Origin of the sequence: Vibrio parahaemolyticus, from assembly GCF_900460535.1 — a bacterium.
In the GTDB taxonomy this organism is placed as follows: Bacteria; Pseudomonadota; Gammaproteobacteria; order Enterobacterales; family Vibrionaceae; genus Vibrio; species Vibrio parahaemolyticus.
Window position 1 is genome coordinate 576717 of record NZ_UHIL01000002.1, and the last position, 57671, is coordinate 634387.

At 46.4% G+C, this 57671-nt stretch carries 41 protein-coding genes (2 of these 41 cut by a window edge); 19 read left to right on the forward strand and 22 right to left on the reverse strand.

Annotation, left to right across the window (positions count from 1 at the left end; translation table 11 throughout):
- On the forward strand, positions 1–427 hold the final stretch of the coding sequence (locus DYB02_RS19515) for a DUF1835 domain-containing protein (RefSeq protein ID WP_029845756.1). The gene continues 845 nt to the left of window position 1, outside the view; 427 of the gene's 1272 nt are visible here — the last part of the coding sequence; the start codon falls outside the window, past its left edge; it ends in the stop codon at positions 425–427.
- Positions 428–827: 400 nt separating this feature from the next.
- On the forward strand, positions 828–2132 hold the full coding sequence (locus DYB02_RS19520; protein WP_005458380.1) for a dicarboxylate/amino acid:cation symporter: 1305 nt from the start codon (positions 828–830) through the stop codon (positions 2130–2132).
- Between the two features lie 104 nt (positions 2133–2236).
- On the opposite strand, the gene DYB02_RS19525 is transcribed toward DYB02_RS19520, so the two are convergent.
- From DYB02_RS19525 to DYB02_RS19540, 4 genes are all read right to left on the reverse strand, one after another.
- The gene (locus DYB02_RS19525) at positions 2237–2611 is read right to left on the reverse strand and encodes a YkvA family protein (RefSeq protein WP_005458336.1); all 375 of its coding nucleotides are present in this window, start codon (positions 2609–2611) and stop codon (positions 2237–2239) included.
- 165 nt (positions 2612–2776) lie between these two features.
- Positions 2777–3901 carry a M20 family metallopeptidase gene (locus DYB02_RS19530; protein ID WP_024702187.1) on the reverse strand — a complete coding sequence of 375 codons (1125 nt, stop codon included), beginning with the start codon at positions 3899–3901 and terminating at the stop codon, positions 2777–2779.
- A 9-nt stretch (positions 3902–3910) separates the two neighbouring features.
- Entirely contained in the window at positions 3911–4378 is a 468-nt protein-coding gene (locus DYB02_RS19535) for a YjiG family protein (protein ID WP_005458317.1), read from the reverse strand.
- Entirely contained in the window at positions 4378–5115 is a 738-nt protein-coding gene (locus tag DYB02_RS19540; RefSeq protein ID WP_005480162.1) for a nucleoside recognition domain-containing protein, read from the reverse strand. Before DYB02_RS19540 ends, DYB02_RS19535 begins: the two co-directional genes overlap by 1 nt.
- A 448-nt stretch (positions 5116–5563) precedes the next feature.
- Between DYB02_RS19540 and DYB02_RS26160 the strand changes: the two genes are divergently transcribed.
- Together DYB02_RS26160 and DYB02_RS19550 are read left to right on the forward strand one after the other, a co-directional pair.
- The gene (locus DYB02_RS26160; protein WP_005484669.1) at positions 5564–5851 is read left to right on the forward strand and encodes a hypothetical protein; all 288 of its coding nucleotides are present in this window, start codon (positions 5564–5566) and stop codon (positions 5849–5851) included.
- A 96-nt stretch (positions 5852–5947) separates the two neighbouring features.
- A complete protein-coding gene (locus tag DYB02_RS19550) occupies positions 5948–6664 on the forward strand; it encodes a DsbA family protein (protein WP_021484613.1) in 717 nt (238 codons plus the stop codon).
- 67 nt (positions 6665–6731) lie between these two features.
- On the opposite strand, the gene DYB02_RS19555 is transcribed toward DYB02_RS19550, so the two are convergent.
- The 5 genes from DYB02_RS19555 to DYB02_RS19575 form a co-directional block, all read right to left on the reverse strand.
- Positions 6732–8792, reverse strand: a complete 2061-nt coding sequence (locus DYB02_RS19555) for an alpha-amylase (protein WP_029804534.1) — start codon at positions 8790–8792, stop codon at positions 6732–6734.
- A 180-nt stretch (positions 8793–8972) separates the two neighbouring features.
- Complete coding sequence (gene mtgA, locus DYB02_RS19560; protein ID WP_029804533.1) at positions 8973–9650, reverse strand: monofunctional biosynthetic peptidoglycan transglycosylase; 678 nt, start codon at positions 9648–9650, stop codon at positions 8973–8975.
- A 151-nt stretch (positions 9651–9801) separates the two neighbouring features.
- Positions 9802–11997: a 1,4-alpha-glucan branching protein GlgB gene (gene glgB / locus DYB02_RS19565; RefSeq protein ID WP_029862126.1), complete on the reverse strand. Its 2196-nt coding sequence runs from the start codon at positions 11995–11997 to the stop codon at positions 9802–9804.
- 267 nt (positions 11998–12264) lie between these two features.
- Positions 12265–14445: a 4-alpha-glucanotransferase gene (malQ, locus tag DYB02_RS19570; protein WP_005480181.1), complete on the reverse strand. Its 2181-nt coding sequence runs from the start codon at positions 14443–14445 to the stop codon at positions 12265–12267.
- Between the two features lie 117 nt (positions 14446–14562).
- Complete coding sequence (locus DYB02_RS19575) at positions 14563–17016, reverse strand: glycogen/starch/alpha-glucan phosphorylase (protein WP_005480123.1); 2454 nt, start codon at positions 17014–17016, stop codon at positions 14563–14565.
- 753 nt (positions 17017–17769) lie between these two features.
- On the opposite strand from DYB02_RS19575, the gene malT reads away from it, so the two are divergent.
- The 9 genes from malT (at position 17770) to DYB02_RS19630 (ending at position 27885) form a co-directional block, all read left to right on the forward strand.
- Positions 17770–20478, forward strand: a complete 2709-nt coding sequence (gene malT / locus DYB02_RS19590) for an HTH-type transcriptional regulator MalT (protein WP_005480178.1) — start codon at positions 17770–17772, stop codon at positions 20476–20478.
- A gap of 590 nt (positions 20479–21068) precedes the next feature.
- Complete coding sequence (locus DYB02_RS19595) at positions 21069–21986, forward strand: polyprenyl-phosphate transporter (protein WP_005458367.1); 918 nt, start codon at positions 21069–21071, stop codon at positions 21984–21986.
- A 245-nt stretch (positions 21987–22231) separates the two neighbouring features.
- Positions 22232–22657 carry a hypothetical protein gene (locus tag DYB02_RS19600; protein WP_015313652.1) on the forward strand — a complete coding sequence of 142 codons (426 nt, stop codon included), beginning with the start codon at positions 22232–22234 and terminating at the stop codon, positions 22655–22657.
- Positions 22658–22666: 9 nt separating this feature from the next.
- On the forward strand, positions 22667–23281 hold the full coding sequence (locus tag DYB02_RS19605) for an SCO family protein (protein WP_005458304.1): 615 nt from the start codon (positions 22667–22669) through the stop codon (positions 23279–23281).
- Positions 23271–23732 carry a copper chaperone PCu(A)C gene (locus tag DYB02_RS19610; protein ID WP_005458360.1) on the forward strand — a complete coding sequence of 154 codons (462 nt, stop codon included), beginning with the start codon at positions 23271–23273 and terminating at the stop codon, positions 23730–23732. The genes DYB02_RS19605 and DYB02_RS19610 overlap by 11 nt, the downstream gene beginning before the upstream one ends.
- A gap of 176 nt (positions 23733–23908) precedes the next feature.
- Positions 23909–24205 carry a PTS sugar transporter subunit IIB gene (locus DYB02_RS19615; RefSeq protein WP_005480175.1) on the forward strand — a complete coding sequence of 99 codons (297 nt, stop codon included), beginning with the start codon at positions 23909–23911 and terminating at the stop codon, positions 24203–24205.
- A 314-nt stretch (positions 24206–24519) separates the two neighbouring features.
- Positions 24520–25596 carry a ribosome small subunit-dependent GTPase A gene (gene rsgA / locus DYB02_RS19620; protein ID WP_021822074.1) on the forward strand — a complete coding sequence of 359 codons (1077 nt, stop codon included), beginning with the start codon at positions 24520–24522 and terminating at the stop codon, positions 25594–25596.
- A gap of 355 nt (positions 25597–25951) precedes the next feature.
- The gene (gene sstT, locus DYB02_RS19625; protein ID WP_005458382.1) at positions 25952–27169 is read left to right on the forward strand and encodes a serine/threonine transporter SstT; all 1218 of its coding nucleotides are present in this window, start codon (positions 25952–25954) and stop codon (positions 27167–27169) included.
- Positions 27170–27390: 221 nt separating this feature from the next.
- Positions 27391–27885 (forward strand): hypothetical protein, encoded by a 495-nt coding sequence (locus DYB02_RS19630; protein WP_025628061.1) that lies wholly within the window; start codon positions 27391–27393, stop codon positions 27883–27885.
- Positions 27886–27934: 49 nt separating this feature from the next.
- On the opposite strand, the gene pdxY is transcribed toward DYB02_RS19630, so the two are convergent.
- The 6 genes from pdxY to DYB02_RS19660 form a co-directional block, all read right to left on the reverse strand.
- Complete coding sequence (gene pdxY / locus DYB02_RS19635; RefSeq protein ID WP_005499985.1) at positions 27935–28804, reverse strand: pyridoxal kinase PdxY; 870 nt, start codon at positions 28802–28804, stop codon at positions 27935–27937.
- A gap of 101 nt (positions 28805–28905) precedes the next feature.
- Positions 28906–29094, reverse strand: coding sequence for an AbrB/MazE/SpoVT family DNA-binding domain-containing protein (locus DYB02_RS19640; protein WP_005458312.1), 189 nt, complete (start codon positions 29092–29094; stop codon positions 28906–28908).
- Positions 29095–29241: 147 nt separating this feature from the next.
- Positions 29242–30552, reverse strand: coding sequence for a putrescine-ornithine antiporter (potE, locus tag DYB02_RS19645; protein WP_005374814.1), 1311 nt, complete (start codon positions 30550–30552; stop codon positions 29242–29244).
- 61 nt (positions 30553–30613) lie between these two features.
- Positions 30614–32794, reverse strand: coding sequence for an ornithine decarboxylase SpeF (gene speF, locus DYB02_RS19650; RefSeq protein WP_011106546.1), 2181 nt, complete (start codon positions 32792–32794; stop codon positions 30614–30616).
- Between the two features lie 410 nt (positions 32795–33204).
- Positions 33205–33651 carry a helix-turn-helix domain-containing protein gene (locus DYB02_RS19655; RefSeq protein ID WP_005458369.1) on the reverse strand — a complete coding sequence of 149 codons (447 nt, stop codon included), beginning with the start codon at positions 33649–33651 and terminating at the stop codon, positions 33205–33207.
- Positions 33652–34348: 697 nt separating this feature from the next.
- A complete protein-coding gene (locus DYB02_RS19660; protein ID WP_005499994.1) occupies positions 34349–35545 on the reverse strand; it encodes a tetratricopeptide repeat protein in 1197 nt (398 codons plus the stop codon).
- A gap of 543 nt (positions 35546–36088) precedes the next feature.
- Here DYB02_RS19660 and pulA point away from each other — a divergent pair.
- Entirely contained in the window at positions 36089–40078 is a 3990-nt protein-coding gene (gene pulA / locus DYB02_RS19665) for a pullulanase-type alpha-1,6-glucosidase (RefSeq protein ID WP_029804722.1), read from the forward strand.
- 113 nt (positions 40079–40191) lie between these two features.
- Here the strand turns inward: pulA and DYB02_RS19670 are convergent, their stop codons facing one another.
- The 5 genes from DYB02_RS19670 to lamB all read right to left on the reverse strand — a co-directional run bounded on the left by DYB02_RS19670 (position 40192) and on the right by lamB (position 46762).
- Positions 40192–41808: an endonuclease gene (locus DYB02_RS19670; RefSeq protein WP_029804721.1), complete on the reverse strand. Its 1617-nt coding sequence runs from the start codon at positions 41806–41808 to the stop codon at positions 40192–40194.
- Between the two features lie 345 nt (positions 41809–42153).
- The gene (locus DYB02_RS19680) at positions 42154–43764 is read right to left on the reverse strand and encodes an alpha-amylase family glycosyl hydrolase (protein ID WP_029804720.1); all 1611 of its coding nucleotides are present in this window, start codon (positions 43762–43764) and stop codon (positions 42154–42156) included.
- Between the two features lie 120 nt (positions 43765–43884).
- Positions 43885–44265 carry an early set domain-containing protein gene (locus DYB02_RS19685; protein ID WP_029804719.1) on the reverse strand — a complete coding sequence of 127 codons (381 nt, stop codon included), beginning with the start codon at positions 44263–44265 and terminating at the stop codon, positions 43885–43887.
- 300 nt (positions 44266–44565) lie between these two features.
- The gene (locus tag DYB02_RS19690; protein ID WP_021822081.1) at positions 44566–45396 is read right to left on the reverse strand and encodes a MalM family protein; all 831 of its coding nucleotides are present in this window, start codon (positions 45394–45396) and stop codon (positions 44566–44568) included.
- A 157-nt stretch (positions 45397–45553) separates the two neighbouring features.
- Positions 45554–46762, reverse strand: a complete 1209-nt coding sequence (gene lamB, locus DYB02_RS19695; RefSeq protein ID WP_020841534.1) for a maltoporin LamB — start codon at positions 46760–46762, stop codon at positions 45554–45556.
- A 444-nt stretch (positions 46763–47206) separates the two neighbouring features.
- Here lamB and glgX point away from each other — a divergent pair, with 444 nt between their 5' ends.
- The 3 genes from glgX (at position 47207) to DYB02_RS19710 (ending at position 51291) form a co-directional block, all read left to right on the forward strand.
- Positions 47207–49198, forward strand: a complete 1992-nt coding sequence (glgX, locus tag DYB02_RS19700) for a glycogen debranching protein GlgX (protein ID WP_029804718.1) — start codon at positions 47207–47209, stop codon at positions 49196–49198.
- A gap of 243 nt (positions 49199–49441) precedes the next feature.
- Complete coding sequence (locus DYB02_RS19705) at positions 49442–50086, forward strand: recombinase family protein (RefSeq protein WP_025504246.1); 645 nt, start codon at positions 49442–49444, stop codon at positions 50084–50086.
- Positions 50083–51291 (forward strand): multidrug effflux MFS transporter, encoded by a 1209-nt coding sequence (locus DYB02_RS19710; RefSeq protein ID WP_029845823.1) that lies wholly within the window; start codon positions 50083–50085, stop codon positions 51289–51291. The genes DYB02_RS19705 and DYB02_RS19710 overlap by 4 nt, the downstream gene beginning before the upstream one ends.
- An 81-nt stretch (positions 51292–51372) precedes the next feature.
- On the opposite strand, the gene DYB02_RS19715 is transcribed toward DYB02_RS19710, so the two are convergent.
- A complete protein-coding gene (locus DYB02_RS19715) occupies positions 51373–53100 on the reverse strand; it encodes a hypothetical protein (RefSeq protein WP_020838274.1) in 1728 nt (575 codons plus the stop codon).
- Between the two features lie 473 nt (positions 53101–53573).
- Between DYB02_RS19715 and DYB02_RS19720 the strand changes: the two genes are divergently transcribed.
- Positions 53574–54527 (forward strand): M23 family metallopeptidase, encoded by a 954-nt coding sequence (locus DYB02_RS19720; protein WP_005455166.1) that lies wholly within the window; start codon positions 53574–53576, stop codon positions 54525–54527.
- On the forward strand, positions 54431–54883 hold the full coding sequence (locus tag DYB02_RS19725; protein WP_020838276.1) for a bactofilin family protein: 453 nt from the start codon (positions 54431–54433) through the stop codon (positions 54881–54883). Before DYB02_RS19720 ends, DYB02_RS19725 begins: the two co-directional genes overlap by 97 nt.
- Before the next feature lie 57 nt (positions 54884–54940).
- Here DYB02_RS19725 and DYB02_RS19730 read toward each other — a convergent pair whose 3' ends face one another.
- A protein-coding gene (locus DYB02_RS19730; protein ID WP_029804137.1) for a M16 family metallopeptidase crosses the window boundary here: on the reverse strand, positions 54941–57671 show its 3' portion. 17 nt of this gene lie beyond the right edge of the window; only the last 2731 of its 2748 coding nucleotides appear in the window; the start codon falls outside the window, past its right edge; the stop codon is at positions 54941–54943.

Below are 57671 nucleotides of genomic sequence, written 5' to 3' on the forward strand. Positions count from 1 at the left end.
CTTACCGAACATGTCCGATGTGCTTAGGCGTCTCTTGCAAGAACTGCCTCATACCAATAGCGGTTTGAGCATGACTCAACAGCTTGCTTTAAATGTATTGAGTTCACAGCGTTCACCCATCTCTGTAACAGAGTGGTTCAAGCGGTATCAGCAAATTGAACCGCTACCTTTTTTAGGTGATGTCATGTTTTACGCCCTACTGTTTCCACTTACTCAATCCGAAGTGCCGCTTTTCGCTATCGACTCAGTAGAGAAAAATTGGTGGGAACAAAAAGTTACTTTGACCGAATTTGGCAAAGCGTGTTTAACAGGCCAAAAGCGAGCAAAGCAATGTTACTGGGTGGGCGGAGTGCGAATAAGCGAACATAATCATTGGTGTTGGGATCACCAACGCACCTCCACACTATCTCACTACAAAAAATCGTAATTACGCAACCTTGAGCTGTGATGCTATTGACTGTAGTGAGCATTAGCATCGCCGTCTAGATCCAAATACTATTACGACCTATCACCTATTTCACACTGCATAAACCGTAACTATTTATGCAAAAATCAGTTTCCGCCTCGAAGATATGCACATCATTCCTTATTTAACCGAAATGTAAGAATTCATTTCTATCGGTTGTATGTTCGATAAAAGTGTTAAAACTTGAAGTTTTCAACCATCCATTTCGTTACAATTTAGTTAAAGTTCTATTTTTTATAGTGACAAAGTTCACATCTATTAATCAATCAGAGGATTATTCTTTCGTATTTTCCCACTCCACTGCTACTCTGCTCGCCGCTTTGAAGTGAACTCAAGGTGCATAACTATAAGGAGTGTTCTCATGAATACCAAGAAACCGATGTCGCTCACCAGCCGAGTAATTTTAGGTATGGTAGCGGGTATCTTGACAGGATTTGCAATTCGCACACTTTTTGCCGACAACGGATTTGTCGACGCATACATCGTTAATGGATTATTTGAAGTTGGTGGGCAGATCTTCGTCGCCAGCTTAAAAATGCTTGTCGTACCACTAGTGTTTGTTTCACTGGTTTGCGGCACGAGCTCTCTAAAAGACCTTTCTACATTGGGTCGCATGGGTGGTAAAACCCTTGCTTTCTATATAGCAACGACCGCTATCGCTATCACACTTGCGCTTACAATGGGCACGCTATTCCAACCGGGAGCTGGCGCTGATCTGACAGCAGCAAGCTCATTTAAGTCGGCAGAGGCGCCTTCTTTGGGTCAAGTGATCATCGATATGTTCCCAACCAACCCAATCAGCGCGATGGCAGAAGGTAAAACCCTGCAAGTGATCGTATTTGCGGTTCTGTTTGGTGTCGCGATCAGCGCAGCAGGTAAGCCTGGTGAGCGAATTGCAGCATTCTTCTCTGATCTAAACGAAGTGATCATGAAGCTTGTAGCAATTTTGATGAACCTAGCTCCATATGGCGTGTTCTTCTTGATGGCGAAGTTGTTTACTGGTCTTGGCTTAAGTGCCATCGTCAACCTAGCCGAGTACTTTGTTGTGTTAGCGGGCACACTATTGCTTCACGGCCTAGTGACTTACAGTCTAATGCTAAAAGGCTTTACTGGCCTTAGCCCAATTACGTTCCTACGTAAGATGGAAGACGCAATCATGTTTGCCTTCTCAACGGCATCATCAAACGCGACCATTCCAGTGACAATGGAAACAGCAAAACACCGCATGGGCGTAGATAACCGTATTTCATCATTCACTGTTCCTCTAGGTGCAACCGTGAATATGGACGGCACAGCCATCATGCAAGGTGTCGCAACCGCATTTATTGCTCAAGCATTCAATATTGATTTGAGCATGGGCGATTACATGATGGTTATCATGACCGCAACACTTGCGTCTATTGGTACTGCGGGTGTTCCTGGGGTAGGTCTTGTCATGCTTGCTATGGTATTGAACCAAGTTGGTCTGCCGCTTGAAGGTATCGCGCTCATCATGGGTGTTGACCGTCTTCTTGATATGATTCGTACCGCGGTAAACATCACTGGTGACAGTGCAGTAACCGTCATCGTTGCGAAATCAGAAGGTGCATTGGATGAAGCTCGCTTCAACGACCCAATGGCAGGCGTTGCCGAAGAAGAAGTGCATCTTAAACGCGCTGACGCCTAAATCGTTCTACGATTACCATTCTGAAATTATATAGTCCTGTCTAAAAGAAAGCCCCGATGGAAACATCGGGGCTTTTGTTTTCTCCGCGTCTAGAAATGCTCTTTCTAATCCGCCATCGAATTCAGTTTTTCTCTGGCTTGTGCTTCGTGTTCTTTAGTGATGGCATTGCCGACAGAGTTGGCGGCTAACGTAAGTGCTGCCATGTCATCGGTAAAGCCGACGCCTGCTAGTACATCAGGCACCATATCGGTTGGTAATACAAAGTAAGCCAACGCGCCACCTAAAATCGCCTTATGGCGAACGGCGGTGTTGGAATCTGTCATCGCGAGCCATGATTTTATGCCCATTACGGCAATTTCTTCACCCGCTTTCTTAACCGACCCTTTCATTTTTCGCCAGAAGGTTTTCTCATCTGGCGCTTGCATCGTTTGATCTTTAGCGTCTTTCGGCGCCGATTTTACAGACATTGTTGTGGTCATCGTTGCCTCCGAAATTTATGACTGTGGCCAACATATTAATAAATCGAACCTGAACGCAAGATTAATAACAAGAAATGATAGTAAAGTGAAACAAAAACACAGATAGAAAAATCCCCAAACTGAAGTCTGGGGATCGTGATGTTGGGAACTAAGTTGTCGAGTGCGCTACTGAGCTATCTTCTCCAGTACACGCATCAGCATTTTTATACGTGGTTCGATAGACTCAAGCAACAAGTACTCTTGGTCACTGTGGAAACCTGCACCGATAGGTCCTAGACCATCCAAAGTTGGAACGCCAAGAATTGCCGTATTGTTTGCATCAGAGCCGCCACCCACTTCTTTCCAGTTGATGTCGATAGACAGTTCACTTGCTGCTTCTTCAACTAATGCCATCAAGCTTTCAGTTTGCGTGCTTGGCACCATAGAGGGTTTGTAAGCTTCACGAACCAACTCGATGCTAACGCCATCAACGAATGGTGTTTCCAGCATGCCGTTTAGCTTGCTATCGACATCATCGTATTCTTCATTACTCCAGAAACGCACATCCACGATCGCTTCAGCGTGCTCAGGGACGATGTTTGCGCCGTTACCGCCAGACACAATACCCACGTTTAATGTGGTGCCAGATTCGAAGTTCGTCATGGCATTGATTGCGAGAATCCAGTTCGCCATCTCGGTAATTGCACTGCGGCCATTTTCTGGCTCGTTGCCAGCGTGGGCTGCAATGCCATTAAACGTGATTTTGTAACGCGCCATGCCTTTGCGCGCTTTGACTAAACCGCCGTCTGCGCGTGCTGCTTCTGCCACCAATACGTTTTTCGCGTTTTTTGCAACAGATTGAATCCAGTCGACCGAATCTAACGATCCGGTTTCTTCGTCTGGGTTCATGCAGATACAAATCGACAGTTTATCCAACACCGCTTGGTCGAGGTTACGCATCGCGTACACAATATTCAGCAAGCCAGATTTCATGTCCGAGACACCCGGACCGTACGCTTTGTCAGCGTCTTGAGACATAGGACGTAATCCAGCGGTGCCGACAGGGAACACTGTATCCATGTGACCAATCAGCATCACGTCAACTTGCTCAGCCTCAGGCTTGTTTCGAACTTCAAGACCGATACCCGCTCTACCACAGTCGATGCGTTTTACGCTCCAACCAGACATCGCTTGGTACTTCTCTTCAAATTGAGAAGCGATAAACTCAATGCCATCAGTGGTGTACGTGCCACAATCGACATTGATGAGAGGACGAAGTTCTTCAAGATATTCATTGAGAGAAAACTGCATGATTGCTCCTTAAACAAACAAGTTCATGACTAGCATTGCGCCAAATGCGTTCAATACGGAAATCGCAATCATGATTGGGATGTAACGACCTTCAGTACCGATAGGTCCCATAATTCGACCCATGTACTGAACCTGTGAGCCCATTAGGTAAATTGCAGGTGCAAGAATCGCGATGTGCGTACCGTTCAAGATGCCTTGGTCAAACAATGTGATAACCACGCCAACTGCCCCGCCCATCGACATCCAAGCACCAATCAGCACCGCTGCCGCTTCACCTGGCAAACCAAAAACCGCCATTACTGGAGAAAACACCGAGCCCATCAAATCCAACGCGCCAGTAATCTGCAACGCCTTAATGATGACAAACGCCATAAGAACGTTAGGCACGGTTGATGTTGTCGCAATAACCCAGCCTTTTTTAGCGCCTTCAACGAAAATATCCGTCACCATCGGCTTACTTACTTTTACGTCACTCATTACGCCGTCTCCTCTTTTAAGTTCTCAGATTTGCTTTGCTCTTGCTTGTCTTCTTTACCTTCTGTGATGTTTAGGTAGATACGGAATAAGTTCGCACCCACGATTTTAAACAAGAACATCACCACAACCGCCAAACCAATAGAAGACGTTACGGCAAGTGAGCCATCCGCCATCGTCAACGTAAACAGTACCGCCCCTGAGGAGAAAAAGTTAACAATAGTGGCACCAGCGGTGAACTGGAACATAGTGAACACATCGGTTTCGCGTTTGGTAAGATGGCCTTCATCTTTAAGCTGACGAGTCATCGCCGCGCCCGCGTCGGTACTTTGCAGCGAAGCGATAAGAGCCAAACCAGAGTTACCCGGAATACCCATAATTGGACGAAGAAGCGGCGTTAATAGTTTGCGTGCCGCTTCTAGTGCGCCATAGTGCTCAAGTACATTGATCATACCCAGTGCGAACATAACGGTAGGAATCAAAGTAAGTGCAAAAATGAAACCGTCACGTGCACCGCTACCACCAGTACCACGAAGCGACGTTGTTGCAACTTGCACACCGTCAGCCGTTTCGGTGACACCATAAGCCACCTTGCCAAAAGAGCCATTCAACGTGGTGAAATCAAATACGCCATACCATTCGTTCGATTGCATGAGACCAGAAAAGAAGACGACCGCAAACGCCAGTGCAACGTAGCACCCCAGCGTAACCTTGCGCTCGGTTTGAACAGGATTTTTCATAACATTACCTACACATGTGGGACAGGACACATATGTTCACCCGAATAATGTGCTAGAGAGATGATCAAAATCAATCCGCCTGCCGAACATTCTGGCGACTCTGTTATGAAGTTTTGTTTTATGATTTTAATCACATTTGAAAGATAATAAAAATTTGTGCTAACAATTAGGTATATTAATCTATATCGATACCTCATAACTTCTTCATCAATCCGACCAATGATTCCAACGAATATTGCTTTCTACAACATTCATGACGTACTTCATACTTTGGCATTGAGGCGATATCGATTAACTCGAAAGTAACATTCCATAATGAAATTTAGGTTAGGATTGTCCGGTCATATGCAAACGGCATAAACCAGAATCAACAGGACTAGGCAGCCCATTGTTACGCTCACAACCTAAAATAGCCAAGTGGACACTCGCCCTCGTGTTTTGGGTGGTGATGGTATGTTTGAGCCAAAACTCCGGCTTCTCGAAAAGCTGCCCTAAGGCTCACCAAATACAGAGTCAGCAAAATGAAAGCGTGAATTTATCACCATCTTGCGACCTTTCAGAGAAGCTGGTTCAAGCGTACCAACACCAGTTTGATCATATACTTATTCCATTTTTTCTGTTTGCTTTGATTGTGGCGCTGCCGATGGCATCCACAGCAATTCGTTATCTGGAATACACAGAACCGATACGGGAAAAGTATCGGGTTCACCTAAAACTTTGCGTGTTTAGAGAATAAACCCAGCAAGGCGAGAAACCCGCTCGCCTGACTTTTGTACGTATTTTATTCACTTCACATAACAAACAACAAAATCTAAAAGTTTTAGGAAATATTATGACATTCACTCGTACACTTTTGGCGTTAACGATGGCTATCGTACCTGCCGTATCTTTCGCATCAGAAAAGACCTCAGAACAAAAGCTAGAGGAAATTACTCAGATACTAAAAGAGAACCCTCAAATTCTTGATTCATTGCACCAAAACCTGCAAGAGTACATTGCGTATCAACAGTCATTTGGCGACACCTTGAAGGAGGTTCGTCAATATCTAAATGATGGCAAACATTCCTCTTTTGGAGCTGAAACCCCAGAGTTAACCATTATTAACGTAACGGACTACAGTTGCCCTTTTTGTAAACGTTTAGAAGGAGAACTGGTCAAAGTTGGTAAGGAATATCCGCAGATAAAAGTGCTTAACCTCAATGTCTCTTTTAAAGAACAATACGAGAAAAACGGCTACAACTCGGCAAGTTACGCATTAAATGTTTGGCAAAACCAGCGAGATAAGTACGAACAAGTGCATGAGTTATTGGTGAAAAAACCGGGCGCACATGATGCACGTTCGTTAAAACAGATCGCGAAGAAAACGGGGACAGAAGCGCAGCTTGTCGACGACAAAGAAACCAAAGCGCTGCTTGATAAAAACTATCAGTATTTCACGCAACTTGGTTTACGCGGCACGCCCGCGTTGATCATTAATGATCAGATCATTCCTGGTTATGTGCCGTTTGACGAGCTAGAAAAAGTCATCGACCAAGAACTGGCGAACTAAAACAACAGAGCCCTTCCCTGATAACTCAAGGAAGGGCTTTATATTTACCGACATAAAGAGCGTTTAGTTACTTATCACGTCCAACAAACGCCACGACGACTTTGTCATTGCCAAGCGAACGGGAGAAAACGTACGCGCCTTCCTGTTCAATCACTTGATGCTGACCTGCGCCAATGGCAGGGTGTGCTTGACGGAACTGACCAAGGGTTTGCCAGTGTTTCAGCAAAGCTTGTTTGTCATCAGATAGCTTCCAAACCATGTCTGAACGTGTGCCTTGGTGGAAATCATCCGCGTAAGGGCCAATGTTACGGCCTACTTCATCGCCATAATAAACCTGAACCGCTCCTGGGCTAAGGAGCAGTGCGTTCGCGGCATTACGTTGCATGCCGTAATCTTTAAAACGTGAGAAGAACAACTCCGTATCGTGAGAAGACATGTAACTGACTGGGTTGAAGTCTTTCTCGTTCGCGATAGTGTCCGCATAGCTTTGGTAAGTGTCTGCCATTTGGCTAAAGCACGCCGCGCCTTTGTCTAGCTTCTTCTGCATATCGAAGTTGATCAACGCGTCAAAACCATCATCGAAATAAGGGCTACGATACGCGGTGTGTCCCCAGACTTCGCCCATCATCCAGAACGGCTGACCTGATTTGCCATTTTCTTTACGCCATTGTTCTAGGCTGTTCGATGCTTCCTCTTTTAGACGCTTCCAAACTTCACCTTCGACGTGCTTCACCGTATCGACACGGTAACCATCAATGCCAAAGCGTTTCACCCAGTCAGTTTGCCATTCAATCAAGTAATCCGAGACGGTGTAATTGTCACGAGCTTCTACGCGAGTGCCAGGGTTATTCAACAACCATTGCGGCGGCGTGACGGTTTTATTGGATTCAGTGATGAAATCTGGTAAACCAGCAAGAGACATCGTAATGTCGCTACTGCCCGGAGCTGGGTAACCCGGCAAGCCGGTTCTTACCCAATCGCCGCCCCACCACTTCGCCCAGTTCGGACTCTGATAATCAATATTCTGGTGGTAGCTATGCCAATTTTCGCCAGCTTTTGGTTGCCAGTCGCCCCATTTCTTGGGCAGTTCGGCATTAGGCTTTAACACATCGATACCATCAAACTGTAGATCCGCCAATGTTGAGTAACCAGAATGGTTGATAACCGCATCCATCAAGACTTTGAGGCCACGCTTGTGCGCCTCTTCCACCAGCGTTTTTAAATCTTCTTCGTTACCGAAGTTCTCATCAATCTTGGTGAAATCGCGCGTCCAGTAGCCATGGTAAGCATAAAACGGGAATGAGCCACTATCGCCACCACCGACAAAGCCGTGCACTTGTTCAACGATTGGCGACAACCAAATCGCGTCTGTACCTAGGCTCTTGATGTAATCCAATTTCTCAATTACACCTTTAAGGTCACCGCCATGGAACGTGCCAACTTCATCTTTGCCGTCTTTTTTACGCCCATAACTGTTGTCGTTACTTGCGTCTGCGTTGTTGAAACGGTCAACCATCACGAAGTAAATGTTCGCGTTTCGGTAATCAAATGGCACCGCCTCTTTGGTTTTCTGCACAGGCTCTAGCAGCACTAGGCCGCCTGAGTCTTTACTTGGCGTCAGTGATACTTTCTGCTCTTTCACTTCAACCATTTGACCTGAATAAGCATCGCGTAACTTGGTGCCTTCAGGAAAGCTATCCCCCACAGCGATCGTCACTTCTCCGCCTTGGTAAACCTCACATTGCACTTGCGGGATCGGGCGTTTAAATTCGGTTTTTGCTGCTTTTTTCGGCTCTCGCTTAAACAGCAACGTCTTAGCCGCGTCGTCATAAGCGAAGGAATAGTCGCCAGTAAAGCGAACTTTGAGTGGCAGTTCGGTCGGCTTGCCACAATTTAGCGCGATAGGTTTGTTGAACTTCACTTTCTGACCATCGGGTGCAACGCAGTCGCCTTCAACACCCGTGATTTTGAGCGTGTATCCATCTTTGGTTAAGGGCACAACCAAAGGCTGCTCTGCACTTAGCGGGAAGTCACGGCTGTTGGTCGTGGTAGAAATGGTGATGTTAGGCTCGGCGATGGCACTTGCCGACACAAGCAGTAAAGTAGTGGTAATCAGGTTCAGTTTCATCGTTCATTCCATTGGCTGCACATGGTAACCATGCACATTTATTAGTTTTATTCACACTAATTGTGCCTAGATAAGAAACTGAACACATCATTCTAACTGCCTACGCCCCAAAGGTTGTGACGCTTCACATTTTATTGATATAGGGGCGTAGTTCTATTTAAGCGTAATGGATTGATGGAGTTAAAGTTGCACGCTGCCAAGATTGCTCATTTGGTTCATCGCCCATCTTGTGCGGCGAGCAGTGTAATCACTTTGTGGATAGACTTTGATTCGATATGGGTTTGGCAACACCACGGCTAAACGCGCTGCTTGCCACTTCGAGAGTTGCTTTGCACTGACACCAAAATAATTCTGCGCAGCCGCTTCAGCGCCGTAAATTCCGGGACCAAATTCAACCACATTTAGATACACTTCGAGAATGCGCTCTTTACTCCACATCAGCTCCATCAGCAAGGCAAAGTAAAGCTCATAAGCCTTGCGAACGTAGGAGTGAGATGGAAACAAAAACACATTTTTCGCAGCTTGTTGGGTAATGGTGCTCGCGCCTCTCGACGGACCATGATCACCTGCCTCGGAAATCACGTCGAATAGAGATTCGAAATCGACACCATAATGATGAGGGAATTTTTGGTCTTCGGTCGCAATCACCGCTAACTGCATATTTTTTGAAATACGCGACAAGGATACCCATTCGTGTTGGCTGCTGTCTGGATAGTTCTTTGGTGGCGCTACAATGCGGCTTAACTTCCATCCCCATATTGGTGGATCGACATATTTCACCACACCCACCAAAACGACTGGGGCGATCAGTAATATCAACACCATTTTAAATAGAAATGACTTAAGCCTTTTCAACATGTGTGGCTCCCCAATGCATTAGCGATTGATGATAAACAAACCAGCGAGCTTGCCTGATTCAATCAGGAACAACAAGTTTTCGAGGTAAAAAATAGGTCAAAAAAAGCCCGATTTACATTGTAAAACGGGCTTAGAATTTGATTAGACTGAATTATTTATTCAGCTTGTAGAACACAGTTGAAAGTGGTGGTAAACGAAGCTCAAGTGATTGAGGCAGTGATTCACTTTCGACTTTTTCCGTTTTCACACTGGTCAGCACTTTAAAATCGCTGCCGCCGTATTTGCTGTCGTCCGTGTTCAGCAGTAGTTCGTATTGACCTGCATTTGGAACGCGTAAACGAAAACGCTCGTGTGGTACGGGCGTAAAGTTAGTGATGATGAGAATACGCTCACCTTCTTGACTGATACGCTCGTGCGCTAGGATACTCGCATCCGCTTCGTCTTGTAGACGCCACTCAAAACCCGCAGGGACACAATCTTGATCGTGCATCGCCGCTTCATTTCGGTACAAGTGGTTCAAATCGCGCATCAGCTTTTGCACGCCTTGATGACGCTCATATTCCAGCAAGAACCATTGCAACTGATCATCGTGGTTCCACTCCGCCGTTTGGCCGATTTCCGCGCCCATGAAGTTCAGCTTTTTGCCCGGTTGACCATACATGTAACCGTAGTATGCACGTAGGTTTGCAGTTTGCTGCCATTCATCACCCGGCATCTTGTTATGGATAGAGCCTTTGCCGTACACCACCTCATCGTGAGAGAGAGACAAGACGTAGTTCTCGCTGTGCGCATAAACCAGCGGGAATGTGATGGTATTGTGGTGGTATTTGCGGTGAACAGGATCTTCTTTGATGTATGAAAGACTGTCGTGCATCCACCCCATATTCCACTTGAAGCCAAAACCTAAACCACCCATAAAGGTTGGCGCAGACACCCCCGGAAACGCCGTTGACTCTTCCGCAATCGTCATCGCATTCGGGAAGTGCTTGTACACTTCTTCGTTCATCCATTTTAAGGTTGCGATTGCGTCGTAGTTTTCGTTGCCACCGTCGACGTTTGGTACCCACTGATCGTGGCTACGTGAGTAGTCGAGGTAAAGCATCGATGCGACTGCGTCCACGCGAATGCCATCAATATGGAATTGTTCAAACCAGTACAGCGCATTTGATACAAGGAAGCGACGCACATGTTCACGACCGAGATCGTAGATGTATGAGTTCCAATCTTGGTGCCAACCGCGACGCGGGTCCGGGTCGTGGAACAACGGTGTGCCGTCAAAGTTTGCTAAACCGTGGTCATCCGATGGGAAATGTGCCGGAACCCAATCCAGCACCACACCGATACCAGCTTGGTGACACGCATCCACGAAGAATTTGAAATCATCAGGAGAGCCGTAACGGCTGGTTGGCGCAAATAGGCCAACGGGTTGATAGCCCCATGAACCATAGAATGGATGCTCAGACACAGGCATCAGCTCAACGTGGGTGTAGCCCATATCCACAAGGTATGGCACCAACTGCTCTGCGAGTTCTCGGTAGTTGAGGAAATCACCTTTCTCGTCGCGCTTCCATGATCCAGCATGCAGCTCATAAAACGATAACGCTTCATCACGCTTTTGTGTCACTGCGCGGTTTTGCCATTTCGCATCTTGCCATCGGTAACGCTTGTGATCGTAAGTAATGGATGCGAACGATGGGTATTGCTCAGAGTAGAAACCCCAAGGGTCTTGTTTGTGTGGCAGCCCTTCCCCATTTGGCCCTTTGAGCTCAAATTTGTACTGAACGCCTTCTTCTAAGCCAGGAATGAACAAACCCCAAATGCCATAATCTAAACGTTGCATTGGGTGACGACGACCATCCCATTGGTTGAAGCAACCCACAAGGCTAACAGCCGATGCATGCGGAGCGTAGACAAGGAAACGAACACCGGAAATGTTTTCACCGCCACGTTCTAGCGTGACAAAGTGCGCGCCCATGTAGTGATACATGTCTTTTGGTGTATGCAGATGCTCGTACTCTTGGTAGATATTGTGGTACTGGTACGGGTCATCAATAATTTGTTCAACACCATTCCAATCGACCGCTAAACGGTAGTGGGTCAGGTGTAAATCGCGTTGCTCTTTTAAGATAAAACCGCTGTCGCCATCGCGTTCAAGCGCCACGCGAGGTTCACCATTAACAAGCAGTTCAACCTTGTTTGCGCCTGGCATCCACACTCGCAGCGAACCTTCGCCGTCATCAATGAATGGGCCCAACGCCGCAAATGGATCTGAGTAAGCCGCCTCAGCAAGCAGTTCGTACGCGCGTTCGTGTTTTTTCTTTATTTTCTTTGTTTTGGTGATTTTCAAATCTTTCTCCCTAGAGCCAATATTCGTTTGAACCGAATGTTGGTTTCTCCACAGCCAACGTTGTGAACTCACAAAAGACTCCGCTTCTCACGTTCGTCGCGTAAACGGCGTCAAAATACAAAAATGCCCGCTATTGTCGCGGGCATAATAACGGTACTTCATCCTAACGGATTGTGTGGGTTGAATGAGTGACCTAGACGGAACTTTCGTACCTCTGAGCTAACAAAATTAGTAATCCGCTCATTCATCTACGTCACTCTACGCATCTTATTTGCTCGCCTGTGCGCGAACTTCTGTAAGGCGTTTAGAAATGCGATTCACGTCTTCACGACTGAAGATTTCATCTAGGTTCATCGACAGCTTACGACGCCAGTTTGGATACTCATCAACCGTGCCAGGAATGTTGACCGGTTGATCCATTTCTAACCAGTCTTCAAGCTGAACGCTAAGCAGTGCAGAATCACCCGCAGCAACGTGCAATTGAAGCGCTTCGCTTAGGTATGAATCCATTGGTACGAACTGCGCATCATGGCCAATGCCTTCTGGCAAGTAACCGTGCCAACGAACGCTGTCTAGGATGCCTTGTTTGCACTTCAAACGGTCAGCGAATAAGCCTTCCAACTGTTTTTCATCTGGGTACAGACCAATCTCACGACCCATTTTCAAATCATCACAGTGCCAGAAGCCGCGTAGGGTTGGCATGTCGTGCGTACACAATGCCGCCATAGACTGCTCTGCGTAATGCTTCGGAGAAATAAAGCCGCCGTCCTCTTTTGAGGTTTCGAAGAAGAAGACTTTGTACGAATGCACGCCCGCATCACGTAGGATATCAACGATTTCATCTGGCACAGTACCTAAGTCTTCACCAATCACAGAGCACTGATGACGGTGCGACTCAAGCGCTAGGATTGCGAGCATGTCTTCTACTGGGTAGTACAAGTACGCGCCTTCTGTCGCTTTTTCGCCTTTTGGAATCCACCATAGACGCAATAGGCCAAGTACGTGGTCGATACGCAGTGCACCACAATGTTTCATGTTGGCACGTAGCAACTTGATGTACGCATCGTAGCCTGTCGCTTCCAACACTTGAGGGTTAAGCGGTGGCAGACCCCAGTTTTGACCTAGAGGACCAAGAATATCTGGTGGCGCACCGATGCTTGCATCCAGCACTAGGTTGCCTTCATCCGCCCATGTCTCACTGCCAGAATCAGCAACACCTACAGCAAGGTCGCGGTACAGACCCACAGCCATGCCTTTTTCTTCTGCTAGAGCTTGCGCTTCTTTGATTTGATCGTCTGCGATCCATTGTAGGTACATGTACAAGTGAACGCGATCTTGGTTGTCTTTGATGTATTTCTGAGTGCCAGCCGCGTCGAATGTGCGGTATTTCTCAGGGAATACAGGCCAACCCCAAACGCCAGAATCTTCAGCATGCAAATCTGCATGAAGCGCATCAAATGCCGCTTGGTGCAATAAACTTTCGCCGCCCTTCTCTACGAAATCTAAGAATGCGCGAGCGCGGTCCGTGTTTTTATCGAGATGACGAGCCTTGAACTCACTAAACAGCAGCGGCAATACGCTCATTTTTAGTTGAGAAACTTCGGTGTAGTTCACCCAATGCGAGTCACGCGCTTTTTGTAGACGTTGTTGAAACTCTGCGCTGCCCACTCGCTGTTGTGCTTCTGCACTTAGCGCAAACTCAGGTACAGAGCTTACGTCGATGTACATGATGTTCAGCCAGCGACGAGAAGATGGGCTGTATGGGCTCGCGCCTTCTGGGTTTGCTGGGAAAAGTGAGTGAATCGGGTTCAAACCAATGAAATCACCACCACGAGAGGCAATGTCACTCACCAACTGTTTTAGGTCGCCAAAATCACCGATGCCCCAGTTATGCTGAGTACGCAGTGTGTAAAGCTGGATGCTTGGGCCCCATAGCTTTTTGTGTTGGTTTAGGTCTTCTTGTTTGAAACACGCTTTCGGTGTGATGATCAATGACATCTCATAAGGCGTTTTACGACGCTTACGACTGATGATCAGTTTGTGGTAACCCCATGCCAAGTTCTTTGGCAATGCAAACACTAGAGGGCCACCCTCAGCACGCTCATCACGAACAATTTGAGACTGAAGATAGCCTTCAAGTACCTCTCCTTGTTCTGTTTCTAAACGCCAGCTGAATTCACTCTCACGAGCACTCGTACCTAGGTTTAGTTCCACTTCGACTGGTTCGCCGTCGCGTAAAACAAGAACAGGGGCTAGTACGTCTTTCTTATGTTTCTTTTCAGCAGAAGCCAATAGTTTTTCATCGCTGCTAGTATCGTAGCCTAGTGAAGTGAGCAAGCGGCGTAGAGTCTCGTCAGAAACTTTTGCCTCGTCTCCCCACGCGCTGACATAGCTGTCAGCCAATCTCGCCATTTCCGCGACTTTCTTTAATGCTGTTTGTTCTTTCATCGCTTTCTCCGAAGGTAATACCAACACCTTCCATGTAGGGTTTTATTGTTATCAATAACGTAAGTTTGCAAATGACCAAAGGTAGCGCTTGGCTACCTTGGTCTTAACTCTGTTCTATTAACGGTGAACCGCTTCTAGTTTCCAGATATTGTTCACGTAGTCGCGAATTGAGCGGTCTGAGGTGAACTTACCAACAAGGGCGGTATTAAGAATGGCTTTCTTCGCCCAGCCAGCTTGGTCTTTATATTGTTTGCCCATCTCTTCGTGCGCTTTCACATACGATGCGAAGTCCGCAAGACATAGGTATGGGTCACCGCCATCCAGTAGGCTATCGTACGTTGCACGTAGTAGGCCCGGTTGACCTGGAGTGAATTCTTCACCCAGTAGTAGGTCCATGGACGCTTTGAGTAAGTGATCCGCGTTGTAGTAGTCAAATGGGTTGTAACCTTGAGCTTTTAGCGCTTTCACACCTTCAACGTCTAGACCGAAGATGTAGATGTTTTCATCGCCCACTTCTTCACGAATTTCAACGTTCGCACCATCCATCGTACCGATAGTTAGGGCACCGTTTAGCGCCATCTTCATGTTACCCGTACCTGATGCTTCTTTACCCGCTAACGAGATTTGTTGAGAAACGTCAGCCGCAGGGATGATGATTTCAGCCATGCTCACGCGGTAGTCAGGAATGAATACCACTTTCAGCTTGTTACCGATGCGCGGGTCGTTGTTCACCTTGTCTGCAATCTTGTTGATTGCGAAGATGATTTCTTTCGCTAGGTGGTAACCCGGTGCGGCTTTCGCTGCGAAGAACACTACGCGTGGCGTGCACTCAAAACCTGGTTCGTTAAGAATACGGTGGTACAAAGACAGTACGTGTAGCAAATCTAGGTGCTGACGTTTGTACTCGTGCAGACGCTTGATTTGAACATCGAAGATAGCATTAGTATCGAGCTCGATACCCATGTGCTCTTTCACCCAGTTTGCTAGGCGCTCTTTGTTCTCTTTCTTCACTGCCATGAATTCTTTTTGGAATGTCGCGTCAGTCGCGTACTTAGCAATGCCTTCTAGCTGCTCAAGTTTCGCTGGCCATTCTGCGCCTACTTTCTCAGTGATAAGCTGAGACAGACCTGGGTTACAGAACTTCAACCAGCGACGTGGCGTAATACCGTTCGTTACGTTGTGTAGACGTGTCGGGTACATTTCGTGGAACTCTGGGAATAGGTCTTTCTTAACCAATTCAGAGTGAAGTGCTGCTACACCGTTTACTGCGTAAGAGCCGATTACACATAGGTTTGCCATACGAACCATACGGTGGAAACCTTCTTCGATGATAGAAAGCTTCTGTTGTTTCGCGACATCACCCGGCCACATTGCACGTACGTCTTGTAGGAAGCGATGGTTGATCTCGTAAATGATCTCCATGTGACGTGGTAGTAGGTGCTGGATTAGCGACTCTGGCCATGTCTCTAGTGCTTCAGGAAGTAGCGTGTGGTTGGTGTACGCGAATGTCTTAGAGCTGATTTCCCAAGCCGCTTCCCAAGTTAGACCTTTTTCGTCCATCAGGATGCGCATTAGTTCAGGAATCGCAATCGTTGGGTGCGTATCGTTAAGCTGGATAGTCTCTTGCTTAGGTAGATCCGCTAGCGAGTAGCCTGCTGCTTCGTGGCGACGTAGGATGTCGCGTACAGACGCTGCTGAGTGGAAGTACTGCTGCATCAGACGCAGTGTTTTACCTTTCTCGTGGTTGTCGTTCGGGTAAAGCACTTTGGTGATGTTACCTGCGTCGATCAGTGCGTGTTGCGCTTCGAAGTAATCACCGTTGTTAAAGCTTGCTAGTGAGAATGGTGCAATCGCCTGACATTCCCAAAGACGTAGCGGATAAACTGTGTCTGATTCGTAACCTACGATAGGCAGATCCCAAGGCATTGCTTTTACAGACATGCCAGGAACCCATTTGCGAACTTCTTTACCGTCTACATTAACAACTTCAACATGACCGTAAAAACCGATTTCTTGCGCCAGCTCAGGACGAGCGACTTCCCAAGGGTAGCCTTCCACACCACGCCATGCGTCTGGTGCTTCTTGTTGGCGACCGTCTTTGAACGACTGCTTAAACAGGCCGTATTCGTAGTGAAGGCCGTAGCCCACTGTTGGGAACTCTTGAGCAGCACATGAATCCATGAAACATGCAGCCAGACGACCAAGACCACCGTTACCAAGTGATGGATCGCGCTCTTCTTCTAGAAGGTCAGTTAGGTTATGACCTAATTCAGCCATTGCTTCTGTTACTTGTTCGTACAGACCCATGCTGATTAAGTTGTTGCCCGTTAAACGACCGATAAGGAATTCTAGTGAAAGGTAGTTAACGCTCTTCGCTTGTTGGATGCGAGGATCGGTTTCAGTAGCAAGCAAATCAAAAGTAGTGAACTCAGCCAGTGCGCGACCCATTGCTAGGTACCATGCGCGGCTGTCTGCGTTTTCAACCGTGTGAGCGTAAGTTACGGAAAGGTGTTTCTTAACGCTGTCTTGGAAGGACTTCTTGTCAAATTGTTTCTGTTGAGTAGGTTTCATTACGAAATTCTCACGTCTTTTAGTAATTCATCTGCCATACATCGTGCATTTACCTCTGTGAATAAACATCCTCCTAATTCTCCTCCTTTGCAGGAGGAGGGGTGAGGGCGTAGAGGGGGGACCATAAGGAAGTTAGTGATCCAAATCTCAACACGACATCCTTGGCTCCTATTCTTAGTGATTTTGATCACAACCAAATATGAGAAAGGTTAAAGATTGTTCATGACGCTTTTTATTGCCCTTTTCACCTATCATGCAAAAAGTGTCTTACCGATCACATTAGCTTCGTTAACATCGAGAAATTTTTCGCAAGAGATGTGCAACACAATCTTAATAGCACCAACACCAAAGACATTTAAGTGATAAAAATCACAAAACAAGGGCGTAGTTGATGCCAAATCCATCAACTCTTGAGAATTAGGAAGTGGATCAAAGTAACGAGCATTTCTGATGTCGTACCATCCCTCTCGGCTTACTAGATTGAGCAATTTTTATACAAGCTAGAATTATGCGGTGTGAGTCATTTCTAGTTTTGCTAGCTTTTATACCTAAGTGACCTCGGGAGATGGCATTTTGTGTGGATATTGCCAAACCCAAAACAGGGCAGTGCAAAGTGAAAATCACGCTTAATCGCCGAAACATTGATGGTTGTTTAACGGTGTCGCTGGACGAGAGGAAGACTTCGAGAGGGTCTCTTGTTAAAAACAGTGCGTTGAAGTCACTTGGGTATCATAAATAAGGACATAATTACTAATGTGGATTCCATCTAAACTTACTCGTCCCGGCCGACTACACAATGCCATTGTGCGCCCACGAGTGTTGGACTTACTACAACAAGCGCCTTACTACAAATTGGTTTTGTTCCGTTCTCCAGCAGGTTACGGAAAAACAACGATGGCCGCTCAGTGGCTATCCGATAAGCCAAACGTCGGTTGGTACAGCATTGACGACAGTGACAATGATGGCTTTCGTTTCGTCAACTATTTACTCCAAGCGCTGAACAAAGCGACCAACTTCAGCTGCTCGAATGCGCAAAAACTGGCCGAAAAGCGCCAGATTTCCTCTTTACGCTCCCTGTTTAGCGAAGTATTTGCCGAAATGGCAGATTTTCATCAAGAGTGCTACGTGGTACTCGATGACTACCACTTGATCACCAATGATGAAATTCATGAATCCATGCGTTTCTTCCTCAAGCACATGCCAGACAATTTAACGGTTGTCGTCACCAGCCGTGCAGCACCACCTCTGGGCACAGCTAACTTGCGTGTGCGCGATTTAATGATCGAAATCGGCAACGAAATGTTGGCGTTTGATACTGAAGAAACCACCCGCTTCTTTAACCAACGAATCGCCGATGGCATTGATGAAGACATGGCGAACAGCCTAAGAACCTACGTGGAAGGTTGGCCATCTGCCATGCAGTTGATCGCGCTGCAAGCCCAACATCAAAACCGCACATTGGCGCAAACCGTCGAGTCGGTATCGCAGTTCAATCACGCGCATTTGTGGGATTACCTAGTCGAAGAAGTATTCGACCTGCTCGATCACGAAACTCGTCACTTCTTGATGCAAGTGTCCGTGCTGGATCACTTTAACGATGAACTGGTATTTGCCCTCACTCAACGCGAAGACGCGCTGGGTCTGATTGAATCGCTTAACCGTTATGGCTTGTTCATTTATCCACTTGAAGGCGAGCATAACTGGTTCCGCTTCCACAACTTGTTTGGCGAGTTCTTGTCTCACGAGCGTCAAGCACGTATTCCTCAACAAGAAAAAGATCTTCACCGCAATGCGGCGGTCGCTTGGTTGCAACAAAAATCGCCACACCAAGCCATTCATCACGCGCAAAAATCCAACGATAAAGACTTAGTCGTTGAGATTTTGAATGAATTCGGTTGGAAGATGTTCAACCAAGGTGAACTAAGCACACTCGAGCATGCCATCAATAAGCTGGATGCAGAACTGCTATTTAGCCACCCTAAATTGACGATGTTACGTGCATGGTTAGCGCAGAGCCAACACCGATACAATCAAGTTGGCCAATTGCTTGAAGAAGCCGAAGAAGAGCATAAAAAGCGCAACATCGAGCTAGATATCCATTACCAAGGCCAAGCCAACGCGCTGCTTGCTCAGGTCGCGATTAACAGCAACCAACCCGAGAAAGCGCTTGAACTTGCGGAGCTGGCTCTCAGCCAACTAGACAACACTATTTACCGTAGCCGAATTGTCGCGACCTCAGTCGTAGGCGAAGTGAACCACGTACTGGGTAAACTCGACCGCGCGTTGCCGATGATGCAGCAAACCGAAAAATTGGCGCGCCAGTATCAGGTTTACCATCAAGCACTGTGGGCGATTTTACAACAAAGCGAAATATTGATTGCTCAAGGTTACGTGCAAGCGGCCTTTGAGCTGCAAGATTCGGGCTTCCGTCTGATTGAAGATCAGCAATTACAGCACGTTCCTCTACACGAGTTTTTATTGCGTATCCGCGCGCAAGTTTTATGGTGCTGGAACCGCCTAGATGAAGCCGAAGAGTGTGCGTACCGAGGCCTACAAATTCTCGAGAACCATTCGCCGAGTAAGCACTTACATAGCTACTCAATGTTGGCGCGCATTGCGATTGGCCGTGGCGAGCTAGACAAAGCCGGTAAATTCATCGAGCACATTCAACATTTAATGAAGCAGTCTACGTACCACGTAGATTGGACCGCCAACGCCTCTTTATCGTTGATCTTATTCTGGCAAGCGCGTGGCAATACAGAAGCCATGCAAGAATGGTTGAATACAGCGGTTCGTCCAGAATCGGCATGTAACCACTTCTTGCAACTGCAATGGCGCAATATAGTGCGTGCACACATCAATTTGGGTCAGTATGAGGAAGCACGCCAAGCGCTAAACTTCCTGCAAAGTGAAGCGCGCCGTACCAACCTCATTACCGATACCAATCGCAACCTCGTTGTTGAAGCCGTATTGGCCGCACGCCAAAAAGACGAGGAGCAAGCCAAAGCGCTGCTAAAAGAAGCGCTAGTAATGACGAACCAAACCGGTATGGTCGGAAACTTCCTGATTGATGGCGCTACGATTGGTGGCCTGCTAGAGAAACTCAGCCTGCGTCATGAGCTGGGCGATCTAGAACGTCACCGCGCTCAACAACTAATGAAAGACATTTCATCGAATCAGCGCAGCCGCTCGATCCACTTTGATGAAGACTTTATTGAAAAGTTGGTAAATCACCCGAATGTGCCGGAGCTTGTACGCACGAGCCCGTTAACACAGCGCGAATGGCAGGTTCTAGGTTTGATTTATTCTGGCTTTAGTAACGAGCAAATCGCACAAGAATTGGATGTGGCAGGTACGACAATCAAAACCCACATTCGCAACTTGTATCAAAAGCTCAACATCGCGAATCGTAAAGAAGCCATTGTAACTGCGGAGAATTTACTACAATTGATGGGTTACTAAATCAAATAACCTTAGTAAAGAAGTGGGCTTTTAATTGAAAACAAAAATGGGTTGGCGTTATGCGTCAGCCCTTTTTTATAGGCCGCCAGTGAGGGAAGTGCAATTTGCAAAGCACGTAAGTAACGTTGTTCATATACGACAGGCAAAAAAATAGCCAACCGCAATAATCGCGATTGGCTCATATTTATTGTGAACAATCTATATTCACTAACAACGTCAGTTGGCTAGGTGACCCTCGGCTTAAGAAGGGTCGAGAAGTATTATGCATTAATCATGCCAATTTTCAAAGCTTTATTTTTGGGCACAAGATCTCATATAAACTGATATTGCCTATATAAATTTTTGCAAAAAACAAAAAATAATTGCATTATGCAATTTCAAAATGCAACTTAGGTAATTTATTAACAATTGAGTTAGTCAAAATGTAAATGAAAATAAAATGTTAACGAGTTGAAAGTTCGCTGTTCTCGCCTTTTCCTGGGATTGATTCATAAGCAACCACTCAAATATTAACTACGACACTATTTCATACTTTTTTCGCAACAATCTTTGTATACTCTGTGCCAACTACATGACTTAGCACTAAAGAAATGAACTATCTAATTACTTTCTTCAAAGGAATAGCCATGGGTGCAGCCGACGTTGTCCCTGGCGTGTCGGGCGGTACTATCGCATTCATAACTGGCATTTACGATACACTGCTTGAAAGCATTCGTCGTATTAACCCGTCTCTTTTCTCTATCTGGCGAAAAGACGGTTTTAAAGCCGCATTCAATCATATTAATGGCTTTTTCCTTATTGCTCTGTTTGCTGGCATCTTGTCGAGCATTGCAACCTTAGCGAAGTTGATCACATGGCTGCTAGACACTCATCCGATCCCTATTTGGTCGTTCTTCTTCGGCCTCATTTTGGTCTCTGTGTATCACATCCTCCGTCAGGTAGAGAAACGCGATGCGATTCGTTTCGTGACTCTTCTACTGGGCGTCGGCTTTGCGTATAGCATTACGGTGCTGAAACCACTGCATCTTGAACCTACCGCTATTAATACGCTGATTGCAGGTGCGATCGCAATTTGTGCGATGATCCTCCCTGGTATCTCAGGCAGCTTCATCCTGCTACTGATCGGTATGTATACTCCGGTACTTGCGGCCGTAAAAGGCTTCCAAGTGGATACGTTGGCGCTGTTTTTATCGGGCTGCGTGATTGGCCTACTTTCTTTCTCTCATCTGCTCTCGTGGTTACTACGCAAGTTCCGCGACTTCACGCTGATGTTCTTAACTGGTTTGATGATCGGTACACTACCTAAAATCTGGCCTTGGAAAGAAACCTTAACATGGCGTACGAACTCGAAAGGCGAACAAGTACCGTTACTACAACACAACTTGTCTCCATTTGAATTTGAACACATTACCTCTCAACCATCGCAGCTAGTGATTGCGGTCGTAATGATGCTGGCTGCTATTGCGTTGGTTTTAGGTCTCGAAAAGTTCGCAGACTCTGACAAATAAACCGCGCAGCACATTCATAGAAAACGGAGCCATTGGCTCCGTTTTTGTTTTTAGGGCGTAGAAAAAGCCGACAATTCGGTGGTTCGGCACACGCTCTCAACCCAAGTCCGACTCACAATGAGTCGTTAACTCATTCATCTCAAAATCATTTAGGTATAACGCACAAATTGTCGAGGAGACGCCTTGGCGAGTTACACATATGTGCTACGATGCGGTTAATGTTAAGTGATAAATGCTGAACCTTAATGAAAGTGTTAAAAATTGCCGCCATTGCGGTCGCACTCGTTGCGGGATTCTACGCCCCGACGCTGCTCAAGAGTTTCTCTTCTTCCTCGACAGTCAAACCACTTGATGAGTACTGCCTGCTCTCGACAACGGCATGTGTCCAACAAGGTGTCACCATGACACTCAATGTCGATAACGCTCAGCCCCTTATTCCTGCTAAATTCGATGTCGAATGGAACAAAAGTGACGCAGAGCAGTTGGTTCTGAGCCTTTCAGGAAGAGAAATGGAAATGGGTGAGCCGAAGTTTCTCCTCAAGAAAATAGCACCTGGAAAATACTCTGGCGAAGTCGTGTTGCCCGTTTGCACTCAAGAATCGATGACGTGGGTCGGAGAACTGACCGACGGACAATCCACCATCTATCCCGCCATCAAAATGCAAAGATAAGGAATCATTATGAGCCGCAATTGGTCTCTCTTTCTCGTAGTCGCATTCGTACTGGGTTTCGGTACTAAAACCTATTTAGATAGCCTAGATAAACCCGCAGACGTTTCAGAAACAACCTCGTCAGAACAAAGCGTGTTGTTTGGCGAAAACAATCAACCAGTCAACGTCTTTGATGTGAACGACCCTCGTATTCGTATCGTGTATTTCGGTTTTACTCGTTGCCCTGATGTCTGCCCAACGTCGCTCGCGATGCTGGCAGGTGCACTAAATCAAATCAGCGATGAGCAAAAAGCGCAGCTGCGCCCGATGTTTATCTCTCTCGATCCAGAACGTGATGAAGCGGACGCGTCCGCAAAATATGCGCACTACTTCCACCCTATGATTGAAGGTCTATCTGCGCCGTTGGACATCACGACGCCACTTGCTCACCGCTACGGCGTTATTTTCCGTAAAACCGAATTAGAAGGCTCGGAGCTGAAGTACACCCTTGACCACAGCTCTTACTTCTACTTCCTCAAACCGGACGGCACGTTGATCACCAAAGTGCCACACACGCTAACGCCTGCGCCGATTGTTGAAGCAATTTCAAAACTCACCACTAAGGAAGGCTCGAATGAAGGCTAATCAACTGTTCAAAACATTGGCTTTGGGTGCATTACTGCTCAGCCCTTTAGCTCAGGCTAAGCTCGATGTCATGGCGCACGAACCGTATGCGCGTGCTATGGCTCCGGGTGCAACCACCAGCGCCGTCTTCGTAACCTTTGCCAACCGCAGCCAAGACGACATCAATATCGTTGCCGCAGAAACGCCAGCAGCGGGCAAAGTCGAATTGCACGATGTCATTAAAGACGGCGATGTGATGAAAATGCGCCAAATCGACCGCATCACGCTAGGCGCAAAAGAGACCACCGAGCTAAAACCGGGCAGCTTACACATCATGCTGTTTGATTTGAAAACGCCGCTCAATGAAGGGGATGAAATCGAAGTAACCGTGACTTACGATAACGGCCAAAAGCAGAGCTTTAACGCGCCAGTGAAAAAAGTGATGGCAGGGATGAAACATACAGCCCACTAAAATCGAATTAGGCTCCTCATTAGGAGCCTTTGTTTTCTTCGCTCTCTCGCAGCGCAATGGCGATTTTATTTAAAAATGTAAATCTGTGCTTTATGCCCCATACAACACACCTCCCTCTTCGCTATAACTCTATTTCCTTGTTTCCGCATCTAACCCTGTTCCCGAGATAACTCTTTATGTTTCAAGCTCTCAAACGCGTTTTCAGTTTTTTGACTCAAACCAATCCAAATGTCGAGCAAGACGTGGACACCATTATTGCCGCAATTGGTGGCCTCGATAACGTGGTGGAAACCGGGGCGTGTGCAACGCGGCTAAGACTCACGCTGCGCTCTACTGCTGTCGTAGATAAAGAGGCCTTAAAGAAACATGGCGCTCATGGTGTTGTTGTGTTGGATGAACGTCATATCCAAATCATATACGGTTTGAAAGCCAACACGTATTCGCAGATCATGGAAGAACGAATGACAAGCTAGGCGCTCGTAGCAACTCTCCTAGCAAACTAAGCGGTGATTTTGCTACCCACAAATAAAAAGGGCAGCTATACTCTCCTCGTTTCATTAACCAAAGAATGAACTCACCAACGTATCAACTAACTAAAGAGGACACATGATGATTGTATTGAATAGCACTAACTGGGCATCGCAAGGGTAAACCTAACCGCACCAACTCTGTGGCATAACCACAACTCCCCTTCTCTGCCCGGTCTTCACCGGGGTCAACTCTATCCGAATTAGACCCTAATGCGATTTGTATTAAGGCGCTTTGTTGCGTCTGGGATAATTCAACAATGAATCAAACACATACTTTTTGTGACACATTAATTTCTACTTCAAACCCATTAAAACGATTGGGTTGGAAACCATTTTTTCAGCAACAACTGACACTAGACGACTACGACAATACGATCTTTGCACGCGTGATCGCGCATCACCGAAGTGGTTATTTATTGGCAACAGAAGCAGGGCAAGTTCACCTTAATGTCCACCACTCTCTGCCCAATATGACCGTCGGAGACTGGGTGATCTTAAATGAAGATCAGCAATTTGTTCGCTTACTGGATCGCTTGAGCCTCTTTAGCCGCAAAGCGGCGGGCAGCAAAGTGGCAGAGCAACTCATCGCGGCCAATGTCGATACGGTGTTTATCGTCTGCTCACTCAATCACGATTTCAACTTAAGCCGTATTGAACGTTACTTAGCCTTAGTTCACGAAGCTGACGTCGAGCCCGTTATCGTGCTTTCCAAAGCCGATTTGTGCGACAACGTCGATGAACTCAAAAGCCAAGTACAGAAGCTAGACCCTCTGCTAGTCATTGAGACGGTCAACGGCTTAGATGCAGAAAGTACTTCTAAGCTCATGAGCTGGTGTAATGAAGGGCAAACCGTTGCTTTTATCGGTTCATCAGGGGTGGGTAAGTCAACGCTGGTCAACGCGTTACTTGGTCAACAGGAACAATCGACAGGGCATATCCGTGAAGACGACAGCAAAGGACGCCATACGACGACCTCGCGCTCGATTCACCTATTACCTGCAGGCGGGATTTTGATCGATACTCCAGGAATGCGAGAAATCCAACTCGTCGATTGCGAAGCTGGTGTCAGCGAAGCCTTTGCTGACGTTGAAGCGCTTGCCGAGCATTGTCGATTTGGTGATTGTAAACACCAAACCGAGCCAGGTTGCGCCGTTCAAGCGGCCATTGAAAATGGCTCTCTTGAAGTTCGCCGTTTCAACAATTATCAAAAGCTGCTGCGAGAACAAGCCTTTAATGGCGCGACCTTAGCAGAGCAACGAGCTCAGAGCCGACAATTTGGCAAACTCACTCGCAATGTGATGAGTGATAAACGCAAACGTCAGCAAAGTTACTGAGTTGTTAGATTTGAGTTGTCAATAAATTCAAAGGAGACTTTCGTCTCCTTTTTAATAACTTTATTAAAAACCATTACTCATAACCAACGAGATTTTTCAACATAAAAATCTCGTTTAGATAACATCGAGCAAACATTTAATCCAAAAACAAACTAAAACTAGACACAAAATATTACCAAGCTAAGATATGTGATATTCAGCAAGAAAATGGCTGAATTTATAAAAACAGGATAATTGATAATCATGTTCTTAGCGCACAGAAGCAATGCTCATTCCTTGTTCATCAAGGGCATTATCGCCGTGTAATGTTTGGCTATTGCCCTGCCGCTCTGACATAAAATTGCAGGAATGACGTATGCAACACAACAGCCTCGTTGCCCGATATGCTCGCGGTAACCTCGTTCTCCAGATCCTTGTCGGTATTGTCTTTGGTATTTTGCTCGCAACAGTTTCACCAAGCCATGCTGAAAGCGTTGGACTGATTGGTAGCCTTTTTGTAGGCGCTCTTAAAGCCATCGCACCGATCCTAGTGTTTATTTTGGTTGCCGCTTCAATCGCGAACCAAAAGAAAAACCAACACACTTACATGCGCCCAATCGTTGTTTTGTACCTAATGGGTACGTTCTTCGCAGCGCTTGCAGCCGTGGTTCTAAGCTTCCTTTTCCCGACCCATCTAACGCTTGTAACCGGCGCTGAAGGTGCAACTCCTCCTCAAGGTATTGCAGAAATCCTACGAACATTGCTGTTTAAACTGGTTGATAACCCAGTAAACGCACTAGTAGAAGCGAACTACATCGGTATTCTTGCTTGGGGTGTGGGTCTTGGCCTTGCTCTTCACCACGCATCAGCAACAACGAAAGCGGTATTTGAAGACCTAAGCCACAGTGTTTCTCACATTGTTCGCTTCATCATCCGTCTTGCACCATTTGGTATCTTTGGTCTGGTTGCTTCAACTTTCGCGACAACGGGCTTCAGCGCGCTAGCAAGCTACGCTCACCTTCTTGCGGTTCTACTTGGCGCAATGATGATTATCGCGCTAGTAGTAAACCCAGCGATCGTATTCTTCAAAACCAAACAAAACCCGTACCCATTGGTATTCCAATGTCTACGTGAAAGTGGCGTAACAGCGTTCTTCACTCGCTCAAGTGCAGCGAACATCCCAGTAAACATGGCGCTATGTGAGAAGTTAGACTTAGACGAAGACACTTACTCAGTATCTATCCCTCTGGGTGCAACCATCAACATGGCTGGTGCAGCAATCACTATCACAACGCTAACGCTGGCTGCAGTGCACACAATGGGTATTGAAGTTGACCTAATGACAGCGCTACTTCTAAGTGTTGTCGCGGCGGTTTCTGCATGTGGTGCTTCTGGTGTTGCGGGCGGTTCTCTACTGCTTATCCCTCTAGCGTGTGGTTTGTTTGGCATATCAAACGACGTAGCAATGCAGGTGGTAGCGGTTGGTTTCATCATCGGTGTGATTCAAGACTCTGCTGAAACAGCGCTAAACAGTTCAACAGACGTTATCTTTACCGCTGCTGTTTGCCGTTCAGAACAGCAAAAAAGCCAGTAAGATAAACATTGAATAATAGAAAGGGGAGCCTGTTGGCTCCCCTTTTTCGTTGTCGATAATTTATTGTCGATAGAATATGCATTCGGTATCACTTATTGATCACCAATAAACTTTCTGTCAGTTTTTTCTGAAACACGGGATTTACCCTTAAATTTTCAAGATTCGATGCGTAGAATGCCGCCCCATTGTATGAATGGTCGATTTAATTTGAGGGCAAACGAATGAGATGGTTGTCTAGTTTCTCATTGAAAGAGTGGTTGTTCGCTGCTGTTTTACTAGGCGGAATCTCTGCTTATGCACTCCACCATTCGAACCAGCGTACGTCCGACGCCCGCTCTGCTGCCATTCAAGTTTTGTTTGCCGACATGCAGTACTACGTCTCCATTCTCAACGCCAATGCGAAAGCGTTCAACCAAGAGAATGGCGCAAACCAATGTGTCCTGACGGCTGTGGGCTATCAAGAGTTTTACAACGGCTACCCAGAAACGCAAAGCGAATGTGGCGAACACCTTGGCTTTTTCGACAACATGACGATCTCAGACGAAATGAAGCAAGCGAACTTGGTGTTCATAGAAAACAACACTTATTCGATAGTCGGCTACGGCCGTAATGACTCACCAGAAGCCTTGATGCAAGGCAAATGCTACGCCTATTACCGATTGGAAGGCGCAGGAAAAGACGGACACAGTTTTAAAGTCGATACGTCCCAATGTTAGCGATCAAAAAAGGAGCCGCCGGGCTCCTTTTTTGTGTTCGAAAATAGCGTTACGCCATTTCTAGTTCCACTTCTTCAATTGGGAAGTGTTTGCTTGGTTCAACAAACTCTTGCTGCGCTGCGATGGTTTGCAGTTCCCATTCACCTGCATGGTAAGTGGCGCTTAACACTCCGTAACACGCATCGTGACAATGTTGGAAAGCTTGTTTAGGAGACCAACCTTTCAGCAATCCTGAAGTGAAGATCGCCGAGATAAGGTCGCCCACGCCAACAGGTTGTTTAGCAAACTCAAATTGAGGGCGCTTCGCAAGGTAAATGCCTTCTTGCGTAGCCAGTAGCATGTTAAAGCTGCCATTTTCTAGGCAGTAAAGGTGCTTAACTAGCACAACTTTTGGACCTTTCGCTAGCGCACGTTGGCATGCGGTGATCGCATCGTCTAGTGAGTGGATTTCCATCTCAGCAAATTGACTCAGCTCGAATTGGTTCGGAACGATCACGTCCGCCATTGGCATTAAACGAGTCAGAAGATTTTCAGCAATACCCGGAGCCACAATGCAGCCTTTGTCTGGCGCGCCCATCACAGGGTCGCAAACATAAAGTGCGTTCGGATTCGCTTGCTTCACTTTCGTCACGGTATCTTCAACAGCAAGGCATTGCTCTGCGCTGCCTTGGTAGCCGGTCAACACCGCTTGGCATTTTTCCAATGCACCGATGTTTCCAAGACCACGAACTAACTCGCTGATGTCTTCAGCCGCAAACGCTCGCCCAGTCCAACCTTCTTGATACTGAGTGTGGTTAGAAAATTGAACGGTATGAATCGGCCATACTTCGAAACCCATGCGTTGCATTGGGAAAACGGCACTGCTGTTACCAGCATGACCAAAAGAAACATGAGATTGTATAGAGAGGATACCTTGCATAGTACCTTACCTCTTATTGTTGTTATCGATAGTTCAAAGACAGCGGCAAGCGCCAGTTTTGCGAAACCAGTAGTGTATCCGACAAACCAAGATTCTCTAACTCAATTCTCCTCAATATCTTCAGAGTAAGTTGGAGTGCTGGTTTTCAACACCATCTTCTTAATTTCCATTTTGTCTTTATTCAGTGCGATTTCTAGGGTATCTCCTTCCCTTATCCCGAGCTGAGCCAGGATTGCGCTTGGAATGACTACGGCGGTATCGTCACCGATTTTAACAGGTTGACTTATCATCTTTCGTCCTCCAAATGTCGAAAATGAGTTTTCACGTCATTGGATGTCTAGCCTCAAATACTTTGAGCTGACTTGGATTTGGCGTAAATGCCTAAAAACAAAGAGCCTTCCACACCGCGTTTGGGAAGGCTCTTTCAGTATTATTTTTTAATTTGCTAAAGGCTCATGCTTCGCAGCAATCAGACCGTAAGCACTCCAGCCTAGGAAGGTTACGATAGAGCCCCACATCATCGCTTCGTAGCCGGAGCCGTAAAGCGCGTAGAAGCTGTACAGAGAGCCAATCAGAGCGATAACGTTGGTGGTTTTCATCTCGCGCTCCGGCACGTGCGCCACTTGCTGCATGATGAAGATTGCGCCCATACATAGAATGTAAGGAATAACGTTTGTTACTACCGCTAGGTTAACCAGCGCTTCGAACTGCTCGTTCAGCGTTGGAGAGATCGTCATTAGAGACAATACAGATTGGATAATAGTAATCGCGATCATACCTTTGATTGGCGTACCACGTTTGTCCACTTGAGAGAACAATTTAGGGAAGAAGCCAGCATCAGAAGACGATTTGAACACTGACGCGATAGTGAATTGCCACCCCAATAGAGAGCCCGCACAAGCCAATACCGCCATACCCGCAACCACTTTACCAGCGGCTGAACCTAGCATCACTGTCCATACGGTTGAGAATGGTGCTGTAGATGCAGCAAGCTCAGAGTTTGCAACGATACCAGAACAGATGTTTGTCGATACAATGTAAACCACAGCCGCGATTAGTGTACCGCCCAGTACTGCGATTGGTACGTTCTTCTCTGGGTTTTCTACCGCTTCAGAGTTCGCACAAGCTGATTCAAGACCAAGGAATGCCCATAGCGTCATCGCAATAGAAGCACTCACTGCTTCACCAAATGGCAAGCTGTGTGGGTTCCAAGCTTCAATGTACATGGTTGGGTTAAACCAGAACCAACCAACAATACCCAATGAACACACTGGTAGGATTACGCCCCACACGGTGAATGTACCAATTTGACCTGTGATTTTCGCACCACCGAAGTTAGCGAAAGTACAAATCCAAAGAATAGCGATGGTGTACAAACAGGTTTCGACCGGAGATAGGGTCACTTCAAAGAATGCGGAGCCGTAACCCACACAAGTAATCGCGATCGCAATGTTCGCAATAAGGAGCGACAAACCGTAAGTCCAGCCCGCCATAAATGCACCCGATTTACCGAATGCATAAGACGCGTAACCGTTCATACCACCGTCACGTTTACTAAAGCGACCACATTTTGCGAACACGTAAGCCAACGCCAAAGAGCCCGCCGCCGTGATCAGCCAAGACAACACAGAAATGGTGCCCACTTGCGCCAGTTTACTTGGCAGCATGATGATGCCGGAGCCGGCCATGTTGATGAATGTCAGAATGGTTAACTGCACCACCGACATTTTTTTAGTTTCAGTACTCATAAATTATTCTCCACGAATAAGCGGTTCGCACCGACGCCGGAGCGTGGTGCGAACGGGTAGATTAATCTTTTAGGACATAACAATGTGCGGTAGTGCGACCGTTAACATCTTCAAGGTACACACCTTGAATTTCTGGCGCGAAGCCTGGGAAGCGGTTAATACCTTCTTCTAGAGATAGGAAGTAATCCACCACGTGTGGGGTCCAGATTTCACCAGTGATCACACAGATGATGCCTGGAGGGTAAGGAAGTGCACCCTCAGCGGCTACGCGACCAACGGCCTCTTTAAGTGGTAGGTAATCGCATTCACCACGGAAGTATTTGCGTGTCGCCACGTCTGGTTTGTGAACCATTTGTGGGAAGTACTCGCTGCGGAACATCGCTTTTTGTAGCTGTTTCACGTTCAGCTCTTTGTACATGTCATGCATTTCCTGACATAGCTGACGGATGGTGTAGCCACGGTAGCGTTCTTTATTCGCTTCGTAGACGCTTGGAAGTACGATACTTAGAGGCGCATCATCACGGATGAATTTTTCGAATCGGTTAATTTGAGCCACAAGGTGACGGATCTTACCCATATCTTCCGCAGGAGTGAGTAGGAACAAGATAGAGTTCAAGTCACACTTCTCAGGGATGATGCCGTTTTCACGAAGGAAGTTCGCCAATAGCGTTGCAGGAATACCGAAATCTGCGTAACTGCCGTCTTCTGCAATACCCGCAGTAGTTAGCAACAATTTACATGGGTCAACGAAGTATTGACCTTCACCGTAACCTTCAAATTTGTGCCAGCTTGCGTTTGGCTCAAACATGAAGAATTTCTTATTCGTTGCGATCACGTCAGTGTCGTAGCTGCCCCAAGGTTGACCTTCGACTTCGTCTGGAATGAACGGACGAATCAATTCACAACTCTTAAGGATTTCTTTACGCGCTTCGATACCAGTCTTAACCGCATCACGCCATAAACGCAAACCTGCTTCGCCATCGTGGATCTTCGCGTTCACATCAAGCGCAGAGAACAGTGCGTAGAATGGTGAAGTCGATGCGTGCATCATAAACGCGTTGTTAAAGCGTTTGTGGTTACAGTAACGAGCTTGACCTTTGATATGGCGGTCTTTTTTGTGGATTTGCGATGTTTGAGAGAAGCCAGCTTGTTGTTTGTGAACAGACTGAGTCACGATCACACCTGCGTCTTCTGGTTTCAAATCCAGCAGCAGTGGTGAACAATCTTTCATCATAGGGATGAACTGCTCATAGCCAACCCACGCAGAGTCAAACAGGATGTAGTCACAAAGATGACCGATCTTATCCATCACGTAGCGAGCGTTATAGATAGTACCGTCGTAAGTACCAAGCTGGATAATAGCAAGACGGAAAGGACGTTCATCGCGTGCACGTTCTGGATCCACTTTCGCGATTTGAGCACGAATGTATTCTTCATCGAAACAGTGCTCATCCATACCACCGATGAAGCCCCAAGGGTTACGCGCCGTTTCTAAGTAAACTGGCATACCACCCGCTTGAATTAACGCACCGTGGTGGTTCGATTTGTGGTTGTTACGGTCGAACAGTACCAAGTCACCTTCAGTTACTAGCGCGTTACACACCACTTTGTTTGAAGCAGAAGTACCGTTGAGTACGAAGTAAGTTTTGTCCGCGTTAAATACTTTTGCAGCGTGCGCTTGCGCTTGGTGTGCAGAACCTTCGTGGATCAGCAAGTCACCTAAATCCACGTCCGCGTTACACAAGTCACTACGGAACAGGTTTTCGCCGAAGAAATCGTAGAATTGTTTACCAGCTGGGTGTTTTTTGAAGAACTGACCACCTTGGTGTCCCGGACAGTCAAACGCTGAGTTACCCATCTCAACATAGTGCGTTAATTGCTTGAAGAAAGGAGGAAGCAGACGACATTCGTACTTGGTTACCGCTTCGTTGATTTGACGACAGTAGTACTCAATAGATTGTCTTTCTAAATCGATAACGCCAGTTAGCCAAACATAATCTTCTGCCGAAACTGGGTTTTCATCCGTTACTAAGAAAACTGGAATACCGTAACCCGTTTCAGAAATCATTTTATGCAGACCTGCTTTAATGTCTGCTGAAGTAATAATAGCTGCACCAACGTCGGTTAATTCAACTTGCTCTAAAGGTTGTAAATGACGATTAAATTGTTCATCTAAAGATTCAGCTAATAAACTGAAGTCTTCTGGCATGTAATTACTAACACCTATAATTAAACGTTTCATTTGGAATATCTCTTTTTTGTTCTTTAAAATTGACAGGTACAGATATTACAAACGAAAACGATATTTAAAATTCAAAAAACAAATTTCGTGATTAAATTTTCATATTTAAAAGTCTTATTTTCTCGAATTAAAATTTCGCGATCTTCATCACTTTCCAATTGATAGCCCAATGATATTGAAACCAGGCTTAAAAGGAAAAATAATTAAAAATTGTGTGACCACAGCCATTGTTGTTAGAAATAAAATATCAAGAAAATAAATTTTTGAGATTTCTATCACTATATAATTAGTAGGACTATATTATTAGGGATAATATATATTTTAATTTTAACTAAATTTAAACACATAATAAAAAAGCCATCAACACATGTATTGATGGCTTTTTACTTTAGGTGCAAAGGAAACACAATTCAATTAAATAAATGACTATCTAGCTTTACGCCATTGTTGGACCACTGTTGATAGCGTTTTACCGCGATACCAGACGAGTACATGGTATGCTTACAATCCATGCACTCGACAAAGTACAGCCCGCTCATTCCTGCCATAACGTGCAGTCTACGGCTATCGCAACGCTTACAGGACAAGCGTTGCACCTTAGAGTTCACATCTATGCGTCGGGCAAAGTTAAGAGTCTCATGAGAGCAAAGGGCTTCCACTGCGCTTTCCTTGAACGGATGCTCACTGAGTAAATGATTGATGGCGTAATCGTACACCGGGGGAATCGAAGATTTGCCACTTTCAATATTGGTTATCTTAGCTACGGAAACTCCCAACAAAGACGCAAACTCCGCTTTGCTGTATTCCAAGATGAACCTTGAAGAGATGAACTTATCTGCACTAATGATTCTCAACATACACAAATCTCTAATAGAAATAAAACAGAGCAAATGGAATATGCTCCATTTTCTGTTGAAACATGTAATGAAAAAGTTACTTCCGAATGTTTTTATACGCATAGTATGCGCTATTTTTATTTGCTTATTATCTTGCGCCTAATTAAGAATAAAATCAACAAATCAAATATTAAACCAAAAATAGAAATTTAGATTTAGAGGTACAAATTTTAATTAATATTATTAGATAAAGTAATGAGTGTATTTTTTAGCCTTTTATTTATAGCCACGAAATTAATTTCCAATTCCAGTTAATTAGATATTGGAAATGTTTGATTTGAGCTTAATAACCATCTCTGAAACAGGGGGGATTCCCCTCCATTTTTAGGTTTCACTAGAAAGTCTGAACTAAACGTACAAAATCTGTTGAGAAATCGAATAAATAATATGCAAATGAATAAATTAAGATCTTCGCAACACTCAACTATGACCGCTTGGCCATGTTTGCAGCGTTAGTACATATAGAAGCGAACATCGTGATTCAGGACTCGATGCGATGAGAAAACACGCAAACGTCTTAAAAACGGTGTACTCGTCTCTATATAGAGATTCTTGTAAAAACAGGGATGGGAAGAGAGAGGGTGGCATCGCCTAGAGGAGCTTGCCAGTAGCTGTTATCAGGCAATAAAAAAGCCTCATTACTGAGGCTCTTCGAAGATTAAGGTTGTAAAAAATTCTGCGTAAAATCGAGCACATCTTTGGAAGGCGTTTTCTGCTCAGGTGGTTTCGCTGATTGATCTTCTGTTGTGACCGTTGTCATATCCGGTTCGAAGTTCAGCTCCGTCGTCTCTTCCCACGTATTCGCCCCAGATTTGTGCTCGTCACTTAACACTTCGTTAAGCTCTTCTTCGCCAGGGAAATATACGTCACGTTTGTAAACCTTGTTCAGCGCACGAATGATCGAGTGCTTTTTCACCATGCCAGATGCGAGCTTTCTTTGCAGAGGCTTCGCAATGGATTGAAGTCCAACCACCACATCCACACCGATGTTCGCCGCCACTTCATCGCGAAGGACGCGAGCTGGTTGATAACCCATATTGGCAGAAAGAAACAACCAAACATACGCAATCGCATTGCCTGTTTTGCCTCTGTCTTTCCATGCTTCGCCTGCATGGTACATCGCTTCTGCGCTGCCGCCCTCAGCAGCACGTTCCAGCCAATAGCAACCTTTCACCATGCTCTTGTCTGCGCCAATGCCGTTTAGATAACACAAGCCGACTTGAATTTTGCCTTCTGCACTGTCTTTTTCTGCCGCTTTCATAAACCAGTAAAGCGCATCGGCTTTATGGCCTGAAGTATTTTCAGGCGAGAGCTGCCACTCTCCCATGTAAAGCATCGCAGCAACGCAACCTTCTTCGGCCGCCGTCTCGATGAGTTGATGGCCTTTCGGGATGTTCTTCTCTACCCCTCGACCAAACACCAGTGCTTTACCTGTCGTGAACTTCGCTTCAATATCACCTTCCATGCCCGCGATGGCAGTTCGCCAGAAGTTCGCTTGCTCTTTTAAGATCACATCTTCTCGCATTCGCTCACTAAGACGCACAATGCCGTACATGCCTGTCACGTTATCCAACTTCGCCGCTTTGTCGTACCAATACAGCGCTTGTCGAACGTTGTCCCGCTCAGCTTCTTTCGCTAAAAACAAAATCGTCGGGATGTGGCCAGTTTCTGCTTTAAACTCACGCTCTTTGCGTTCTTGCTCGCGCGCCTTTTGCATCGCTTTGCGATACGCAGCTTCACGCGCTTTCCTCTCGGTCTCCAGCCGTTGCCTTCGCATCGACAATGAGATCATCCAAACAAATATCAGGACGAGTGAAAGGCCAGTTGCCGCAATGGCAATGCCCATACTACTCATAGATAGCCTCTTTTTTAGTCAGGGCCCAAATGAACTCCCTACCGGGGAGTCTTGAAAATCACATGCCGACCAATATCGGCAGCCTTTATTATACAACGACCATTACCGCAAAATCTGAAGCTTCTAAGTGTCTGTTGGCGTTATTTTATTCAATATCAGCGTAACTTATTTTTAAAGGCGAAATATTACCCCATTTTTTATAGAAGTTAATCACAGTTTTGGGGCTGAGATATTCTCCTCCCCTATCATCCCCCCTTACTCCTCCTATAAAAATTTACATTTTGATGGTGTGCGGCATATCTCACTATGCGACCGTTTTATTATTTATTTTGTGAACAAAATCGACTGTGACAGAAAATTTTCACTTGTAAAAAACTTAACAGCCTGCTCTCACATTTTGCTGATGATTCAGTGTATTAGCATCTAGTTGAACATTTCCTTTTCGGCATCTTGCCCCAAATAGGGCGTGTAGCGCTTCGAGCTTTAGAGCCACGAAATACCGCACGTCCGTTATATCAATTCAATAACAATGGATTTGTAAACGTGGACAATAAAACATTCAAATTATCAACGATTGCCAAAACCGTACTGCCTTTGATTTCCATCGCGGTCATCAGCGGTTGTGGCAGCGATAGCACAAGCGACGACACCACGAACCCAGGCTCTGGCCTATACCCTGCGGGAGAGAACGAGGTTGTCATTTACTACAAGCGCGATATTGCATCCGCATCAACGGCAAGCGACTACAAAGGTTGGGGCCTGCACTTGTGGAACGGCGAAGGCTGTACCAGCACCGACTTAGAAGCCATGGGCATTGCTGGCACAGGTACGGACTGGTCTGCACCACGTCCATTCGACGGCATCAACGACACCTACGGCGCTTACTACGTACTGAAAGTGAACCCAGATGCGTCTGATCCGCACGAATGTATGAACTTCATTCTGCACAAAGGCGATGAGAAAGCCTTCGGTAGCTCGAACTCAAAAGTGGAGCTGACCAAAATTGGCGAATCTAAAGGTCTATTTGGCTTCCACGGCAGCAGCGAGCTTTACTACGAGCCAATCGAAGAACGTCCAGTCGATATTGATGGTCAAAAAGCGCATTGGTTAGATGCCAACACTATCGCATGGGAAGCGGCAGCCAATGCTGATTCAATGAAGCTGTTCTACAGCTTGACCAACGACATCAAAATGGATGAAGACAAGCAAATATCTGGCGGTACAGCTGTTGAGCTGACCAAAGCGGGCGATTTGTCTGACGGTCTTAAATCTCGTTTCCGCCACCTTGCAAGCCTTCAAGCCGCTGGCATTGATGTGGACGATGCAACCCTACGTACGATTCTGAAATCACAAATCGTCATGGTGGCTTACAACGCAAATGGCGACGTTATTTCTGCAACTGAAGTGCAAAAGCCGGGCGTTTTGGATGCGGTGTTTGCCGACTCCAAGGCAGGTAACGCAATTAGCCAAGAACTCGGTGCGATTGTGGAAGGCGGCGCAGCAACCTTCAAACTTTGGGCGCCAACAGCGCAAGACGTTGCTCTGATCATCTATGACGAGAATCTGAAAGAAGAAACAACCGTTGCGATGAAAGAAGATTCAGCAACTGGTATCTGGGTTTCTGAAGCGCAAAGCAACGTCGTCAACAAATACTACCGTTACAAAGTTAAAGTTTACCACCCAACAACGGGCGTCATCGAAACTCGCTTGGTCACAGATCCATATTCTCTGAGCTTGTCGAAAAATTCGATGTACTCTCAAGTGATCGATTTGGATGATCCAAGCTTGATGCCACAAGGCTGGAGCGACTACGAACGGCCAACCGTTAAAAAAGATGAAGACCACGTACTTTACGAATCACACCTTCGTGACTTCAGCTTTAACGATACAAAAGGCACCAAAGAATACAACGGTAAGTACTTAGCACTCACAGAAGCAGACCGCGAATCGGTCTCTCACTTGCAAGCACTAAAAGACGCAGGTTTAACAACGCTTCACATCCTGCCAGCGTTCGATATTGCTACGGTTGATGAAGAAGCGGCGAACCGCGTCGATATTACTGACACCGTAGGTAAATTGTGTGGCATCAAACCAGAAGCGTCTGTCTGTGACGAAGTTGATGGCGCGAAAGTGATTGAAGATGTGCTGAACAGCTACGATCCAGCCACCGGTTCTGCGCAAGCACTGATGAACGATTTGCGCATGCTAGACAGCTTCAACTGGGGTTACGACCCATTCCATTACACGGTGCCAGAAGGCAGCTACGCGACCGATCCAAACGGCTCAAAACGTATTCTTGAGTTCCGTGAAATGGTGCAAGCAACGCACAAAATGAAGCTGAAGCTGATCATGGACGTGGTGTACAACCACACCAATGCCTCTGGCATTAACGACAAATCCGTTCTAGATAAAATCGTCCCAGGGTACTACCACCGTCTTAACGTCAACACTGGCGGCGTAGAAAACTCAACCTGTTGTGACAACACTGCAACAGAAAACTTGATGATGGGTAAACTGATGGTTGACTCATTGAAAGTGTGGGCGGACGACTACAAAGTTGACGGTTTCCGTTTCGACTTAATGGGCCACCAGCCAAAAGATGTGATGGTCTACGCGCTTGAGCAAATCCGCAAGATTGACGAAAACACCTTGTTCTACGGTGAAGGTTGGGACTTCGGTGAAGTGTCTAACAACGCTCGTTTTGATCAAGCCACTCAGCTAAACATGGCTGGCACTGAAATCGGTACGTTCTCGGATCGTCTGCGTGACGCTGTTCGTGGCGGCAGCCCATTTGATGGCGGTGTCGATTCAGAAGGTAAGCACCCACTTCGCTTCAACCAAGGTTTTGGTAACGCGGCTTACGCGAATGAAGAAACCAAAGTGGATGCAGAATCAGTGAATGGTCGTCTACACAACCAAGATTTGGTTCGTCTAGGCATGGCGGGTAACTTGGCTGACTTCGTTCTTCTAGACTACAAAGGCGACACAAAACTAGGTAAGAACGTTGATTACAATGGTGCGCCAGCAGGCTACACAAAAGTGCCATCAGAAAACATCTCGTACGTGTCTAAGCACGATAACCAAACACTGTGGGATAACAACGCGTACAAGATTGCGACTGCGACTCCTTCTGCAGATCGTGCACGCATGCAATCTGTCTCGCTATCAACAGTAATGCTTGGCCAAGGTATCCCATTCATCCACATGGGTTCTGAGCTTCTGCGTTCTAAATCGATGCAGCGCGACTCTTACGATTCTGGTGACTGGTTCAACCGCGTCTTCTTTGACGGCAGTGACAACAACTGGAACGTAGGTCTGCCTCGTGAAGACAAAGACGGCGCAAACTGGGAGCTGATCAAGAAGATCGTTTCTGATACGACAGCGAATCCAGATACAACCGACATTGAGCTAACCAAACAACAATTCCTAGAACTACTAAAAATCCGTAGTTCAAGTGAACTGTTCCGCTTAGATACCGCTCAAGAAGTCATGAACCGTGTTGACTTCCGCAACGTTGGTAAAGACCAAGTGGAAGGCTTGATCGTTATGTCTATCGACGATGGTAAATCAGCAGGTGCCGATTTGGATTCGAAATACGATGCGATCGTGGCCGTGGTGAACTCAACGTCAACAGAGAAATCATTTGTCGTGAAAGGCGCGACAGGTTTCGAGCTGCATGAAGTTCAACAAAACTCTGCAGATGACATCGTGAAAGGTGCAAGCTTCGCCAATGAAACCTTTACAGTACCAGCACTGACTACTGCGGTATTCGTACAGCCACAAGACGGCGCGCAAGGTGTGGGTCTGCCAGTCAATACGGACAACAAAGACGTATCGAGCATTCCTCCTTTCGGTGAAACCGTGGTTTACGTGAAAGGCACAATGAACAATTGGTCAGACAACAGCGACTGGGCAATGACTTTCATTGGCAACGGCATGTACTCAGTAACAGGCGTACTTGAAGCAGGCAGCCACGAGTTCAAATTTGCGGACACAGGTTGGGCAAATCCGAACATCGGTTGTTCTGTGGCAACAGTGGGCAGCGGCTCTCTGGAGCTAGGCGCAGACGAAAACTGTAAACTCACCGTCGCAGAAACAGGCAAGTACAACTTCACACTGAACGCGCTATACGTTCAAGATGAGAAAGTTGAAAAACCTGTGGTTTCCGTAACCAAATCTGCGGATGCACCAACGTTTGGTGAAACAGCACTGTACCTACGTGGCACCATCACAAGTTGGGACACTCCGGCGCAAGATTCAGCAGCGAAGTTCAGCTACGTCGCCAATGATGTTTACTCGCTAGACATTGACTTAGCTGCGGGTAGCTACGAGATGAAGATTGCAAGTGCAGACTGGGCAGCAGACACCAACTTCGGCGGCGAAGGCAGTGTTGAGCTTGGTAAAGCACTGACGATGGAAGTCGGTGGCGGTAGTGCAAACCTAAAAATTGCGATTGCAGAAGCAGGAAATTACAACTTCCATTTCAATGCGGCTGACAAGTCAGCACCAATCGTAACCGTCACGAAGAACTGAGCTCTCCAGTTTTCACAACATCCGTAAATACAAGGGGAAGCATTATGCTTCCCCTTTCTTATTCTCAATGGTTCGCCGTGAGATTGACTCGCAATGTTGAAACCAATTGCGCGTTAATTCCCCCAAATTTGCTCAACAAATTCAGGATGATCGATAAACGGGTTGCGGTTCCCTTGGAACTCAAACACTAAGTCATTGCGACGGATTTCTTTCGCGCTAACAGGATCATTTTTGTGCCAACGTTTCAGCATGTTTAGCATCCAAGGTTCAAATACGTTCGTACTGGAGCCATCCAACACCGCGTCAGAGTTGCTCGTGTTGTTCTCCCAATTGCCAATCACGTTCTCATAACGGGTTGCCATGTAAAAATACGCGCGCGCAAAATCGCCTTTAAACTCATCAATCGGCTCAAACACGGTGCCTGAATAACCCAGTGCAGTGCTCGCTTGACCTAGCTTAGAACCATTACTGGAAACATAAGTCGAGGTGCCTACTTCGCCAAATGGCCAGTTGCTACGTTTAGCGTTTACGTAACCATCGGTGGCAAACAAATGGTGACCGTCTGAGTTCATCGGTTCAACTTTTCCACCAAACCAGCTTTTCGGGAACGAGTGTTCACGGTTGTAGCAATCCCCTTCTTGACTGTATTGACCGCATTGGTCGGTTACTTTCGTGAAACTCACTGCGTCGTTGCCCGAAGGCTTCTCTGAATACATATCGAGGATGGAGCCGTCTTTCTCGTAGTAGTTATCCAAATCTGCGTCTTTTACCAAAGTCCAAATCGCTGAATAGCCACGGCTGGAGTGATTATTGATGATGTTAAACAACGCCGTTTTGAGTGCGTAGCCTGTCTTGCCAGACGCGGCTTGATAATACCCATCAACCACTGGTGGAGTCGTGGTGGTGTCACCTAACGTAAAATCAGTGGTTTCGCTTTTGGCGAACTCAGCGCCAGAAGCAAGGGTCTTGGCTCCTTCCATCAACGTGTACGAACCCGCGCCACTTCCACAACAAATGCCGTCACCATACTCATCTTGAATGGTGAACTGGTAGTCACCGTCGGCTAAACACATGCTTTTTTCAACGGTGGTTGCCGACTCATAACCCTGACCAGAGAACAGTACTGCGGATTGGCTGTTTTTCAGCGTCCAACTCGTTTCAGAACCATAGTTGTCGGTCGTGAGAGTCAAGACCACTTGGTGATCACTACAGCTCTCTACGGGAGGCTGCGTGCTTGTCTCGGTCGGTTGGAAGTTATCGACATAAACCACTTCTGAGCCGTCAAAGCCCGCTTCATCATAAAAACGTAATCCCACATCGATGGTTTTCGTGGTCGTCGCGGTGTAATTGAGTGTGAGTTCTTGCCACTGATTCGTTTGCTGCGGATTGGAGTAGCCGTGATAACCGTCTGCCACCAATCGAGCTTTTACATGCCCTTCAGTGTGATACACCGAGACTGAGAACGGATAGGTTTTCCCTTGCTCCACATTAATGGTTTGCAAAAAGTCGGTGTTGCTCTGGGTACCCGTGTTCACGACGACTTGAGCAGCCAAGCCGCCCGATTTGATTTGTTCGCTGCTTGGCGACACCGCGATGCCAGCGTCAATCACTGACCACTGCGTAGGTGCATTGCCATTCCACTGTTCAAAGTCACCATTAAGAATTTGGCTATACGCAAGCGGAGAGCTAACGGCAGCAAGGAGACAAAGAGGAGCTGTGATGGATTTCATTATACTTTTCCATTAGTTATGTAAATCCCACACACGATAAACATATTAGTTAGGCATAAATAACCCGTAAGTCACACTTTTACGTTGCACGAGTGTTAATTTGCTTTTTAATGTGCAGCTTATCTCACAAATATCGTACGGATTAACAGCAAAATACCTGAACAAAACGCGAGGTAGCCAGTTATCCGCACTCTGGTAAAAACCATTGAGAAGTTGAGAAAAAAGGAGAGAAGTAGAGCGAAAAAAGCCAAGTGTGCACCTATGGGGGTCAGCAACAACACTTGGCTTGTGTATTAGAAAAGTTCTGTACAGCTCAACCGATGAACGGCAATGCTGGATAATTCCTTAGGGAGTTACCGCAAAGAATCGCCCTTGTAATGGCGACATCGGAAGTTGATATTGACCATTGCTCGGAGCAATTTTTTCATTCGTGAGCAAATCCACCAGCTCACCTGTGCCAACACTCTCCTGAGCAAGAATGACGGTTCTCGCGGTCTCTAAGGTATTTAGCGCAAACAAGACTTTGTCCGAACCAGATTGTTTCAAGTCCACATAACTGCCGTTACTCGCAACTAAATTCGTGCGTGACCCTTGATAAAGAGCGGGATGCGCATCGCGCATTGTCATCAGCGATGTCACATAAGCTTTGAGATCGGCTTGGTTTGCATCAAGCGTCGCCGTCACGCCTTCAATTTTCGCACTGCTACGCGCAACGTGATCATCGCACAAACCTTGAATAGCACAGGTGTTGTTGTCTTCTTTTGCGGCAAAACCATCCACTTGATCCCCGATTTCATCGCCGTAGTACAGCGTGATTGGCCCAGTGTAGGCAGCTTGGAAGGCAAACGCGGCTTTATGGCGTAACCAATATTCTGCATCATTCACATCCGCCAATTTTCCGCGCTGCAACAAGTCACCAAAGCGCACTAAATCATGGTTACCGATCATCAAATTCGGCTGCGCATGTGTTGGATATTGGTTGTGTGTGCTGTAGCCGTTGTCTAGCCAATCCACACCGCGACCACCCACGCCACTCTCATTCACGGCCAAAGTTTCAACGATGCGATAGCGCATAGGGAAGTCAAACGCAGAGCACAATGCTGGATCGCTGTTCGATCCATACGCCTCATTCGCGATCTCTGACTCCCCTTTCCAAATCTCTGCCACCATGTAACCCAACGGATTCACTTGTTCGCCTTTGCTATTGGTGTACGTCACACTTTGTGAGGCTTCATCGACGGCTTTACGAAGTTGTGTCCAAGCGTCTGTCGGAACTTGATAGGCTTGATCTAAACGCCAGCCGTCAATCTTGAGTTCTTTGATCCAATACGTCGCCACCTCTTTGTAGAAATCGAGACTGGCTGGGTAATCCACGGGATTGCTTGAGCCTGAAGGCAACAAGCCGGAAGGCGAGGGTTTGATCAAACCATTCTTATGGTGGCCAAATACGCCATCAAAAAATACGTACAAACCGCGTTTGTGTGCTTCTTCGACTAGAGTTTTCGCGGTCGCTAAGTCACCAAATTTGGGGTAGATTTTAAAGTAATCTGTCGCAAAATAGCCGGTGGCGTCCAAACGATCCGCCCAATGATCTTGTCCTGCTGTCGCTTCTGACTCAAAAACTGGCGTCAACCAAATCGCATTCATCCCTAAGTCTTGGATGTAATCGAGTGAATCAATCACCCCTTGCAAATCACCATTGTGATGGCTGGTACCATAACCTGTACCGTGACCAATGCTTGTATCACCATCAACAAAACTCTCTACCATGATTTGATAAGTACGAAGTTGGTTACTTTGCGTCATGACATTGGCTTGGCAAGCATAACTCGTATCCGGTAGCGGCGTGCTGCTATTACTGTCGCCACCAGAAGAATTACACGCAGATAGAGCACCAATCACACTTAACGCAAGCAACGATCGATACAGGCGATGGTTACGTAGAACATTACGCATTTTACTCTCCCTAATTTACTCAAATAACCTACAAACATTTGAGTAATAAAATTAACCCCGACATGTTTTCCATGTAGGGGTTAATAAATAAAAACAAATTTTAAATAACTGAATGGAATATTATTGGCACTTATTTACCATTATTGAATAAGGTGAGCCATCATCTTTAAATTCTAAACTCCAAAGATATTGACCAGTCTCTTTAATTTCTAGTTTTGTATCTGTACCGTAACCACCGCAAGTCAGTTCATTTAATTGTCCGACCGATAATTTTTTACCTTTGGCAGTAAACTGAGGTTTCCATTGTTCAGCGGCATACTGCATTTTGTAATTACCTGAAACTTCATCGGTAATCACTTGATAGACATTATTCCCTTTATAGGTCAGTTTGCGCTTGGCAGTGTGCTTCCAATCTGCATTAGGGAAACTACCTACAACAAAAATGTCTTTAGACAACGGGCCTGACTCTGCTGAATCCGGCAAACTACAATTTGTCATCATATCAATCTGCGTGCTCGTAAATGCAACCGCATTATTTACTTCATCTTGAGTTGTATTTTCTGATGATGTGGACGAGCACGCAGACAAGATAGACACAGCGGCTAAAGTACATGCTGTATTTATAATTAATTTTTCACGTTATATCCTTATTTTTATTAGACCAAGAACTAATCAAATTAGAACATATATATTATGACTCTAAATAAAATAAACTTTAAATAGAAATAATATAATGTGTGAAAAAGATAACTAAATGCGAAATAAAAAAGCCGACTATCTTAGCCGGCTTTTTGAAATTACCTATTTGCTATTCACTGCTTTTACAAATACTTCTTGCGCACCTTCAATTCCTAACGCTTTTGCTTCATCAAGTAAGCTCAGAGCTTTAGGGATATCATCTGCTTTTACCGCCGCTTTAATTGCGTTGTGGTAGTAAGTTTGTGTTTCAGGCTGTACTGATTCAACCGCCTTGACCGCAACTGGAGCCGCTGTTGGTCCACTACTTGATGTTCCGATTGAGAAGAAACTCACACGGTCAATCGAGACTTCAATCTTACCTGTATCACTGTTTGGAATTGGAATATCTTTTACTTCTGGTAAGTAATTGCCTCGTCCCTCTGCATCCAATCGCGCAGGGTGAATCACATCCGTAAATCCACCTAGATCCGATTGATCAGTGTAAACAATTAGGTAAACAGAATCTAAACCCACTGGTGGGAAGAAGTCTTTTTCAGCGACTAGACGGTTTCCAAGATGAAGACGAGGTTTTGTGTACTCAAACTCCGCTTTGCCGTAGTTTTCAATTTCTTTACCGTTTTTATCTACGATAATCGCTCTTGGTACGAAAGCTGTGTCTTCGATCAAACTAGTGATTTTAATGGCAAACTCACCACGGTCAGCAGGCAACTCAAACACCGCAACACGGCTGTCGATATCTTTGTATTCCAGCACTTGGCTCTGAGTAGTGATATCTACAATTGCAGAACTAGGAAGCTTCATTTTTACAGCTTGAAGCTCAGAGATAACATCAACTTGCTGTGCTTGAGCAACTTGAACTTGTTCGATTACTTCAGTGGATTGACAGCCAGCAAGCGCGACACATCCACTTAACATGAGGGCACGGAAGTACATACTTTTTCCTTCTAGTTATTTTTCTAAAGGTTTTTTGCACTAAAGCATCTTAGAGTGACTTTGGTGAAACGTCTAACTTTTCGAAAACCCTTAGAAAAATAGCCGACAGATGTCGGCTATTTGACTAGGACAGCTAGATAACTAAGATATTACTCGATTACCACCAAGCTTCTACTTGGATGCCAACAACAAAGTCGTTGTCTGTGCCAGCTGCTGTAACTACACCAGCGTCATTTTTAACTTCACCAAAACTATCGTTTTCTAGATCCATTAGGTAGCTACCGTATACACGAATTTCAGGACGAGCCCAGAAGCTATCACCCATTGCCCATGCTTGAGCTACGGTAAATTTAGCACCACCGAAGTCAACATCATCCACTTCACCAGCATTGTAGCCAGCTTCAAAAATAGTACGCATAGTATCGTTCCATTTGTACATTGGACGAGCGACAATTGAGTACTGGCTAGAGTCGTACTTAGTTGTACCTAAATCTGAACCTGCTAGGTAAGCCAACTGGTGACCCATTTCCCAGTTTTCGCCCAAGTTCATAACACCCCAGTTAATAACACGGTAACCGAAGCCATCATTTTGGTCTCCAGAGCGGTCGTAATATGCACCAGCACCCCAGAAGTTTGCCATCTGAATACCGTAGCCAGCTGTACCAACTTGAACTACAGTCTGGTTGAAACCATTGCTCATGTTTTGGTGAATGATACCACTTGCAAGCAGGCCATCATCGCCATCGTATTTGCCATTTTTGCTTTCTGTTGAGAAGTTGTACGCTAGCGCAACTTCAAGAGATGCATCTTCCCAAAGACCAATGTTCGCTAAACGAGCGTCTGCAATGTAACCCGCACCGTTTTCATCTTCACCGTCTTGAATGATTGCTAGAGATAGCTTTTGGTTACCTACAGAAAGGTTTTCGATACCACCACCAGTACCAGAAGTGTTTAGGAAGTAGAAGTCAGTGATGTGGATATCTTTACGTTGGTAGTAAGTTTTACCAGCCCATAGAGTTGCGTCTTTATCAGATGCGATAAGACCTTTAGCTTTAACTGCAAACTGTGCAACGTTAAAGTCGCCATCTTCCCAACCTTTAGCGCCTTGAACACCTGAAGCGATCATAGACTCTAGACGCCATGTTTGGTCACCGGTTTTTAGATCCTCAGCAAAACCAAACTCAGAGTAGTTGTCATCTTCGTTACCTAGACGGCCAATACCATTTTTCATAAATGATACGTCACCACCGCTTTCAGCACTAATACCAGTACCGGCGCGCATGTAACCATTAAAGTCCACTGCGAAAGCAGAACCAGCAGCTAAAGTTGCAGCAACAGCCGCTGCAATTACACTTACTTTTTTCATTCTTAACTCCATTAAGGGTATTTATAATTCTGTCTTCCCTGCTCGCCCTCAGGTGAATATAGGCAGTAAAAACGCACCTAAAGAAAGAGAGGTAAGATGGGAACGAATCCCCGTTTGTTTCAACAGTTATAAGACTACCCGAGGGGTACAAGGATGACTTCCTCCGCCCCAAACTAATTTAGGGGGGATGAGAAGGGAGTAGAGAAATTACCGCATGGTGTTTTTTCGAGTCAGATCACCAATCTAGGGAGGAATTAGTAAGTTTCTTCGGTTTTGAGCCGCTACAAAGTGATAGCTAATTCATATTTTTGACCCGAAGTCGTCATCTAAAGTAATTAAATTACACGAATATTTTTCTATTTAAGGTGGTTGACCTTAGTAAGACAAAGTTTTTAACTTATAGTTTCCTAAAGGTAGCAATAAATAATAAATAAAGTATCTCCGATGACACGACTTTTCTCTCGCCCCTACCCCCTAGGCGCAACGTTAAATAAAGAAGGCTGTAACTTCTCTATTCATGCTCCGGGTGTAAAAGATATCCAGCTGGCATTGTTTGCAAGCGATGGCAGCTATAGTTTGCATGCCTTACCCAATGAATATGCGGGTATACGTCATACCTTTATTCCCGATATCAAACCGGGCCAAAAATATGGTTACGTTGTCACACATAGAGATGAACCATTACTCATCTCTGATCCTTACGCCAAATCTTTAGACAAAGCCCTTCACTACCATCCTCCTTATACTCCAGCCAAAAGTTTTGATATGCCGAAATGCGTCGTGATTGAAGACACTTTCGACTGGCAGGAGACGGATCATCCTCGTATCCCGAGAGAAGACATGGTGCTATTTGAGACGCACGTCAAAGGGCTTACGCAATTACATCCTGAAGTCAGTGCAACCACCAAAGGGCGGTATCTTGGCCTTGCTTCACCTCAAATGCTGGCGTTTTACAAACAGCAAAACATCAACACGTTGCAATTGCTACCTATCGCCGCGTGTATGCATGAGCCACATTTATTGGAGATGGGCAAAGTCAATTATTGGGGTTACAACCCTTATTTGTTTATGGTGCCCGATCCTCGTTACGCAGAAAAAGACGCGGTAACCGAGCTCAAAACCACCATTCGTGAGCTGCACAAGCATGGGATCGAAGTGATTCTGGATGTGGTTTACAACCACACAGCAGAAGGAGGCGAAGGCGCGACAATATTTAATCTCAAAGCGCTCGATTCTCGCTTTTACATCAAACACGGCAATCACTTCGCCAACTACACAGGTTGTGGCAACACGGTCGATCTCACCTATCAACCAGCATTGAATCTGGTTATGGACACGCTGCGTTACTGGGTTAGCGAATTCAAAATTGACGGTTTCCGTTTTGATTTGGCCGCCACTTTGGGACGTCAAGGGGATGATTACAACCCGGAAGCGGCATTTTTCAAAGCCGTCGCTCAAGACCCGATTTTGCGTGAAACCAAATTGATTGCCGAGCCGTGGGATATTGGCCCTAATGGCTATCAAGTTGGTAACTTCCCATTTGGTTGGAACGAATGTAACGACAAGCTGCGCGATATTTCCCGCAGTTTTTGGCGTGGTGATCAAGGCTATTTGAAAGAATTCGCCACTCGCCTTATGGGCTCTCGCGATATCTACAGCGCCGCCAACTGGCCATACAAACTCACGGTAAATTACATCACTTACCACGATGGCTTCACGTTGCAAGATTTAGTCTCTTACAAGCACAAACATAACGAAGCCAATGGCGAAGAGAACCGCGATGGCCACGGTGACAACCGCTCAGAAAACTACGGCGTAGAAGGCGAGACGGAAAACATCATGATCATCGCCACGCGTGAGAAGCAAAAACGCAACCTGATTGCGAGCTTGCTCTTTGCGTTTGGTATTCCGCACATTTTGACCGCCGATGTATTGTCACACTCGCAAGGTGGCAACAACAACGCCTACTGCCAAGACAATAAAACCAGTTGGATCAACTGGAGCGAGACGGAGCGCAAAGCGCACTTCAAAACTTGGATGGCGCAAATGGTCGCAAACCGTCACCAATACATGGTGCCTTTCATCCGTGCTTTCAGCGGCGAAAATCGCAACAACAACCGTATTTTCTGGCGTCGAACCGATGGCCGATTAATGGAACACGACGACTGGAACCGATTAAGCTCCGTAGCGCTTCACTTAGGCATTGGTAAAGACGGGCAAGAGTTGGTTTACCTCATCAACCAAACGAACGCTACAGCGCGATTTAAGCTGCCAAACGAGCGTAATCAAGAATGGGTAACGATTTGTGATACCAATGTGCGCAACCTCAATCCTGGGCACGCAGAAGGCGAAGTCTTGCTGTCACCGACCTCGATGGTGATTTTGCATTACCAGCCAAAGCCAAACTCGCCACAAGGTGAGCAATTGCAAAGCTAGCCAATACAACACCTAAAACAAAAAGCCGATACAAACATCTGTATCGGCTTTTTTCATTGCTTGCAGACAGATACCCCAACATACATCTTTGAACACCAATCAGCCATAAAACTCATCACCTAGATAATTGGGATATGCTCTAAGAAAACTTAAATGGCTCATTTAGTGTTGTAAGCATTAATGAACCCCTGTATATTTATGGACCATTACAGTATATGAACCAACCCAATGAAGAATGCGGTCATGACGACTTATATCTACACGCGCTACTCTCCAAAAAACAAAGCCTACAGTGAGCACCTTGCTGCGTTGCGCGAGGCCGCTCCTGATGCGCTGCATTTTGAAGATAAAATTCGTGGCTGCGTTCCCCCTTCAGAAAGAGAAGCGTTTCAAAAACTTAGCAATACGATTCAATCTGGCGATACCATCGTGATGTGGTGGCTGACAGCATTTGGTCGCGATTTTAGTCAGGCTCTCAACGCCATTCGAGCCTTGCTTGAAAAAGGCGTCACACTAAAAACCGTATGTGAACCATTGACGTTTGAACCTGACTCAGAACAGACGAAAACGTTACTCGCTTTGCTATCAGGTTATGGAAAGGTACAAATTCAGCATCGGTTGTTCGCGGCAGAGCAAGGCCGCCAAGCCATTAAAGATCAACCAGATTTGTGGAAACAGAAGTTCCGTGGCCGCCCTGCTGACCGGGAAAAACATCGGCTCATCGCGGCGTTACTATTAGAAGGGAACACGCTGTTAAGCGTGGCAGAGCAATGCGATGTCAGCTTGTCGACGGTTAAACGAGTCAAAGCAAAATTGAGCGAGTTTGATGAAGATGGCGCTCTAAGAACGCGAAAAAATGCCGGATTCGCCGATGGTGAATCATCATGAAACGTCCCATCAATTTCCGCACGATTCTATTGGCATGTTTGATCATCAGTGTTGGCCAACTGAGCATGGGTTTAGTGATGCCTTCCCTACCTTGGATCGCCAAAGACTTCTCGGTTTCACTCGATCAAGCGCAGCTCCTCGTAAGTATTTATCTACTTGGATTTGGCCCTTCCCAGTTCATCTATGGCCCCATGTCCGACGCATTAGGGCGCAAGAAAGTGCTACTCGCTGGTTTGCTGATCGCAATGTCCGGCTTGCTGATGATCATTTTCTGGAGCCATACGTTTACTGGCATGGTATTAGGCCGCTTTTTGCAAGGCTTGGGGACGGGTTGCTGCGCGGTGTTGGCTCGGGCTTCTACTCGCGACCAGTTTAGTGGGAATGAGCTTCCCGTCGCGATGTCTTACATTGCTATGGCAGCGTCCATCACGCCGTTGATTGCTCCTGTGATTGGTGGGTTCATTAACTTCCACTTTGGCTGGAGCATGGTGTTCATTTCATTGTTGGGTTACGTGTCGCTCGCTTGGATCATCATTGCGTTTCGATTCAAAGAGACCATCACACGACGCTCTGCAATCCCCTCTCCAGCCAAAATGTTGGTGCAGTATCGTGATTTGCTCTCGTCTCGATATTTTATGAGCTTTGCGAGCATCAGTTGGCTCAACTTCAGCTTGATGATCACGACCGTCTCCGTGATGCCTTTTATCATGCAAGACCAAATCGGGATGACATCGGACGAATACGCCATGTGGGCACTGATCCCCGCGTTAGGTATGCTCGGCGGCACAACCATTTGTAACCGCATACGCCCCGTCATCGGAAATAAGAAAATGCTGCTTTGCACGCCTGTTTTGCATATCAGTGCGGCACTGTGGTTGTTTTTCTGCCCGGTAGAACCCTTGTATTTGATGATTGGACAATTGTTGATGATTCTTGGCAATGGCATTGCGTTGCCTTGTGCACAAGCACTTGTGATGCAACCATACAAAGAGCAAGCGGGCGCGGCGGCAGCCATGTCTGGCGGCGGTCAAATGGTGGTCTCTTCCTTGGTGAGTATGACGCTGGTGCAACTTGGATTGAGTGAAGCGTGGCATTTGTCGTTGGTTGTAGTGCTGTTTACCGCCATCACCTTGACCAATATTCTACGTGGGTTCAACACTGAAGAAGCGCATCAACAACGAGAGGCTGCAGAGAAAGCCGGCTAATGTCACCGACTTAATTGAAGAAAGAAAAACGCCCACTGTATTTCGTGGGCGTTTTCGTAGGGGTTTCAAGTATTGTTGCGTTTACTGCTGGGCAACGCTCACCTTTTTGGTCGAGCTGCGGTAATCAAACTCAAAACCGATGCCTTTGTCAGTAACGTCCATCTTCATGCCACCCGTTAGCTCGTTTTGGAAGCTCACTAGCACGTCTTCAGGAAGAGGCTGGCCTGTCGCCATTGATGCTTTTTCTAACACTTCCAGAATACGCTCTGAGTCCATGCTAAAGCTCAACAAACCGTTTGGCTTCAACTCTTGAGCCATCACGTCCTTGCTTGCTTCTGCCGCGTACTCGCCGCTGTATAGCGTTAGGTGGCTGCCATTTAAGCGTGCAAACACGTCCATCTTCATGCCAGTGTGCATCTCTAACAAGTCACTTACGTTTACAGGTTGATTGTCTGGTTGCAGTTGAAGCTGCGCCAATTCAGGAACTAGCATTTGCGCAGTTTGAATCAACATGTTTGGATCTTTCGCAGACAGAGTAAACATGCCATCCATTTGGCTAAACACTTCGCCAAACTGTGCATCAGGATTGATGTTCAGATCGAACAGTTGCATGCTCAACCCTTTCAACCCATTCAGCATGCCAGAGCCCATGCTCACCGCTGCCGCCGGGTTTTGTCCGCCCATGTCTTTTTGCATTTGGCTCAGCAGCGCACATTGGTATTGTGGCTGAGTTATCTCTGTCCAAATTTGACCAATCGATGGCGCAAGCGTGTTGATGTCGATGCCTAGCGCCAAGCTAAAGAAGCTCTTATCACTGTTAGACTCGGTTAACACACCACGAATCGATTTAAGCGCATCGACGATCACTTTATTCTTCGACTCAACAACAAAGCCGCCTTTGATTGACGCTTGCTCACCGTTTAGCTTGTACTCCGCAAACGCCACCGATTGAGGCCAGTTTTCTGCAATTTGGGTAAACTCGTTATGACAAACTGGTGTGCGCATTTCCGTAATGTTTGGATCGACGTTAAGACGAGTTAATTGACGAGCAAACATGTTGCCATCAACAGTGGTTAAACCTTTGATGATTTCACGATGGTCGATGTAGCCAAAAGAGTTGTTGTTTTTACCATACTGAGTTTGGATGGCTTCAGCACGACCGCTATCCGCTAATGATTGGGTTGGAGACTCAAGACCCAGCGCCATTTTCAACGGATTGAGATCACCCAACTCCGCGATATCCACCGTCACGGTTAGCACGTTGTCGATAACCGCCACAACTAAGCCAATTCCATCTTGCGGATCTACTGCATCCGTCATTTCATAACGACGGTACTCCACCGTACCCAGCTTCACTTTTTCGTGTGTCACGCCGCTCATTTGCTCTTCGTGATCCAACGTTTTCCAAAGCGCCTCTGGATTCTCGATTGGCAGTTTGTAAACTGGCACCATACCGAGCGTGTAAAGCACTGGGTTGATCTCATCGCCTGTACCTAAGTACGCTTTCAAAGTTTCTGGCGACGCAGCACTTTTTAAGTATCCGTCAAACAGATCGATCGCAAACTGCTCTTTTGGTGACAGCTGCTCACCAACAAACATATCAGACATGGTCATTTGATTGGCAGAGCCAAACGCGTTCACATATTCGTAGTGTTTGAAAGGTTCTGTTTGGAAAGTAACTACGAGCGAATCGGCTGGGATTTGCGCCAATAGTGAGCTTGAACCGCTCTGAGGAAGGTTATTTTGGTACAGGTACCCAGCGGCCCCCGCTGCTGCGACCACTGCTGTAGCCAATAATAGTTTTTTCACGACCAACTCCGTTGTTAGTTATATCGGTTCGTAAATGCGTTATGCATTCGAGTTTTAAGCCTTAATAAATCGAGTTCTGTAGAGACGAATTACAGTTCTCCTACACCGCCAAACACTGGCTAATGAGTGCTCTATCGGCATATCAACCGTCATCATAAAGATCCGTCGCCAGTTATCAATTTAATGAATATTAATTTCTTAAAATATCCGCAATTTATAGGATAAACCGTGAAGTATGTTGAATTGCACATTCATACTATTGGTAATTTCGTCACTCTAAAGTGCCAAACATGCAACACCGACCAAAATTAACTCAACATTAAATCCGCACTGAGTCTTTTATCAAATATCGGAAAACGGCTCACGACCTGACACTTCTTTCCAATTTGCCTCTGGCAGTCCCCCGTGGTTTTCCTTACAGTCGAGCTCACTCAGTGACGAGGCTTATACCAGAATACGATCATTACGACATGATGAAAGACCAACTGACGATCTCGATATCAACCATCAATGGCTCCAAGCATTGGTATTTCAGTAAACGGATGCAACGCAACCTAAAAACCTTTTTAGGGCTATTTGTACTGACTTTGGCTGCTACCGCCATTCTCATAAACCATCTTTACGCGCGGGTCGATAGCGCAGCGATGAAACAAGCGCAGCTCACCGAGCACTCACGCAGCATGGGCGAAGAGCTCAGTACATTAAAGGCGTTGAAGTCTGAACTAGAAAACGACCTTTCAGAGCGAGAGGAGCGGGTTCAGTTGGTTTCCGAACGCTTAGGCGAGCTAGAAAAAGTGCTTGGCGTGGACAATCACGCCACCAATGAAGATTTGGATACTCGACTGGATTCAGCAGCGATCACTTCGAATGTACGAACGCTGATGCTCAATCAAATTCCAAACGGTTCGCCTGTGGGTAAAGTTCGACTTTCATCCGGTTTTGGCAAACGTATTCATCCTGTCACCAAGGTAGCGAAAATGCACCGCGGATTAGATTTCGCAGTGAACATCGGAACAAAAATTTATGCCCCTGCCGATGGCGTGGTGGAAGTCACTCGTCGCAGCAATACCGGCTCTGGCAACTTTCTGAGGCTACAGCACTCTTTCGGTTTTACCAGTTCTTACTCGCACTTAAAGAAATTCAAAGTGCAAAGCGGCCAATTCGTAAGAAAAGGCGATTTGATTGGGATTTCTGGCAACAGTGGGCTCTCTTCTGGCCCACATCTGCACTACGAAGTGCGCTTTGTCGGACGAGCGTTGAACCCAAAACCGTTTGTTGATTGGAGCCTTAATAATTTTGAAGATATCTTTACTAAGGAGCGAAAAATACGATGGGAATCTTTGATAAAAACCGTGGAACAACGAGTAGCTCAGCAGCTTCAACTCTCATCGCCAAAGGCTGTACTGTTAGCGGAGAACTCAAAGTAGAAAACGACGTCCAGATTGACGGCATCGTCGATGGTCAACTGAATGTCGAAGGCACGTTAGTCGTTGCAGAAAGCGGTAGAGTCACTGGCGATGTGTATGCCAAGCAGCTGATCATCAATGGTATTCTGGACGGAAACTGTCACGCAGAGCACATCCAAGTACTCACTAAAGGCCGTGTCAGTGGTAAAATCTGGAGCAACAATCTGAGCATTGAACCGGGCGGTAAGTTCTTCGGTGAAGCAGCAGAATTGCCAGAAAAAGAAGTGGTCAGCCTGAAAGGCAAAGCGCAAGAAAGTGCAACGGCGAAAGACAACAGCGCCAACACTGAAAAGCGACTCGCGCGTAAAAGCGCATAAAAAAGACGGCGATTAAGCCGTCTTTTTTGTTTTACTGTTTGGCTCCAATGTCTGGTTTTACATCGGGTTGAGAATCAGCGCAGAACGCTTGGCATTTGGACCAAACGCCGATGCCGCGCGTACTTTCACTTCTTCTAGTGTTACGCTCTTAGCGGCTTTCTCCACATCCAACACAACATCCAATCCGTAGTCGTGCGCGAGGTAGCGACTGTAAACCCAAGCGCGAGAACCAGGGTTGTCACCCAATCCTTGCATCGCGACAGCAAGCTGCTTGGCCGCGGTGTCGACTTCTTTCTGGGTAATGTTGGTCGCGAGATCGTCGAAAACCTTATCCAACAGTTTATCCATCAAACCCACATCTTTTGGATCCACCTGCGATTCAAACAACCAGTCCGAAATCGGCTCACCATCTTGCGTCATCGTATAAATGCTAGGGCTGTAATCTAAGCTTGATTCTTCACGGAACGTCTCCAGCACTCGTGCGGCACTGATGCGCTCCAGAATGTCTTCTATCACCGTGTCTTTTGCCGTACGGTTGTACTTATCGGTGTTAGTAAAACGCAGCAGGTAAAACGATGAAGGCTCGTGACCATCAGTGACGACCGAGCGCGCTGGCAGCTCATCATTAAATGACACACGATAATCTACAGCTTTACCCGGCTTCATCTTAATTGATGCCACGTATTTGCGTAGAAGTGGCGTAATTTGCTCAGGCTCAACGTCCGCAACAATCACCATTTTGTAACCGTGATCAGTTTTAAATAGTTGATCATGCACCGCAAGAATCTGCTCTGGTGTGACGGTATCGGCACCATCACTGCTCAGTAAACGATGACGACTATCCGGCGTATAAGCGCTGGTGTTCGCTACTTGGATAAGCGTACCCATAGGCGATTCCAAGAAAGCGCTGCGCTCTTGCTTAAACTCTTGTTTCACCGCGGCAAGCTGACGCTCATCAACCTTGATTTCGGTCGAAAGGTTGTACAAGCCATTCAAAGCTTCAACTAGACGATTTTTTTGCGTCGTAACCTGAACGCCATGCACTGTTGGCTCGAGTATTGGACCAAAAGCGATGTTGTTCGTACGTAAATAGGCATCCAGCTCTGAGCCAGAAAACTCTCCTAATCCACTGCGAACGGCGGTCATGGCAGCCAGTTCGTAGGCTGGATAAAGCGATTTATCTAGGGCTGCTTTACCCCCTTGGCTAGTGAAGTAGATGTAAGCACGGCCACCGGCTTTTGCGTCTTTTTGGAACCAAACATCCACACCGTTTGATAAGGTGTAAACCTGAAAACCACCCGGAGCTTGACGCATACTAACGATGCTGCCTTCCTCTGCTGGTTGCAGGAAGCCTTCTGCTTTGGCGTTCATGCCCGAAGGCTTTTCACCAGCTTGTAGGTAGGCGCTGTTAAGCGCAGTGAATACATCAGCAAATTGCGCTTGCGTTTCACTTTTGCCCATGCCAATCACAAAGCTTGGTTGATTAGACAGCAGCTCTTTTAACTGCGCGTTTACGCTCTCTAGCTTCGTTTTATCCAAAAAAGCTGCCAAGCTTTGCGCATAGCTCTCTTTCGATTGGCTTACGCTGTCTTGCTCCAATTGGAAAATACGCGCTTCCGCGTAACTATTTGGCTTGCGTTTGCTCCAATCAGAATCAAGATTTGCCAGTTCGCCATACCAGTTAGATGTGATGCTCTCTAGCTCAGCTTGTGTCACGCCGTAATCGCGAAGTGACGTCAACGCACTGATGAAAATTTGGTGCATTTGTTCACGGCGGTCAGGCGAAAAAGAGATACCCGCCGACATCAGCCGTTGGTAGTTCGAGTAGTAAGGCTGCGCATAAACGTATTGGTAAGGCTCGGCGGCATCATTGAGAAGACTGATCAAACGCTGTTGAATCAGTTGAATGGCCACTTCGTCTCGCCATTCTGCGTGTTGCTGCTCGACCGTTTCGCGACGAAGATCGCCGCGTTCAATCACCAAATGCAAGCTTGGTGACTCCATCGAGTTGCTTGGCAGAATTTCGTCTTGAGTATTGAGTCGAATGTCACGACGCTTTTCGATGGCGATATCTGAGGTACTTTCCCAGTTCGAGAACTTGTTCTTGATGATGTTAGCAAGCGACTTAGCGTCCACATTGCCCGTGACGATCAGCTCGGCATACTGCGGCTGATACCACTTCTCGTAGAAGTTTTTCAGCCCATTTGACGTCGCGCTCTCAATTGCATCACGAGTACCGATTGGATCATGCTCGGCGTAAGGCGTTCCTTCAATCGAAGCCTCATACGCGTGCATTGAAAACGACTTATCATCTGGATTGGCGCGTCGCCATTCACCCAAAACAACGCCTTTCTCTTTTTCAACTTGAGCAGGAGCGAACTCTAAACCGTCGCCAATGTCTCGCATCCAAGTCAGGGCATCTTCAAGCTTATCGTTATTGGCCAAGTCAAGCTTATAGGACGTTTGCTGATAGGTGGTAAACGCGTTGATATCTGCGCCAAAACTGCCGCCAGATTGCTCAAAAAGCTTAACAACGTCATTGCCGGTAAAGTGTGTGCTGCCATTAAATGCCATGTGCTCAACGAAGTGAGCGTAGCCTTTTTGATTGGCTTCTTCTTGGAACGAACCAATGTGCATCACCAAACGAACCGAAACTTCTTGGTCTTGAGTTGGATAGATGTGGTATTTCATTCCATTGGATAGCTGATTAACGTGCCAGTTGGCATCAGGCTGAATCGGCGTGGATTGTTGTGTCAGAGCACACCCTGACAACAATAACGCGGGGACT

Excerpts from the sequence above, each read along its gene's own strand:
- DYB02_RS19520 (WP_005458380.1), top strand. The coding sequence starts at position 828 with ATGAATACCAAGAAACCGATGTCGCTCACCAGCCGAGTAATTTTAGGT.
- DYB02_RS19525 (WP_005458336.1), bottom strand. The coding sequence starts at position 2,611 with ATGACCACAACAATGTCTGTAAAATCGGCGCCGAAAGACGCTAAAGAT.
- DYB02_RS19530 (WP_024702187.1), bottom strand. The coding sequence starts at position 3,901 with ATGCAGTTTTCTCTCAATGAATATCTTGAAGAACTTCGTCCTCTCATC.
- DYB02_RS19535 (WP_005458317.1), bottom strand. The coding sequence starts at position 4,378 with ATGAGTGACGTAAAAGTAAGTAAGCCGATGGTGACGGATATTTTCGTT.
- DYB02_RS19540 (WP_005480162.1), bottom strand. The coding sequence starts at position 5,115 with ATGAAAAATCCTGTTCAAACCGAGCGCAAGGTTACGCTGGGGTGCTAC.
- DYB02_RS26160 (WP_005484669.1), top strand. The coding sequence starts at position 5,564 with ATGGTATGTTTGAGCCAAAACTCCGGCTTCTCGAAAAGCTGCCCTAAG.
- DYB02_RS19550 (WP_021484613.1), top strand. The coding sequence starts at position 5,948 with ATGACATTCACTCGTACACTTTTGGCGTTAACGATGGCTATCGTACCT.
- DYB02_RS19555 (WP_029804534.1), bottom strand. The coding sequence starts at position 8,792 with ATGAAACTGAACCTGATTACCACTACTTTACTGCTTGTGTCGGCAAGT.
- mtgA (WP_029804533.1), bottom strand. The coding sequence starts at position 9,650 with ATGTTGAAAAGGCTTAAGTCATTTCTATTTAAAATGGTGTTGATATTA.
- malQ (WP_005480181.1), bottom strand. The coding sequence starts at position 14,445 with ATGAAAGAACAAACAGCATTAAAGAAAGTCGCGGAAATGGCGAGATTG.
- DYB02_RS19575 (WP_005480123.1), bottom strand. The coding sequence starts at position 17,016 with ATGAAACCTACTCAACAGAAACAATTTGACAAGAAGTCCTTCCAAGAC.
- malT (WP_005480178.1), top strand. The coding sequence starts at position 17,770 with ATGTGGATTCCATCTAAACTTACTCGTCCCGGCCGACTACACAATGCC.
- DYB02_RS19595 (WP_005458367.1), top strand. The coding sequence starts at position 21,069 with ATGAACTATCTAATTACTTTCTTCAAAGGAATAGCCATGGGTGCAGCC.
- DYB02_RS19600 (WP_015313652.1), top strand. The coding sequence starts at position 22,232 with ATGAAAGTGTTAAAAATTGCCGCCATTGCGGTCGCACTCGTTGCGGGA.
- DYB02_RS19605 (WP_005458304.1), top strand. The coding sequence starts at position 22,667 with ATGAGCCGCAATTGGTCTCTCTTTCTCGTAGTCGCATTCGTACTGGGT.
- DYB02_RS19610 (WP_005458360.1), top strand. The coding sequence starts at position 23,271 with ATGAAGGCTAATCAACTGTTCAAAACATTGGCTTTGGGTGCATTACTG.
- DYB02_RS19615 (WP_005480175.1), top strand. The coding sequence starts at position 23,909 with ATGTTTCAAGCTCTCAAACGCGTTTTCAGTTTTTTGACTCAAACCAAT.
- rsgA (WP_021822074.1), top strand. The coding sequence starts at position 24,520 with ATGAATCAAACACATACTTTTTGTGACACATTAATTTCTACTTCAAAC.
- sstT (WP_005458382.1), top strand. The coding sequence starts at position 25,952 with ATGCAACACAACAGCCTCGTTGCCCGATATGCTCGCGGTAACCTCGTT.
- DYB02_RS19630 (WP_025628061.1), top strand. The coding sequence starts at position 27,391 with ATGAGATGGTTGTCTAGTTTCTCATTGAAAGAGTGGTTGTTCGCTGCT.
- pdxY (WP_005499985.1), bottom strand. The coding sequence starts at position 28,804 with ATGCAAGGTATCCTCTCTATACAATCTCATGTTTCTTTTGGTCATGCT.
- DYB02_RS19640 (WP_005458312.1), bottom strand. The coding sequence starts at position 29,094 with ATGATAAGTCAACCTGTTAAAATCGGTGACGATACCGCCGTAGTCATT.
- potE (WP_005374814.1), bottom strand. The coding sequence starts at position 30,552 with ATGAGTACTGAAACTAAAAAAATGTCGGTGGTGCAGTTAACCATTCTG.
- speF (WP_011106546.1), bottom strand. The coding sequence starts at position 32,794 with ATGAAACGTTTAATTATAGGTGTTAGTAATTACATGCCAGAAGACTTC.
- DYB02_RS19655 (WP_005458369.1), bottom strand. The coding sequence starts at position 33,651 with ATGTTGAGAATCATTAGTGCAGATAAGTTCATCTCTTCAAGGTTCATC.
- DYB02_RS19660 (WP_005499994.1), bottom strand. The coding sequence starts at position 35,545 with ATGAGTAGTATGGGCATTGCCATTGCGGCAACTGGCCTTTCACTCGTC.
- DYB02_RS19670 (WP_029804721.1), bottom strand. The coding sequence starts at position 41,808 with ATGAAATCCATCACAGCTCCTCTTTGTCTCCTTGCTGCCGTTAGCTCT.
- DYB02_RS19680 (WP_029804720.1), bottom strand. The coding sequence starts at position 43,764 with ATGCGTAATGTTCTACGTAACCATCGCCTGTATCGATCGTTGCTTGCG.
- DYB02_RS19685 (WP_029804719.1), bottom strand. The coding sequence starts at position 44,265 with ATGATGACAAATTGTAGTTTGCCGGATTCAGCAGAGTCAGGCCCGTTG.
- DYB02_RS19690 (WP_021822081.1), bottom strand. The coding sequence starts at position 45,396 with ATGTACTTCCGTGCCCTCATGTTAAGTGGATGTGTCGCGCTTGCTGGC.
- lamB (WP_020841534.1), bottom strand. The coding sequence starts at position 46,762 with ATGAAAAAAGTAAGTGTAATTGCAGCGGCTGTTGCTGCAACTTTAGCT.
- glgX (WP_029804718.1), top strand. The coding sequence starts at position 47,207 with ATGACACGACTTTTCTCTCGCCCCTACCCCCTAGGCGCAACGTTAAAT.
- DYB02_RS19705 (WP_025504246.1), top strand. The coding sequence starts at position 49,442 with ATGACGACTTATATCTACACGCGCTACTCTCCAAAAAACAAAGCCTAC.
- DYB02_RS19710 (WP_029845823.1), top strand. The coding sequence starts at position 50,083 with ATGAAACGTCCCATCAATTTCCGCACGATTCTATTGGCATGTTTGATC.
- DYB02_RS19720 (WP_005455166.1), top strand. The coding sequence starts at position 53,574 with ATGAAAGACCAACTGACGATCTCGATATCAACCATCAATGGCTCCAAG.
- DYB02_RS19725 (WP_020838276.1), top strand. The coding sequence starts at position 54,431 with ATGGGAATCTTTGATAAAAACCGTGGAACAACGAGTAGCTCAGCAGCT.